At 72.5% G+C, this 55,308-nt stretch carries 53 protein-coding genes (2 of these 53 cut by a window edge); 28 read left to right on the top strand and 25 right to left on the bottom strand.

Translation table 11 applies throughout. The annotated features are described in order from the left end of the window. On the bottom strand, positions 1-274 hold the 5' portion of the coding sequence (locus AB4Y76_RS01055; protein WP_441921573.1) for an SWIM zinc finger family protein. It extends 440 nt beyond the left edge of the window; the window shows 274 of its 714 coding nt (coding positions 1-274); it begins with the start codon at positions 272-274; the stop codon falls past the left edge of the window. A gap of 19 nt (positions 275-293) precedes the next feature. Beyond that, positions 294-3,011: a DEAD/DEAH box helicase gene (locus AB4Y76_RS01050; RefSeq protein WP_441921571.1), complete on the bottom strand. Its 2,718-nt coding sequence runs from the start codon at positions 3,009-3,011 to the stop codon at positions 294-296. Between the two features lie 103 nt (positions 3,012-3,114). On the opposite strand from AB4Y76_RS01050, the gene AB4Y76_RS01045 reads away from it, so the two are divergent. Then, entirely contained in the window at positions 3,115-4,188 is a 1,074-nt protein-coding gene (locus AB4Y76_RS01045; RefSeq protein ID WP_441921569.1) for a GTP pyrophosphokinase, read from the top strand. A gap of 11 nt (positions 4,189-4,199) precedes the next feature. Here AB4Y76_RS01045 and AB4Y76_RS01040 read toward each other — a convergent pair whose 3' ends face one another. After that, positions 4,200-5,876, bottom strand: coding sequence for a sigma factor-like helix-turn-helix DNA-binding protein (locus AB4Y76_RS01040; RefSeq protein ID WP_441921567.1), 1,677 nt, complete (start codon positions 5,874-5,876; stop codon positions 4,200-4,202). Positions 5,877-6,027: 151 nt separating this feature from the next. Here AB4Y76_RS01040 and AB4Y76_RS01035 point away from each other — a divergent pair, with 151 nt between their 5' ends. From AB4Y76_RS01035 to AB4Y76_RS01025, 3 genes are all read left to right on the top strand, one after another. After that, positions 6,028-6,501, top strand: coding sequence for a DUF2231 domain-containing protein (locus tag AB4Y76_RS01035; RefSeq protein WP_441921565.1), 474 nt, complete (start codon positions 6,028-6,030; stop codon positions 6,499-6,501). 75 nt (positions 6,502-6,576) lie between these two features. Next, positions 6,577-7,332: a septum formation family protein gene (locus AB4Y76_RS01030; RefSeq protein ID WP_441921563.1), complete on the top strand. Its 756-nt coding sequence runs from the start codon at positions 6,577-6,579 to the stop codon at positions 7,330-7,332. A gap of 156 nt (positions 7,333-7,488) precedes the next feature. Then, positions 7,489-8,010 (top strand): hypothetical protein, encoded by a 522-nt coding sequence (locus AB4Y76_RS01025; RefSeq protein WP_441921561.1) that lies wholly within the window; start codon positions 7,489-7,491, stop codon positions 8,008-8,010. 336 nt (positions 8,011-8,346) lie between these two features. Here the strand turns inward: AB4Y76_RS01025 and AB4Y76_RS01020 are convergent, their stop codons facing one another. The 5 genes from AB4Y76_RS01020 to AB4Y76_RS01000 form a co-directional block, all read right to left on the bottom strand. Beyond that, on the bottom strand, positions 8,347-9,585 hold the full coding sequence (locus AB4Y76_RS01020) for a DUF222 domain-containing protein (protein ID WP_441921559.1): 1,239 nt from the start codon (positions 9,583-9,585) through the stop codon (positions 8,347-8,349). 268 nt (positions 9,586-9,853) lie between these two features. Next, complete coding sequence (locus AB4Y76_RS01015) at positions 9,854-10,639, bottom strand: FAD:protein FMN transferase (protein ID WP_441921557.1); 786 nt, start codon at positions 10,637-10,639, stop codon at positions 9,854-9,856. Then, a complete protein-coding gene (locus AB4Y76_RS01010; protein WP_441921556.1) occupies positions 10,636-11,136 on the bottom strand; it encodes an FMN-binding protein in 501 nt (166 codons plus the stop codon). Before AB4Y76_RS01010 ends, AB4Y76_RS01015 begins: the two co-directional genes overlap by 4 nt. 4 nt (positions 11,137-11,140) lie before the next feature. Beyond that, positions 11,141-12,547, bottom strand: a complete 1,407-nt coding sequence (locus tag AB4Y76_RS01005) for a ferredoxin reductase family protein (RefSeq protein WP_441921554.1) — start codon at positions 12,545-12,547, stop codon at positions 11,141-11,143. A 231-nt stretch (positions 12,548-12,778) separates the two neighbouring features. Next, on the bottom strand, positions 12,779-13,363 hold the full coding sequence (locus AB4Y76_RS01000; protein WP_441921552.1) for a TIGR00730 family Rossman fold protein: 585 nt from the start codon (positions 13,361-13,363) through the stop codon (positions 12,779-12,781). 45 nt (positions 13,364-13,408) lie between these two features. Between AB4Y76_RS01000 and AB4Y76_RS00995 the strand changes: the two genes are divergently transcribed. Beyond that, the gene (locus AB4Y76_RS00995) at positions 13,409-13,885 is read left to right on the top strand and encodes a nucleoside deaminase (RefSeq protein ID WP_441921550.1); all 477 of its coding nucleotides are present in this window, start codon (positions 13,409-13,411) and stop codon (positions 13,883-13,885) included. 39 nt (positions 13,886-13,924) lie between these two features. Beyond that, a complete protein-coding gene (gene sthA / locus AB4Y76_RS00990) occupies positions 13,925-15,361 on the top strand; it encodes a Si-specific NAD(P)(+) transhydrogenase (RefSeq protein WP_441921548.1) in 1,437 nt (478 codons plus the stop codon). A gap of 4 nt (positions 15,362-15,365) precedes the next feature. On the opposite strand, the gene AB4Y76_RS00985 is transcribed toward sthA, so the two are convergent. Further along, complete coding sequence (locus AB4Y76_RS00985) at positions 15,366-15,803, bottom strand: VOC family protein (RefSeq protein ID WP_441921546.1); 438 nt, start codon at positions 15,801-15,803, stop codon at positions 15,366-15,368. A gap of 226 nt (positions 15,804-16,029) precedes the next feature. Here AB4Y76_RS00985 and AB4Y76_RS00980 point away from each other — a divergent pair, with 226 nt between their 5' ends. Next, entirely contained in the window at positions 16,030-17,664 is a 1,635-nt protein-coding gene (locus tag AB4Y76_RS00980; protein ID WP_441921544.1) for a PEP-utilizing enzyme, read from the top strand. Continuing rightward, a complete protein-coding gene (locus AB4Y76_RS00975) occupies positions 17,661-18,905 on the top strand; it encodes a PEP/pyruvate-binding domain-containing protein (RefSeq protein ID WP_441921542.1) in 1,245 nt (414 codons plus the stop codon). The genes AB4Y76_RS00980 and AB4Y76_RS00975 overlap by 4 nt, the downstream gene beginning before the upstream one ends. A 3-nt stretch (positions 18,906-18,908) precedes the next feature. On the opposite strand, the gene AB4Y76_RS00970 is transcribed toward AB4Y76_RS00975, so the two are convergent. After that, positions 18,909-19,460, bottom strand: coding sequence for a GNAT family N-acetyltransferase (locus AB4Y76_RS00970; RefSeq protein WP_441921540.1), 552 nt, complete (start codon positions 19,458-19,460; stop codon positions 18,909-18,911). An 88-nt stretch (positions 19,461-19,548) separates the two neighbouring features. Here AB4Y76_RS00970 and AB4Y76_RS00965 point away from each other — a divergent pair, with 88 nt between their 5' ends. Both AB4Y76_RS00965 and AB4Y76_RS00960 read left to right on the top strand, forming a co-directional pair. After that, positions 19,549-20,334, top strand: a complete 786-nt coding sequence (locus AB4Y76_RS00965; protein WP_441921538.1) for an S-methyl-5'-thioadenosine phosphorylase — start codon at positions 19,549-19,551, stop codon at positions 20,332-20,334. Beyond that, the gene (locus AB4Y76_RS00960; protein WP_441921536.1) at positions 20,331-21,383 is read left to right on the top strand and encodes an NAD-dependent epimerase/dehydratase family protein; all 1,053 of its coding nucleotides are present in this window, start codon (positions 20,331-20,333) and stop codon (positions 21,381-21,383) included. Before AB4Y76_RS00965 ends, AB4Y76_RS00960 begins: the two co-directional genes overlap by 4 nt. Here the strand turns inward: AB4Y76_RS00960 and AB4Y76_RS00955 are convergent. After that, the gene (locus tag AB4Y76_RS00955) at positions 21,370-22,734 is read right to left on the bottom strand and encodes a hypothetical protein (protein ID WP_441921534.1); all 1,365 of its coding nucleotides are present in this window, start codon (positions 22,732-22,734) and stop codon (positions 21,370-21,372) included. The two genes, AB4Y76_RS00960 and AB4Y76_RS00955, sit on opposite strands and share 14 nt — an antisense overlap. A gap of 111 nt (positions 22,735-22,845) precedes the next feature. Between AB4Y76_RS00955 and AB4Y76_RS00950 the strand changes: the two genes are divergently transcribed. Genes AB4Y76_RS00950 through AB4Y76_RS00930 form a run of 5 tightly spaced genes read left to right on the top strand, consistent with a single transcriptional unit; the run spans position 22,846 to position 26,417 of the window. Continuing rightward, positions 22,846-23,514 carry a glycosyltransferase family 2 protein gene (locus AB4Y76_RS00950; RefSeq protein ID WP_441921532.1) on the top strand — a complete coding sequence of 223 codons (669 nt, stop codon included), beginning with the start codon at positions 22,846-22,848 and terminating at the stop codon, positions 23,512-23,514. Further along, entirely contained in the window at positions 23,511-24,176 is a 666-nt protein-coding gene (locus AB4Y76_RS00945; protein ID WP_441921530.1) for a TIGR04282 family arsenosugar biosynthesis glycosyltransferase, read from the top strand. Before AB4Y76_RS00950 ends, AB4Y76_RS00945 begins: the two co-directional genes overlap by 4 nt. Further along, positions 24,173-24,811, top strand: a complete 639-nt coding sequence (locus AB4Y76_RS00940) for a methyltransferase domain-containing protein (RefSeq protein WP_441921528.1) — start codon at positions 24,173-24,175, stop codon at positions 24,809-24,811. Before AB4Y76_RS00945 ends, AB4Y76_RS00940 begins: the two co-directional genes overlap by 4 nt. Next, entirely contained in the window at positions 24,808-26,001 is a 1,194-nt protein-coding gene (locus AB4Y76_RS00935; protein ID WP_441921526.1) for a molybdopterin-dependent oxidoreductase, read from the top strand. Before AB4Y76_RS00940 ends, AB4Y76_RS00935 begins: the two co-directional genes overlap by 4 nt. After that, positions 25,998-26,417 carry a hypothetical protein gene (locus AB4Y76_RS00930; protein WP_441921524.1) on the top strand — a complete coding sequence of 140 codons (420 nt, stop codon included), beginning with the start codon at positions 25,998-26,000 and terminating at the stop codon, positions 26,415-26,417. The genes AB4Y76_RS00935 and AB4Y76_RS00930 overlap by 4 nt, the downstream gene beginning before the upstream one ends. 22 nt (positions 26,418-26,439) lie before the next feature. On the opposite strand, the gene AB4Y76_RS00925 is transcribed toward AB4Y76_RS00930, so the two are convergent. Then, a complete protein-coding gene (locus tag AB4Y76_RS00925; RefSeq protein WP_441921523.1) occupies positions 26,440-27,051 on the bottom strand; it encodes a hypothetical protein in 612 nt (203 codons plus the stop codon). Next, on the bottom strand, positions 27,048-28,364 hold the full coding sequence (locus AB4Y76_RS00920) for an MFS transporter (protein ID WP_441921521.1): 1,317 nt from the start codon (positions 28,362-28,364) through the stop codon (positions 27,048-27,050). The genes AB4Y76_RS00925 and AB4Y76_RS00920 overlap by 4 nt, the downstream gene beginning before the upstream one ends. 112 nt (positions 28,365-28,476) lie before the next feature. Here AB4Y76_RS00920 and AB4Y76_RS00915 point away from each other — a divergent pair, with 112 nt between their 5' ends. Next, positions 28,477-28,782 carry a hypothetical protein gene (locus tag AB4Y76_RS00915; RefSeq protein WP_441921519.1) on the top strand — a complete coding sequence of 102 codons (306 nt, stop codon included), beginning with the start codon at positions 28,477-28,479 and terminating at the stop codon, positions 28,780-28,782. Positions 28,783-28,809: 27 nt separating this feature from the next. Here the strand turns inward: AB4Y76_RS00915 and AB4Y76_RS00910 are convergent, their stop codons facing one another. From AB4Y76_RS00910 to AB4Y76_RS00890, 5 genes are all read right to left on the bottom strand, one after another. Then, positions 28,810-30,108, bottom strand: a complete 1,299-nt coding sequence (locus AB4Y76_RS00910; protein WP_441921517.1) for a hypothetical protein — start codon at positions 30,106-30,108, stop codon at positions 28,810-28,812. Further along, positions 30,105-30,731, bottom strand: a complete 627-nt coding sequence (locus AB4Y76_RS00905; RefSeq protein WP_441921515.1) for a class I SAM-dependent methyltransferase — start codon at positions 30,729-30,731, stop codon at positions 30,105-30,107. The genes AB4Y76_RS00910 and AB4Y76_RS00905 overlap by 4 nt, the downstream gene beginning before the upstream one ends. Positions 30,732-30,793: 62 nt before the next feature. Continuing rightward, positions 30,794-31,708 (bottom strand): SPFH domain-containing protein, encoded by a 915-nt coding sequence (locus AB4Y76_RS00900; protein ID WP_441921513.1) that lies wholly within the window; start codon positions 31,706-31,708, stop codon positions 30,794-30,796. Between the two features lie 392 nt (positions 31,709-32,100). Next, positions 32,101-32,358 carry a hypothetical protein gene (locus tag AB4Y76_RS00895; RefSeq protein ID WP_441921511.1) on the bottom strand — a complete coding sequence of 86 codons (258 nt, stop codon included), beginning with the start codon at positions 32,356-32,358 and terminating at the stop codon, positions 32,101-32,103. Positions 32,359-32,363: 5 nt separating this feature from the next. Continuing rightward, positions 32,364-32,987 carry a dihydrofolate reductase family protein gene (locus tag AB4Y76_RS00890; protein WP_441921509.1) on the bottom strand — a complete coding sequence of 208 codons (624 nt, stop codon included), beginning with the start codon at positions 32,985-32,987 and terminating at the stop codon, positions 32,364-32,366. Positions 32,988-33,190: 203 nt separating this feature from the next. On the opposite strand from AB4Y76_RS00890, the gene AB4Y76_RS00885 reads away from it, so the two are divergent. Together AB4Y76_RS00885 and AB4Y76_RS00880 are read left to right on the top strand one after the other, a co-directional pair. Continuing rightward, positions 33,191-33,631: an SsgA family sporulation/cell division regulator gene (locus AB4Y76_RS00885; RefSeq protein WP_441921507.1), complete on the top strand. Its 441-nt coding sequence runs from the start codon at positions 33,191-33,193 to the stop codon at positions 33,629-33,631. 70 nt (positions 33,632-33,701) lie between these two features. Next, positions 33,702-34,649: an acyl-ACP desaturase gene (locus tag AB4Y76_RS00880; protein WP_441921771.1), complete on the top strand. Its 948-nt coding sequence runs from the start codon at positions 33,702-33,704 to the stop codon at positions 34,647-34,649. A 7-nt stretch (positions 34,650-34,656) separates the two neighbouring features. Here the strand turns inward: AB4Y76_RS00880 and AB4Y76_RS00875 are convergent, their stop codons facing one another. From AB4Y76_RS00875 to AB4Y76_RS00860, 4 genes are read right to left on the bottom strand one after another with little or no spacing between them, the layout of a single operon-like run. After that, the gene (locus AB4Y76_RS00875; RefSeq protein ID WP_441921505.1) at positions 34,657-35,841 is read right to left on the bottom strand and encodes a cation:proton antiporter; all 1,185 of its coding nucleotides are present in this window, start codon (positions 35,839-35,841) and stop codon (positions 34,657-34,659) included. A 48-nt stretch (positions 35,842-35,889) separates the two neighbouring features. After that, on the bottom strand, positions 35,890-36,303 hold the full coding sequence (locus AB4Y76_RS00870; protein ID WP_441921503.1) for a hypothetical protein: 414 nt from the start codon (positions 36,301-36,303) through the stop codon (positions 35,890-35,892). A gap of 52 nt (positions 36,304-36,355) precedes the next feature. Next, entirely contained in the window at positions 36,356-38,098 is a 1,743-nt protein-coding gene (locus AB4Y76_RS00865; RefSeq protein ID WP_441921501.1) for a thiamine pyrophosphate-dependent enzyme, read from the bottom strand. A gap of 46 nt (positions 38,099-38,144) precedes the next feature. Then, positions 38,145-39,854: an NAD-dependent malic enzyme gene (locus tag AB4Y76_RS00860; protein ID WP_441921499.1), complete on the bottom strand. Its 1,710-nt coding sequence runs from the start codon at positions 39,852-39,854 to the stop codon at positions 38,145-38,147. Positions 39,855-40,038: 184 nt separating this feature from the next. Here AB4Y76_RS00860 and AB4Y76_RS00855 point away from each other — a divergent pair, with 184 nt between their 5' ends. Genes AB4Y76_RS00855 through AB4Y76_RS00825 form a run of 7 tightly spaced genes read left to right on the top strand, consistent with a single transcriptional unit; the run spans position 40,039 to position 48,682 of the window. Further along, positions 40,039-40,401 (top strand): hypothetical protein, encoded by a 363-nt coding sequence (locus tag AB4Y76_RS00855; protein ID WP_441921497.1) that lies wholly within the window; start codon positions 40,039-40,041, stop codon positions 40,399-40,401. Then, positions 40,398-41,894 (top strand): APC family permease, encoded by a 1,497-nt coding sequence (locus tag AB4Y76_RS00850; protein WP_441921495.1) that lies wholly within the window; start codon positions 40,398-40,400, stop codon positions 41,892-41,894. The genes AB4Y76_RS00855 and AB4Y76_RS00850 overlap by 4 nt, the downstream gene beginning before the upstream one ends. A 39-nt stretch (positions 41,895-41,933) precedes the next feature. Continuing rightward, a complete protein-coding gene (locus AB4Y76_RS00845; RefSeq protein WP_441921493.1) occupies positions 41,934-43,175 on the top strand; it encodes a hypothetical protein in 1,242 nt (413 codons plus the stop codon). A gap of 15 nt (positions 43,176-43,190) precedes the next feature. Then, positions 43,191-44,825 carry an FMN-binding glutamate synthase family protein gene (locus AB4Y76_RS00840; RefSeq protein WP_441921491.1) on the top strand — a complete coding sequence of 545 codons (1,635 nt, stop codon included), beginning with the start codon at positions 43,191-43,193 and terminating at the stop codon, positions 44,823-44,825. A gap of 19 nt (positions 44,826-44,844) precedes the next feature. Beyond that, on the top strand, positions 44,845-46,212 hold the full coding sequence (locus AB4Y76_RS00835) for an NAD(P)/FAD-dependent oxidoreductase (protein WP_441921489.1): 1,368 nt from the start codon (positions 44,845-44,847) through the stop codon (positions 46,210-46,212). After that, positions 46,209-47,654 (top strand): cytochrome ubiquinol oxidase subunit I, encoded by a 1,446-nt coding sequence (locus tag AB4Y76_RS00830; protein WP_441921487.1) that lies wholly within the window; start codon positions 46,209-46,211, stop codon positions 47,652-47,654. The genes AB4Y76_RS00835 and AB4Y76_RS00830 overlap by 4 nt, the downstream gene beginning before the upstream one ends. Then, positions 47,654-48,682: a cytochrome d ubiquinol oxidase subunit II gene (locus tag AB4Y76_RS00825; protein WP_441921485.1), complete on the top strand. Its 1,029-nt coding sequence runs from the start codon at positions 47,654-47,656 to the stop codon at positions 48,680-48,682. Before AB4Y76_RS00830 ends, AB4Y76_RS00825 begins: the two co-directional genes overlap by 1 nt. A gap of 5 nt (positions 48,683-48,687) precedes the next feature. Here AB4Y76_RS00825 and AB4Y76_RS00820 read toward each other — a convergent pair whose 3' ends face one another. Next, complete coding sequence (locus tag AB4Y76_RS00820) at positions 48,688-49,353, bottom strand: hypothetical protein (protein ID WP_441921484.1); 666 nt, start codon at positions 49,351-49,353, stop codon at positions 48,688-48,690. Positions 49,354-49,506: 153 nt separating this feature from the next. Between AB4Y76_RS00820 and AB4Y76_RS00815 the strand changes: the two genes are divergently transcribed. Beyond that, entirely contained in the window at positions 49,507-50,205 is a 699-nt protein-coding gene (locus tag AB4Y76_RS00815) for a DUF4386 domain-containing protein (RefSeq protein ID WP_441921482.1), read from the top strand. A gap of 58 nt (positions 50,206-50,263) precedes the next feature. Further along, positions 50,264-51,184, top strand: coding sequence for a methylenetetrahydrofolate reductase (locus AB4Y76_RS00810; RefSeq protein WP_441921481.1), 921 nt, complete (start codon positions 50,264-50,266; stop codon positions 51,182-51,184). A gap of 33 nt (positions 51,185-51,217) precedes the next feature. On the opposite strand, the gene AB4Y76_RS00805 is transcribed toward AB4Y76_RS00810, so the two are convergent. Together AB4Y76_RS00805 and AB4Y76_RS00800 are read right to left on the bottom strand one after the other, a co-directional pair. Further along, positions 51,218-52,924, bottom strand: coding sequence for a helicase (locus AB4Y76_RS00805; protein WP_441921479.1), 1,707 nt, complete (start codon positions 52,922-52,924; stop codon positions 51,218-51,220). 19 nt (positions 52,925-52,943) lie between these two features. After that, a complete protein-coding gene (locus AB4Y76_RS00800; protein WP_441921477.1) occupies positions 52,944-55,133 on the bottom strand; it encodes an MMPL family transporter in 2,190 nt (729 codons plus the stop codon). 132 nt (positions 55,134-55,265) lie between these two features. Here AB4Y76_RS00800 and AB4Y76_RS00795 point away from each other — a divergent pair, with 132 nt between their 5' ends. Then, positions 55,266-55,308 carry the beginning of a sensor histidine kinase gene (locus AB4Y76_RS00795; RefSeq protein WP_441921475.1) on the top strand. Its footprint extends 1,136 nt past the window's final position, so only the first 43 of its 1,179 coding nucleotides appear in the window; its start codon is at positions 55,266-55,268; the stop codon falls past the right edge of the window.

Here is a 55,308-nt window from a genome sequence, read left to right as displayed (position 1 = left end):
CCTCGACGGCGAACCCGGCCCAGGCCTCCTCGTCGAGCCGCTCGACGCGGACCTGCGCCATCAGCGCCGTCGGGCTGCCCGGGTCGACCACGACCGACGCCGTCCCGGCGAGCACCATCACCGCGCCCAGACGGCCGGAGCGGGCGAGCGCCCGGGCGGTGACCAGGTCGCTCGGCTCGAGGACGGTCTCCTCGAAGCTGCGCACCCAGGCCCGGCCCCACCAGGTGGCGCCACGGGCCGCCGTGCCGCGGACCCGGCCCACCCGCGGGTACACGGTCGGGTCCTCGCCGTGCCTAACCACGGGACGGCCGCAGTCGGACCAGGTCGCGCAGCTCGGCGTTGCTCAGCTCGGTGAGCGCGGTCTCGCCGGAGCCGAGCACGGCGTCGGCCAGACCGCGCTTGCGGGCGAGCAGGTCGCCGACCTTCTGCTCGATGGTCCCCTCGGTGACGAACCGGTGCACCTGCACCGGGCGGGTCTGGCCGATCCGGTAGGCGCGGTCGGTGGCCTGGTCCTCGACGGCCGGGTTCCACCACCGGTCGACGTGGATGACGTGGTCGGCGCGGGTCAGGTTGAGTCCGGTGCCGCCGGCCTTCAGGGAGAGCAGGAACACCGGTGCCGCACCGGCCTGGAAGTCGGCGACCATCCGCTCGCGGGCCCGGACCGGCGTCTGGCCGTGCAGGAACAGGGTGGGCACCCCGGAGGCGGCGAGGTGGCGTTCGAGCAGGCGCGCCATCGCGACGTACTGGGTGAAGAGGAGCACGGCCCCGCCCTCGGCCAGGATCGTGCCGAGGAGCTCGTCGAGGAGGTCGACCTTCTCGGAGCGGCCCTTGATCCGGCCGTTGGCCTGGCGCAGGTAGTGCGCCGGGTGGTTGCAGATCTGCTTGAGCCCGGTGAGCAGCGCCAGCACCAGCCCGCGACGGCTGTCCTCGTCGGCCTGCTCGATCCGCTCCATCGAGGTGCGGACCAGGGTCTCGTAGAGGACGACCTGCTCCTGGGTCAGTCCGACGAGCTGGTCGGTCTCGGTCTTCGCGGGCAGCTCCGGGGCGATCCCCGGGTCCGACTTGCGGCGGCGGAGCAGGAACGGCTCGACGAGCTGGGCGAACTTGCGCGCCAGCGCCGGGTCGGCGCCGCTCTCGATCGGCGCGGCCCAGGCCTTCCGGAACGCGTTGCGCGACCCGAGCAGGCCGGGCGTGGCCCAGTCCAGGATCGCCCAGAGCTCGGTGAGGTTGTTCTCCACCGGCGTGCCGGTCAGCGCGACCCGGCAGGTCGACGGGACCAGGCGCAGGTTGCGTGCCGTCGAGGAGCCCGGGTTCTTGACGTGCTGGGCCTCGTCGGCGACGACCAGGTCCCAGGCGACGCCGGCCAGCGTCTCGTGGTCGGCGCGCATCGTCTGGTAGGTGGTGAGGACGAAGCCGTCGGTCACGTCGGAGAGCTCCCGCCGGGCCCCGTGGAAGCGGCGTACGGCGACGCCCGGCGCGAACCGCTCCACCTCGCGCTCCCAGTTGCCGAGCAGGGACGCCGGGCAGACCACCAGCGTCGGACCGGTGGAGAGGCCGCGGTCGCGGCGGTGCAGGTGCAGCGCGATCAGCGTGATCGTCTTGCCGAGGCCCATGTCGTCGGCCAGGCAGGCGCCCAGGCCGGCGCCGGTGAGCTCGGCGAGCCAGGTCAGCCCGTGCCGCTGGTAGTCGCGCAGGCTCGCCGCCAACCCGGGCGGGTCCGGCAGCGGCGGTGCCGTCGCCGCGTCGACGATCCGGGCGCGCACCTTCTCCAGGGTCGCGCCGGCGTGCACCTCCACGACCGCGCCACCGTCGTCGATCTCCCCGGTGAGCACGGCGCGCAGCGCCTCGACCGGCTTGAGCTGCTTGCCGCCGCGGCGCTCCCGCCCGACGGCGGCGCGGGCGCGGCGGGCGGTCGCCGGGTCGATCACCACCCAGTTGTCGCGCAGCTTGATCACCGGGCTGGTCGCCTCCGCCAGCGCGGTCATCTCCTGGTCGGTGAGCGGGTCGTTGCCGAGCGCCAGCTTCCAGTCGAACCGGAACAGCGCCTCCGGCCCGAACAGGCCGGTCATCAACGGCTCCTCGCGGGAGCCCCCCGACCCGGACGCGACCTCGACCCGCGCCCGCGGCGTGAGCTCCTGGCGCAGCCCGCGCGGCCAGTAGACGTCGACGCCGATCGAGGCCAGCGCGCCGAGGCCGTGCTCGAGGAGGTCGGACAGCTCGTCGCCGTCCAGGACCAGCCGGTCCGGCACCGGCAGGCGCAGCAGCCGGTCCAGCACCGGCCAGGCCACCGCGGCCTTGCGCAGCGCGACCCCGGCACCGGCCCGTGCCTGCCGGGAGAACCCGTGCCCGTCAGCGCCCGCGCCGGCGCCCTGCCAGAGGTCGGCGGCGTCGACGACGTGGGTCGCCAGGTCCAGCTCGTGCACCTGCGGGACCACGCTCACCGAGCCGCCGACCAGCTCCTCCTCGGGCGCCTCGACGCGCAGGCTGACGTAGACCTCGGTGACCAGGCCCGGGTCCTCGCCCACCCGGTCGGCGAGCCGGTCCGCCAGCGACCGGGAGGGAGCCTCCGCCCTCGTCCGGCTGCGCGCGAACGCGCCGCCGGACGGATCGGCCGGCTGCCGGGTCATCGTGTCGGCCACCGCGTCCAGCAGGCCGCGGAGCAGATCCTCGGCCTCGGACGTGGCCAGGTCGTCGTACGTGCGGGCCTCGGCGAGGGTCCGGACCCGGTCGTCGTCCTCGGCGTGCAGCGGCCCGACCTGCCAGGAGGTGCCGGTGGCGTCGCGGCACAGCCGCCCGGCGGCGACCAGCTTCATCGCCAGCATCGTCCCGGCGCCCAGCAGCGTCACCGACGCGTGCGCCTCCTCGGCGCGCATCGCCCGGGTCAGCACCGGGATCGCCCCGCGCATCGGCAGCCGCACGGTGCGGTCCTGGCCGGTGAACTCGACCTCGCTGTCCCGCGGCGGGTCGGCGAGGTGCAGCGTCGCCCGGCCCTGCAACGGAACGAAGCTCACGCGAACCTCCGCGACTCGGGGTGGACCAGTGAATGTAGCCCGCGGCTCCGACAGACCCGCGCTCCCGTGCCCGGGGGTCGATCGCGTGCACCATGATGGAGACGTGACCGACGCCAGGACCGACCCGAGCCGCGACGCCCGAACCGAGAGCGACCCGCCCGAGAACGAGGAGGGCCAGGGCGACCCCGTCCACGGGGCCGTCCAGGCGTACGCCGAGCTCCAGCCGCGGCTCGGCGAGGTCACCGACCACTACACCGACCTGATCACCACGCTGCTCGACGACGCCGGCATCAACTACCTGTCGGTGACCGGGCGCACGAAGAGCGTGGCGTCGTACGCGTACAAGGCGAACCGGCTCGCCCAGCGCGGCGTCGACGCCGACGAGGGGATCAACGACCAGGTCGGCGTCCGGGTCATCACCTACCTGCTCAGCGACGTCGCCGCGGTCGCCGAGCTGCTCACCGACCAGCTCGTCGTCCTCGACGACCGCGACCTCGGCCAGCAGACCGCCAGCGAGGGCCGGTTCGGCTACTCCAGCCGGCACCTGCTCGTCGACGTCGACCCGTCCCGGGGCGGTCCGCTGGTCCGGCCGGCGTCGGTCCAGGTGCGGACGGTGCTGCAGCACGCGTGGGCCGAGTTCGAGCACGACATCCGCTACAAGGGCACCGTGCCGGAGGAGTTCGTGCCCGACCTGGACCGCCGGTTCACCCTCGCCGCCGGCCTGCTGGAGCTCGCCGACCGGGAGTTCTCCGAGATCCGCGACCGGATGAAGGCCGCCGTCCCGCACACCACCGACGAGGATCCGCGCGACCCGCGGATCAGCGCGCAGGACCTGGCCTCGTTCCTCACCGTCGAGTACGCCGGAGCGGGCTGGTCGCGCACCGACCACTACACCTGGATCTCCGGGCTCCTCCTCGAGCTCGGCGTCACCTCCCTGACCGAGCTCGGCGGCCTGCTCACCTCGGTCGACAGCGCGGCCATCGCCTCCCGGATGGCCTACAAGTACCCGCCGGGTGCCGTCCGCCGGCTCGACGACGCCCTGCTGGCGATCTTCGGGCGGCGCTACGTCGACCTCTACGGCAACGCCCACCGGGTCGACCAGCTGGCCGCGCGCCTGGAGAGGATCCGCGGCGAGGACCCCGGCCGGCCGCCGGTCGACGCCGGCACCATCGCCTGATCCGAGCGTCCTCAGCGGGCCAGGTGGTGCTCGCCGCGGAGGTGGGCGACGTTCTGGCAGGAGCCGGTCGCGATGTCGCAGCGGACCAGGTAGCCGGCGGTGACGTCATCGGACCGCGCCGACCGGACGTCCATCACGACGGTGGTGCCGAGCTCGCGACGCAGGGTCGTACGGACCAGGTACGGCGGTAGCCGCAGGACCACCTCGCGCCTGCGCACACCCGGCCCGGGCCCGACGCCGGACCTCGACCCAGGCTGGGTGACGGACGCGGCCCACGGCAGGCTGCGTGCCCGCAGGGTCCCGTCCCAGCCGGTGTAGATGATCCAGCCGGGGACCGCGAAGTCGGGCTCGGGCCGGTCCGTGCTGAAGCTCGGCCGGAACCGGTCCCCGACCACCGAGCCGACGGTGACGCTGTAGGACCTCGACATCAGGTCGACGGCGACGACGTCGTCGCCCACCACCTGGCGGATGATCCGGCCGTCGAGTTCGCGGAGCAGGCGGACGGTGCCGTGGCGGAGGTCCCAGACCCAGCTCCTGCCGGCGGACGGCAGCGACGCGATCAGCTGGCCGGACCGGGTGATGCCGGTGACCCGGAACGAGTCGTGGCAGCAGGAGGCGCCGACCGGGAAGCTCCGCTGCAGCCGCCGGCCACCGGTCAGCGGGTGCACCACCACGACGGCCCCCGTCCCGGCTCCTGTCCTGGCTCCCGTCCCGTCCCCCATCCCTTCCTGGCGCCAGGCGACCCAGCGGCCGTCGGTGTCCACGACCGGCTCCCCGACCGAGGTGCGGGCGAGCACGGTGCGCTTCGTGGTCGCCGACTCGAAGAGCTCGATCCGCCCGCCGGGGTAGGTGATCACCAGGTTCGAGCCCGCCTTCGCCAGCGCCACCGGTTGCTGCGGCAGGCGGACCTCGGCCGGGCCGAAGTCGAGGACCCCGCCCGACACGTACGGCGCCCGCGGCGGCGTACCGACGGGGACCTGTCCCATCCGGGTCGGCAGCACCGGCCGGCCGGTCGCGCCGGCGGTCGCGGGCGGGGACGTCTCGGTGGCCGTCACGAGGGCCGAGGCGCCGACCAGGACGGCCAGCACGGCCCCGGCGACCGCCCACCCGCGCCGAGTACGCCGGGACCGGTCCGCGTGCCCCGCGACCAGGAGAGCGTCGACCGGCGGCAGGTCCGGGAGGACACCGGCGGCCTGGCCGCGCAGCTCGCCGCGGAGGTCGGCGTCGGTCGGCCCGGGATCGTTCTCCGGCGCAAGGTCGGTCGTGGGGTCCTGCTCGGTTTCGAGGAGCCGGCGCTCGGCGGAGGCGGCGTACGCCTCGGTCTCCTCGCGGGTCAGTCCGAGAGCCACCGCGATCTCGTCCGCGGGCAGCTCCTCGTAGCAGCGGAGCACGACCACCGCGCGTTCGAGCGGCGGGAGCGCCGCGACCCTGCCTCGCGCGCCGCCGGGAACCGCCGGGCTCGCACCCGCCTGCTCGACGCGCTCGACGAACCCGTCGAACAGGATCTGCTTCACGACCCGGTCGCGCGACGGCGCCTGCAGGACGTCGGGCCAGGTCCGGTACGCGCGCAGGAGCGCGTCGCGGGTGAGGCCGTCGGCCGCGTCCGGGCCGACGAGCAGAGCCGCGAGCCGGACGAGCAGGGGCCAGCGCAGCTCGACGTACTCCGCGAACGACGCGTCGTGGCCCATGACTCCACCTTCCTCCCCCGGTGGTGAAACGCGAGGGGCTCAGCGCCGGCGGACGAACCAGGACGTTTCAGGCTCCTGACAGGTTCTGTCCGGCAGCGTTCGGGGCACGTCCCCCTGAAGAGGCACTGAAGACGCCCCGAGAGAGGTTCCGATGTTCAACCTGGTCAACGGCCTGCCCGTCCACCCGCTCGTCGTCCACGCCGTCGTCGTCCTGCTGCCGCTCGCGATCCTCGGGACGATCGCGATCGCCGTACGGCCCCGGTGGCGCACCCGGTACGGGCACCTGGTCGTCGCTGCCTCCGCCGCCGCGACCGTGCTCATCCCGGTCGCCACGTCGAGCGGCGAGTCGCTCGAACAGCAGGTCGGCGACCCCGGCAAGCACGCCCAGCTCGGCGACCAGCTGATCTGGTTCGCGCTGCCGCTGCTGGCCCTCGACATCGCCCTGGTCTGGCTGGCGCGACGCCACGAGAAGTCGCCCGGCGACCGCACCGTCACCGCGCGGCGTACCGTCACGGTCGTCGCCGCCCTCAGCGTGCTCACCGCACTCGCCGCCGGCGTGCAGGTCTACCGCGTCGGCGACTCCGGCGCCCGGGCCGCGTGGGGCGATCAGGTCGCGTCCGGCTGAGGGCGTAATCCAAAGTCCTTCGCCTGGGTCTGACCTCCGGTAGGTTCTGCTGACCCGTCTCACCGGAGGTATCTCGTGTCCAGGCTTCGCACCGCGTCCGTCGTCACCGCCCTGCTCGCCGTCGTGGCGACCCTCCTGATCGTCTCGCCGTCGGACGCCGCCCCGTCACGCGGCACGGTCACCCGGCCCAAGGTCGGCCAGTGCCGGACGACGACGTTCGCGCAGAGCTTCGCCGCGTCCGACGCCCGCAAGCCGGTCTCCTGCGCGAAGCCGCACCGGATGAAGACCTTCGCGGTCGGCAGCCTGCCGCGGAAGTACAACCCCAAGCGGGCCAAGAGCGCGGTCTGGGGCCAGGCCGCGTCGGACCAGTGCACCCGTCGGTTCTGGAACGCAGTCGCCGCCGACCACGCCAAGCGCGAGCAGACGGCGTACACCTGGTCCTTCTTCATCCCGACGAAGGCCCAGCGCAGCGCCGGCGCACGCTGGATCCGCTGCGACCTCTCGCTCCTGGTGTCCCCGCCGGGCCAGAACAGCCAGTTCGCGCTGCTGCCGAACAACCCGTTCCCGATCCTCGGCGCCCGGCCGATCACCGACTCGGTGCGGCGCTGCCTCTCCGACAGCACTCACCACTACTGGACCACGTGCAACCGCGCGCACGCGGCCCGCGCCGACCAGACCTTCGTGCTCAACAGCACTGCGTACCCGTCGGACCAGGCCGTCGCCGACGCCGCCGCGACGCACTGCCCCGGCAAGCGGTTCACCGCCGCGGGCCACACCGACTGGCGGTTCGGCGACCACGTCGTCATCTGTTACTCGGTGACGACGTCCTGACCGGATCACTCGATCCCGTACGACGCCTGCCCGCCGGCCCGCCCCGCTGGCCGACCCGCGCTCAACTCGACAGGTCCGGTCTTCCAGCTCAGAAAGCGGTCGCGCGACTCGCTCCATGGCGACAATGGGCAGGTGGATGAGCGAGGTTCCTTCCGGGTGATCGCCGATCTGTCCGTTCTCACGCGGATCGCGATTGCGTACGCCATCTTCGCGGCTGCGATCGCAGGGGCAATCGCCGTCATCACTGCGATCGGGAACCAGGGCTTGGGATCCGGAGAATTGGCGGTCGCATCGGCCCTTTGCGTGGCGCTGTTCGTACTCCGTTCCTGCACCATGCCGTGGTGGTACCTGAAGGCCGGGCGCACACGCTACGAAGTTCGCGACGGGGCGCTCCGCATCTCGGTCGGCGAAAAGGCCGTCAGGATCATTCCGTGCGATGACATCAACCTCGTTCGCATCCAGGGACGTGTCGATTGGAAGAGCTGCCTCCTGAGCGGGTTCGGGGCATCCGATTTCCCGCGCGTAACGGTGAGGGCGGATCAGATTTACGTCGGGCCGCCGATCATGCTCTGGGGTGCGGTCGTGGAGAGCGCTTCGTCCGGCCTCGCAGGTGCTGTCCGGGCACAGAGACGGGGTCCGCGGCGCGCCATCGTGGAATCACCGGGCTCGCTCGAATAGCAGCACCCGATGGCCAGTGCGTCACACACGCGCCGATCTCGGCTGAGATCATGCACGCGTTGTGAGCGGAGCGGAGCATGACTCGCTACCGACCTCCGCTCTTGCGAACGTAGTTCTCAGCTCCACAGGCGGGGCACCAGATTCGGTACTCACCTCCGCTGCCGTCCTAGAAAGCGATCCAGTCCGCAGTCACGACAGCGTCAGCCTTCTCCGGACAGGCCACGGTGAGAGGCCGTGCTTGCGTTACCTGCAGTGCTGCCTCGACCCAGGCGTCCCGACTCGCGCTCACACCAGATCGTCAAGACGTCCGGGGTCGTCGGCATGAGCGGGCGATCGTCACGTCCTCCGGCTGAAGGTGACCTTGCCGTTAGGCCCGGCCTTCATCTGGAACCTCGCGTCGTGGGCGAGGGTGTGGTGGCGGGGGCAGAGGAGCCTGCCGTGCTCGATGTCGGTGGGTCCGCCGCGGCTCCACGGGATGCCGTGGTGGGCGCGGCACATCCCTGGCGGCCAGTCGCAGCCTTCGGCGGTGCAGCCGCCGTCCCGTCTGGCCAGGACGATGCGCTGGGCTTCGGTGTGGAAGCGGGTCTTGCGGCCCAGGTCGAGGACCTGGGACTTCGACCCGAGGACGGCCGGGATGATCCCGGCCTCGCAGGCCAGCCTCCGGGCCTCGCCGGCGGTGATCCGGTCCCCGGTGTCCAGGGTCGCAGCCGTGTCGGCACCGAGGAGGGCTTCCATCGTCATCGTGACCACGACGGTGGCGGCGATGCCGCCTGCTTTCGGGGCGTCGCGGCGGGTCTCGACGTACTCGATGAACGCCTGGCCCAGGCGGATCGGGCGGGCGACCTTCTCCCCGGCGGTGCCCTCCACTGCGGCCCGGTGCTTGGGCGCGGCCAAGCCTTCGAGGTGGCGGGCCAGCATCTGCCCGACCAGGACCGGGAGCTTGAACCGGCCCACCATGGAGCCGTGCCCGTCGGGGTTCATCGTCAGGGACGCCGTCTCCCGGGCGCGGCGCTCCTCGCCCTCCAGGAGCTTGCGTTCGTGGTCTTCGGCGACCTCGGGGGCCACGACCTCCAGGATCCGACGGCCCAGGAAGCGCAGCTCTTTGGGGTCGTGGTGCTCGGCCAGGGCGACCAGATGTGCCTCGGCCTCGGCCTTCGCGCTCGGGAGCGCGTCGACCGCATCGACGATCACGGCTGCTTGCTCGACCGACACCGCCCCGGCGCTCATCGCGTCCGCGGTCGCGGCGTGGCCGTCGTCGTCCAGACGACCGGCCAGCTTCACGGCCCGGTGCGCGGCGGGCTTCGTCGTTCGGGTCGAGTTGGCCCACCAGCCCGCGGTGTTCGCCGCACCCAACGGGTCACCGACCTGGTGCCGGTCGGCCTCGGCCAGCAGGCGTAGTTCCAGGGCGTCCAGGCGCCGCTTCGCGACCGCCAACGCGGGGAGGAGCGCCGTCAGGTCGGCGGGCGAGAGTGACCAGGTCGGCGCGGTGCCGTGCTCGTCGAGCAACTCCCCCAGGGCAGAGACCAGCTGCGCCACCGGATGCGGCGGCGCGGTAGTCAGAGAGCCCGAGGTCATGGATACAGATTAGGAACCGGCGCCGACAGTTTCGTGCCGGTTCTCGCGTTGTCCACAGCGGGTTTCGAGACAGGCGCTGCGCGCCTTCCTCAACCACCGGCGGTGGGGGCCGGGGGTGGGTTTCGAGACAGGCGCTGCGCGCCTTCCTCAACCAGCGGCGGTGGGGGCCGGGAGTGGGTTTCGAGACAGGCGCTGCGCGCCTTCCTCAACCAACGGGGGGGGTGGCGGGGGTGGGGGTGGGTTTCGAGACAGGCGCTGCGCGCCTTCCTCAACCGGCGGGGGCGAAGCCGACGGTCGTGCTCGTGCCGTCCGGCCTCACCAGCAGGGCGCTGCGGCCGCGGGAACGCAGCCAGGCGGGGGCGGCGTCTCCGAGGACGAAGGCGGCGGTGGCGTCGATGTCCGCGTCGGCGAGGGTGGGGGCGCGGACAGTGACCGAGGCCCAGGTCGTCGGGGTCGACCCGGTGCGCGGGTCGACGATGTGAGCGCCCCGGTGGACGAGGCCCGAGGTCGCGACCGCACCGTTGCGGACCGGGACCACCGCGACCACTTGGGTCGGGTCGGCCGGGTTCTCGACGCCGATCCGCCAGTCCGGGGCGTCCTCGCGCGTGGTCGAGCAGACCAGGTCGCCGCCCGCCGAGAGGCAGAAGTCGGTGTCGTCGAGGCGGCGCAGGACCTCGGCGGCCCGGTCCACCGCCCAGCCCTTGACGATGCCGCTCGGGTCGAAGGTGGTGGTGCCGTCCGGTCCGGGCAGCCGTACGCCGAACGCGCCGCCCGACTCCCGTCCCGCGACCTCCGCGCGGTCGAGCACCTCGGCCACCTCGGCCGGGCAGTCCGCGACCGTCACCTCGCCGCTACCGAGCCGGGAGACCCAGGAGTCCGCGCGGTAGGTGCTGAAGACCGCGTCGGCGTCGCGCAGCGAGGCGAGCGCGTCGGCCCAGGCGGCGTCACCCTCGGCGGTCCCCGCGTGCCGGCCGGCCAGGGCGAGGCTGATCGGCATCCCCATCACCTGCTCGACGCGGCGGACGAGCTCTCGCGGTGCCGCGGCGCGGGTCACAGGTTCGCCTGGTCGAGCGCGGACTGCAGCGACTTCAGGTAGCCGTCGCTGGTGACGGTGGCACCGGAGACCATGTCGATGTTCGCGCTCTGCGCGTCGAGGGTCTCCTGGATCAGCCGCGGGAGGGCGTAGTTGTTGATCTCGACGTCGCGCCCGTTCTCGTTCGGGTACTGCAGGACCGCGACGTCGGTGACCTTGCTGCCCGCGACGGTGAGCTCCACCTGCACCGGCCCCCAGCGGGTCTGCGCGACATCGCCGGTGACGGTGGTCGAGGACGACCCCGAGGAGTCCGGCGGGTTCGACCCCGAGCTGGTGTCGCCCGAGCCCGAGCCCGAGCCGGAACCCGAGCCCGAGGTGGATCCGGAGGCCGAGCTCGTGATCGGAGCCTGCGTCGCGGCGGCTCCCGTCGAGCCGGCTCCCGCCGTCGAGGTGTGGTAGCCGAAGAGGAGGACGAGGGCGGAGAGCGTGCTCAGGGCCCAGTACGTGATGCGCTTCATGAGATCACCAGCTGAAGGATTCGAGGTGCAGTTGGTCGTCGGGCAGGCCGGCCTCGCGCAGGGTGGCGCGGACGAGGTCGGTCCAGGGAGCCGGGCCGCAGACGTACACGTCCCGTTCGGCGATGTCGGGCACCCAGTAGCGCAGCGCCTCGGTGTCGGTGACGCCGCCGGCGTGCCGCGAGAGCCAGGAGCCGTCGTACCGGCGCCGCCCGGGCATCCGCAGGATGCGCAGGCCGCGTGCCGGCGCCAAGGCCTCGAGCTCACGGGCGAACAGCGGCTGGTCGGTGCAGCGCTCGAGGTAGACGGCGTCGCCCGGGGCGTAGTCGAGTCCTTCGGCCAGCGCCCGCAGCGGCGTGATGCCGACCCCGGCACCGATGAAGGCGACCTTGTCGCGGGTCCGCGGGCGGTCGCTCAGGCGGCCGTACGGTCCTTCGACGAGCACCCGGGTCCCGGGGGCCAGCCGGGCGGTGGCGTCGCTGCCGTCGCCGACGCCCTGGACCGTGATCCGCAGGCTGCGGCCGTCCGGGGCGGCGGAGAGCGAGTACGGGTTGCCCCGCGACCAGCCGGTCCCGGAGAGGAACCGCCAGGTGAAGAACTGACCGGCCTCGACGCGCATCCGGTCCAGGCGGCGGCCGGTGACGTGCACCGACCAGATCCCGTCGCCCTCGGGCACGACGGCGGCGACCCGGAGCCGGTGCCGCAGGTTCAGCACCAGCGGTCGGCCGACCCGGGTGACGAGGACGAGCGCCGCGGTCCCGGCCCACGCCGTCCACCAGAACACGGTCCGCCCGGTCGAGGAGGTGAAGTCCGTCCCGGTCCAGAGCTGGTGCGGCAGCGCGAGCCCGACGCCCAGGTAGGCGTACAGGTGCAGCAGGTGCCAGGACTCGTAGCGCAGCTTCCCGCGCGCCGCCCGGGTGCTGGTGACGACGACCATCACCAGGCACGCGGTGCCGGCCACGGCGAGCAGCATCCCGGGGTAGCTCACGGTCAGGTTCCAGAAGGTTCCCGGGGTCGCGGCCAGGCTCCCGGCGGCGTACCCCCAGGTGATCGTCGCGATGTGCAGCAGCATCAGGTTGAACGAGGTGAAGCCGACGAGCCGGTGCAGGTGCGCGATCCGGTCCTGGCCGTAGGCACGCTCGAGCGCCGGGAGCCGGGACATCAGCACCACCTGGGCCAGCAGCAGTACCGAGGCGATCAGGCCGCTGAGCCGGCCGACGGAGTCGAGGCCGTCGGTCCAGGTCGTGAGGTCCTGGACGCCGCCGCCGGCGACCCACCAGTACGTGACCAGCAGGAGCGAGAGCCAGAGCACCGCCACCGCTGCCAGCCGGACCCGGGCGTCGACCCGCGCCCGCCTGCCGCGGTCCCGGTACGACGTGAGCCGCACCGCCGCGCCCGGCGCGAGCGCGGTCATGACCCCCGTCCGTTCCTGATGTCGTCCATCGTGCCCTCCCCGGACTCCCTCTGTCTGGATCTCCAGCCTGCGGGCCAGACCCTGGGTCCAGGTGTGCCGTTGCTGTGCGGATCCTGTGAGCCCGGCCCGCCGTCCTGCGGCCGTACGACGAGACTGCGGGCGCGCCGCTGTCGCCAACCTGAACGACGAGGCGGCGACCGGCGGGGTTCAACCGCAGGGGGAAGGGCGGCCTTAGCCCGGCTGCTTCCCCGCGACCGGGACGCCGGCCCGCTCCGCCAGGCCGGTGAGAGCGTCGTCCAGGGTGCCGGCCACGACGACGTCGTCGAGCACCTCGCGGCGCATGAAGCCCGCGTCCGCCAGCCCGGCGAGGGCGTCGAGCAGCGGCGTCCAGAAGCCGGCGACGTCGAGGAAGCCCACCGGGTCGTCGTTGAAGCCGATGTGCCGCCAGCTCCACACCTCGACGATCTCCTCCAGCGTGCCGAGGCCGCCGGGCAGGCAGAGGAAGGCGTCCGCGAGCTCGGCCATCAGCGCCTTGCGCTCGTGCATCGTGCCGACGACGTGCAGCTCGGTCAGGTCCGAGCGGCCCCATTCGCGCTCGACCATCGAGCGCGGGATCACGCCGATCACCTCGCCGCCCGCGTCCAGCGCTCCCTGCGAGACCTCCCGCATCAGGCCGAACCCACCGCCGCCGTACACCAGGGCGATGCCGCGCTCGGCGAGCCCGCGGCCGACCTCGTAGGCGGTGCTCGCGAGGGCGGGATCGTTGCCCGGGCTCGACCCGCAGAAGACGGCGACACGTCGGAGGACTCGGCTCACCCGGGCAGTCTAGGTACGTTCGGGACCGGGACCCGAGGAGGACGCATGGATCACCTGGCTCACCTGGAGCGCTGCGTCGCGCTCGCCGAGACCGCGCTCGACGCCGGCCACGACCCGTTCGGATCGGTCCTCGTCGACGCCGAAGGCCGGGTCCTGGCCGAGGACCACAACCGCGAGGGGGACGGCGACCCGACCGCGCACCCCGAGATCGCGCTCGCCCGCTGGGCGGTCGAGCACCTGGACCCCGGGCAGCGCGCCGCCACCACGCTCTACACCTCCGGCGAGCACTGCCCGATGTGCTCGGCCGCGCACGCCTGGTGCGGCCTCGGCGCGATCGTGTACGCCGCCTCCGCCGCCCAGCTCACCGCCTGGCGCCAGGAGGAGGGCCTGCCCGGCTCCCCGGTGGCGGCGCTGGCGATCACCGAGGTCGCGCCGGGCATCCGGACGACCGGGCCGTTCCCCGAGCTGGCCGACCGGATCGCCGCGCTGCACCGGCGGCGGGCGGCGCAGCGGCGCGGCTGAGGTCTGTCGGTGGCGGTCGGCGCGCTCTAGTCTCGGCCCGTGGGGACTACCGTGCCCGAGCCGTTCGACCTCGTCGTGATCGGCTCCGGGCCAGCCGGTGAGAAGGCCGCCGCCAAGGCGGCGTACTTCGGCAAGCGCGTCGCGCTCGTCGAGCGCTCGGCCGCGTCGGTCGGCGGGGTGGCGGTGACCCAGCTCGGCATGGTGCCGACCAAGACGCTGCGGGAGGCGGCGCTCTACCTGACCGGCTTCCGCAAGCGCGAGATCTACGGCGTCTCCGTGGAGCTGGAGCCGGCCGCCGTCTACCGGCAGCTGCAGGCCCGCACCGACGAGGTCAGCGCCACGCTGAGCCGGGCCGTGCGCGAGAACCTCGACCGGCACCGCATCGAGCTGGTCATCGGCAGCGCCACCCTGTGCCGGGACCGGCGGGTGCTGGTGCGCCCAGAATTGAGCACAGAATCGGGCACCGATGCCGGGGCGCGGTTGCTGCAGGCCGAGGCGGTCCTGGTCGCCCCGGGCTCGCGGCCGTACCACCCGCCCGGCATCCCGTTCGACGACCCGGACGTCCTGGACGCGGAGCAGGTCTTCACGATCGACGCGACCCCGGCGAGCGTCGTGGTGGTCGGCGCCGGCGCCATCGGGACCGAGCACGCGTCGGTCTTCCAGGCGCTCGGCGCGGCCGTCACCCTGGTCGACGGCGCCGACCGCGTCCTCGGCTACGTCGACGCCGAGCTGTCCGCGGAGCTGCGCCGCATCCTCGAGGAGGACGGCATGGAGATCCGGCTCGGCGTGCGGATCACCGACGTACGCCGCGAGGCCGGCGGTCTCCTCATCACGCTCGACGACGGCAGCGAGCTGCGCCCGGACAAGCTCCTGTTCGCCTCCGGCCGCAGCGGCAACACCGAGGGCCTCGGGCTGGAGGAGGCCGGGGTCGAGGTCGACGACCGCGGCCGGATCGTCGTCGACGACCGCTACCGGACCACGGCGGCGGGCATCTACGCGGCCGGCGACGTGATCGGCCCGCCCGCGCTCGCGTCGTCCGCGATGGACCAGGGCCGGATCGCCGTCTGCGACGCCTTCGACCTGCCCGGGATCGCCAGCGTCGACGCGGTCGTCCCGACCGGCGTCTACTCGATCCCGGAGGTGGCCGGCGTGGGGCTGACCGAGCAGGAGGCGCGGCGCCGCGGCATCGACTACGTCGTCGGCCGCGGCCGCTACGCGACCAACCTGCGCGCCAACATCGCCGGGGCCACCGAGGGCCTGGTGAAGCTCGTCTTCCGCCGCGAGGACCGCGTCCTGCTCGGCGCCCACGTCCTCGGCGAGGCCGCGAGCGAGCTCATCCACCTCGGGCAGGCGGCCCTGCACCACGGCGACACCGTGACCTACTTCCTGGACACGACCTTCAACGTCCCGACGTACGCCGACGCCTACAAGTACGCCGCCTACGACGCCCTGGGCGGCCTCGAGGCGGACGGGTAGCGCCTCAGCCGATCCGCTCGGCCAGGGCGACGACGATGCCCTCCGGCCCGCGGACGTAGGCCATCCGCCACACGCCCTCGTACTCCCCGATCCCGCCGACGAGTCCGTACCCGTCCGCGGCCAGCGCGTCGACGGTGCCGACCAGGTCGTCGATCTCGAAGGCGACCGTCCGCAGGCCCAGCTCGTTCGCCATCGCGTCCGGCGACCCGGGCTCGTGGTCGGGCCGCCGGAAGCTCGACAGCTCGATCATCGTGTCGCCGTCCGGCACCGAGAGCATGACGATCTCCGTCGCCGAGTCCGGGATGCCGCACACGGTCTCGAGGAACTCGCCCTCGACGACCGTGCGACCCTCGACCTCGAGCCCGAGTCCGACGAAGAACGCCGTCACCCGGTCGAGGTCGCTGACGGTGACGCCGATGTGGTCGAACCGCTTGATCGCCATGGCTGCCATCCTCCACCCCCGAGCTGAAGCGCCGCTCCCGGGCGCACTGGTCTGCACCGCGGCCCGCACGTCACTAGACCTGTCGCGCGCCGCTTTGACCCACGACGTCCCGTTCCCCGGCGGCCGGTTGCCGAAACGCACCCGGAGGGCCGCGGGGACCGCCCTTGTCGGGGGGTGCCGCCGGTTCCAGACTGAAAATCCTCCCAGCCCGAGAAGGGGTACCTCGATGGACACTCTCACCGCGCAGCAACCGACTTTCGAGCCGCCGGGCCCCGGCTCCTGGGACCTCGACGCACTGCACTTCCCCCGTCCCGTCACCGCCTACTGGGCCGAGATGCACCCGGAGCCGTTCGCCCTCGGGTACGGCGACATGGCGGCGTTCTACGGGGTCCCGATCAAGACCCGGCTCACCACCTACGTCAGCGGCTTCTGCTACGGGACGATGGACCCGCTGCCGCCCGAGGCCTTCCCCGAGCGGGTGCAGCGCTCCGCCGAGGTGTTCGAGCGCAAGCTCTGGCGCGACCAGGCCCAGGAGTGGCAGGAGGTGCGCAAGCCGGCGTCGGTCGAGGCGCACCGCGCGATCCAGGCGATCGATCCGGACGCGCTCGGCGACGCCGAGCTGGTGGAGTACCTGCGCCGCTGCCACGACCACCACGCGACGATGATCCGGCAGCACATGGCCTTCACCGGCACGGCGGTCATCCCGGCCGGCGACTTCCTGGTGCACGCCCGGGAGTGGACCGGCCTCTCGACGGTGAAGCTGCTCGGGCTGATGCGGGGCGCGTCCCTGATCTCCGGCGGCGCCTCGCCCCAGCACGCCGCCCTGGTTGCGGCGTACCGGGCCGACCCGGCGGCACGCGCCGCGCTCGACGCGGACGAGGACGCCGGCTCGCTCCTCGAACGGCTGCGGCGCGAGCCCACGCCGACCGGCGAGGCGCTGAACGACTACCTCGAGTTCGCGGGCTACCGGCTGCTGGACGGGTTCGACATCTCGAACCACTTCGCGCTCGAGATGCCGGAGGTGCTGCTGCGGGCGATCCGGAGCGCGATCGACGAGCCCGGCGTGGAGTCGCCGGTCGACCGGGAGGTCGCGGAGGTGCGCGGCCAGGTGCCCGAGGAGCACCGGGACGCCTTCGACGCCCTGCTGGCCGAGGCCCGCACCGGCTACAGCGTTCGCGACGAGCGCGGTGTCTACTCCGACATCTGGGCGTCGGGGCTGATGCGCCGCGCCGCCCTCGGCGCCGGGCGGCGGCTGGCGGCGAGCGGTCGCCTCCACGACGCCGAGCACATCGTCTTCGCGGACGTCGACGAGATGTGCGCGCTGGTCGGCGGCGCGACGACGCCGTCGCCCGACGAGCTGGCCGCGCGGCACGGCTACCACCACACGTACACGGCGAAGGACGCCCCGGTGCACCTGGGCGACGCACCGGAGCCGCCGCCCGACCCGGCGCAGCTGCCGCCGCCGATGGCCCGGCTGATGGCGGCGCTGGGAACCGCGATGGGCGAGATGTTCGCGAGTTCCGAGGCCGAGCACGAGGGCGACGTCATCCGCGGGCTCGGCGCCAGTGCCGGCACCCGGGAAGGCGTCGCCCGGCGCGTCGCCGGCCCGGGCGACTTCGACCGCATCCAGCAGGGCGACGTGCTGCTCACCGAGGCGACGACCGAGGCCTTCAACATCCTGCTGCCGCTGCTCAGCGCGATCGTCACCGACAGCGGCGGCGCGCTCTCGCACGCCGCGATCGTCTCGCGGGAGTACGGCATCCCCGGTGTCGTCGGCACCCGCGACGCGACCGCCCGGATCGCCGACGGCGCCCGCGTCCGGGTCGACGGCGACGCGGGCACCGTGACGGTCCTGGAGTGAGCGGGATCGTCTCCCTCCTCGAGGCCGACACCGAGGAGGTGTACGGCGCGAAGGCGGTCGGCCTGGGGGAAGCGCTCCGGGCCGGCCTCCCGGTCCCGCCGGGCGTCGCGCTGCCCGGGCCGGAGGTCGACGCGATCGCCTCCGGCGAGGCGGCCGCGACGGCGGCGCTCCGCGAGGCGGTGCAGGCGCTGCCGGCCCCGCTGGCGGTGCGCTCCTCCGCGGTCGGCGAGGACAGCGCCGGGGCCAGCTTCGCCGGGCAGCACATCACCGTGCTGAACGTGCCGTCGGCGGCCGACGTCGAGGCGGCGGTGCGCGAGGTGTGGTGGTCGGCCAACTCGGACTCCGCGATCACCTACCGCAAGCGGCTCGGCGTCTTCGCCCGGCCGAGCGTCGGCGTGGTCGTCCAGTCGTTGCTGCAGCCGGACAGCGCCGGGGTGATGTTCACCCGGAACCCGATCACCGGTGCGGACGAGCGCATCATCGAAGCGGCCTGGGGCCTGGGCGAGGCGGTGGTCTCGGGCCGGGTGATCCCGGACTCCTACCGGGTCGCCCGCGACGGCGAGGTCCTGGAGCGCCGTCCCGGGCTCAAGCGGTTCGCGATCCGCTCGGCGCCCGACGGCGGCACCGTCGACGAGGACGTCGCGCCGGACCTGGTCGAGGCGCTCTGCCTGAGCGACGAGCAGCTCGCAGCCCTCTCCGCGCTGGCCGCCGACGCCGAGCGGGTCTACGGGCCGGAGCGGGACATCGAGTGGGCGTTCGCCGGCGGGCAGCTCTACCTGCTGCAGTGCCGCGCGGTGACGACGTCCGCCGGGACCGCGGCACCGGCACCCGAGATCTCCGCCGACGTGCTGGTCCGGGTGCCGCTGTTCGCCGACCTGCCCGAGCCCGACCGCGACGCCCTGGCCCGGCTCTTCACCGAGCGGACCTTCGAGCCGGGCGAGACCGTGACCAAGGAGGGCGCCGAAGCGGCCGCGTTCTACCTGATCGAGTCGGGCACCGCCACGGTCACCGTCGGCGGCGAGTTCCGGCGCACGCTCGGCGCCGGCGAGCACTTCGGCGAGATCGCCCTGATCGACGGGCGCGCCCGCTCGGCCACGGTCACCGCCGACGGCGAGCTGGTCTGCCAGGGCCTGACCCTCTGGGACTTCCAGCCGCTGGTGCAGCGGAACCCGACGATGGCGTGGACGCTGCTGCGGACCCTGGCCGGGATGCTGCGCGAGGCCGGCGTCCGGAGCAGCTAGTCGCTAGGAGGCGTTCCACTCCCGGCGGAGGAGACCGTAGACCCGCGAGTCCGACACGTCGCCGTCGACGACGCAGTCCTCGCGCAAGGTGCCCTCGCGGACGAAGCCGAGCTTCTCCAGAACCCGGGCGGACGCCGTGTTGCGGGTGTCGGTCTCGGCCTGGACGCGGTTGAGGTCGAGGGAGTCGAAACCCCACTGCAGCAAGGCTTTCGCCGCCTCCGTCGCGTAGCCGTGACCCCACCCGGCTTGGGTGAAGCAGTAGCCGAGGGCGGCGCTCCGGTACGCCGGGGTCCACCGGCTCAGGACGCACCAGCCGAGGAACGCACCGTCGTCGGCACGGTCGACGACGACCCGGACGCCGCTACCGTCCGCCGCCAGCTGCCGGCTCGCCGCGATGAACCGCTGGGCCCGCTGCGGTTCGGTCCACGGCGGGGAGTCCCAGTAGCGCAGCACGTGGGCGTCGCTGTGCAGCGCGAAGAGCGCGTCCGCGTCCGTGTCGGCGACCGGACGCAGGAGCAGGCGCTCGGTGCTGAGCGACGGCGTCGACAGGCTCATGGGGCCATCGTGCCCTGCCTCCTTACCGAACCATGACGGATCGGCCGCGAGCGGTGCGCGCGGGAGCGGAATTGGGCACGGTGCACGGGTGACCACTGCAGAGATCGCCGTCATCGGCGGGAGCGGCTTCTACACGTTCCTCGCCGACCCCGAGCGGGTCGACGGCCACACGCCGTACGGCGACGCGTCCGCGCCGGTGACAGTCGGGGAGGTCGCCGGGCGGCGGGTCGCCTTCCTGCCCCGGCACGGCGGCCGGCACGAGCTCGCGCCGCACACCATCAACTACCGGGCGAACCTGTGGCTGCTGCGTTCCCTCGGCGTCCGGCAGGTGCTGGCGCCGTGCGCGGTCGGCAGCCTGAACGAGGCGCTGGGGCCGGGTTCCGTCGTGGTGCCCGACCAGCTCGTCGACCGCACCTCGCGCCGCACCGGCTCGTTCGTGGAGTCGGGCGCCGTCCATCTGCCCTTCGCGGACCCGTACTGCGAACGACTCGGCGCCGCGCTCGGACGCGACCCGCGGGTCACCGCCGGAGGAACGATGGTGGTCATCGAAGGACCCCGTTTCTCCACGCGCGCCGAGTCCCGGTCCTACGCCGCCCAGGGCTTCGCCCTCATCAACATGACGGGCGCTCCGGAAGCGGCGCTCGCCCGGGAGATGCGGATGTGCTACTCCGCGCTCGCGCTCGTGACCGACACGGACGCCGGCGTCGCCACCGGTGAGGGTGTCGGCCAGGCCGAGGTGTTCGCGATGTTCGAGCGCAACATCGAGGTGCTCAAGGACATCCTCGTCAGCACGATCGGCGATCTCCCCGACCCCGCGGGCTGCACCTGCTCGACCTGGGCCGACGACCTCGAGCTGACCTACGAGGTGCCGTGAGGGTCCTGGTGACGGGCTCGGCCGGCTTCATCGGAACCGCGGTCCGGAGCGCCCTGGAGGCGGCGGGGCACGAGGTGATCGGCGTGGACCTGATGCTCGCGCAGGCCCACGGAGCGGCCGAGCCGCCGCCCGGCACCACCCGGCTCGACGTCCGCGACGCCGAGCGCTGGGACGGGGTGCTCGACGGCGTCGACGCCGTCTGCCACCAGGCCGCGCTGGTCGGAGCGGGGGTCCGGGTCGGCGACCTTCCCCTCTACGCCGGGCTCAACGACCTCGGCACCGCGGCCCTGCTCGCCGCCATGCACGCCGCGGGCGTACGCCGGCTGGTGCTGGCTTCGTCGATGGTCGTCTACGGCGAGGGCCGCTACGACTGTCCCGCGCACGGACCGCGCGAGCCGGCGGTCAGGTCGTTCGCCGACCTCGACGCCGGCCGGTTCGACCCCCCGTGCCCCGACTGCGGCGCGCCGCTGACCTGGGGGCTCGTCGAGGAGTCCGCGGCCCTTGCGCCGCGCAACGCGTACGCCGCGAGCAAGGTCGCCCAGGAGCACTACAGCGCCGCCTGGGCCCGCCAGGCCGGAGGCTCGGTGGTGGCGCTGCGCTACCACAACGTCTACGGGCCCGGGATGCCGCGCGACACCCCGTACGCGGGGGTGGCGGCGATGTTCCGCTCCAGCCTGGAGCGCGGTGAGCCGCCGCGCGTCTTCGAGGACGGCGGCCAGATGCGCGACTTCGTGCACGTCGACGACGTGGCACGGGCGAACCTGCGCGCACTCGAGGCGGTCGGTGACGTCGACGGCGCTGCGGCCTACAACGTGTGCTCGGGGCGGCCGATCGGGATCCGCGAGGTCGCCGAAGCGGTCTCCCGCGGCGCAGCGGCGCCTGCGGACCCGGTGGTCACCGGGGAGTACCGGCACGGTGACGTCCGGCACGTCGTCGCCTCCCCGGAGCGCGCGGCGCGCGAGCTCGGGTTCCGTGCCGCCGTCGGTCCGGAGCAGGGGCTCGCCGCGTTCGCCACCGCTCCGATGCGGGCCCCGGTCACCAGCCCGTAGCCAGCAGGTGCTGGACCGCGAGCGCCGCGACGAGCTGCAGCATCAGACCGTGGCGCCGCCAGCGCTCCGGCAGCAGGGCGCACCCGACGAGGAGCCACGGCACGAACGGCAGCCAGATCCGCTCGACCTCCGCGCGGCTCATCTGGGAGAGGTCGGCGGCGAGCACCATCACGATCCCGGCACCGGTGAGCCAGGTGACGACCCGGAGCTGACCTCCGGAGCGGACGCCGTCCCGGGCGCGGCTCACCGTCGCGGCGACGGCGGCCCCGACCATCGGCCCGGCACTGAAGCAGAGCGCCGCCAGGTTCGCCCAGGTCCAGTAGGCACCGGGCCGCACGTGGGCCACGCCGTCCCAGTAGCGCTCGCGCAGGACGGGGATCGCCTCCCACCAGGAGTACCCGAGGGCGGCGTACGCGAGGACGACGGCGCTCGCGGCCACCACGGCCGGCAGCAGCGGGCGCCAGGAACGCGCGACCACCAGCACCGCGACGGCCAGCACCCCGGCGAGGGGCAGTCCGTAGGAGAGCATCACGGCGTACCCGAGCAGGAGCCCGGCCACCCCGCCCCAGACGGTCGAGCGCACCGTCCCCGCGCTGGTCGCGGCGACCGCGAGAGCGGCGGCGCCCCAGGCCACGAACGCGGCGAACATGCCGTCGGCGGACACGCACTGCCAGATCGCGGCCGGGCCGAAGACCAGGAACGGCGCCGCCCGCCGGGCCGCCTCCTCGGCACCCAGGACCCGCAACGTGATCAGTACCGCGAGTGCGGTCGACGCCGCGAGGAGCGTCACCACCATCCCGGCCGCGAAGCCGCTCCCCAGCCCCAGACGCACCAGGCCCACGAAGAAGGTCAGCGCCCCCGGCGGATGACCGGCGATGTGCACCGGCCAGTTGCCGCCGGGAGCGTCGAACGGGATCCGGTCGACGTACTCGCGGAGCGTGGCCGGCAGGTCGTCCGTCGCCCGTGCGGTCCGCAGGTACTCGTAGTCGCTGCCGAGGATGGCGCTGATCCCGTGGCTGCCGTCGACCCAGGCGAGCGCCAGCATCCAGGCGACACCGCTGACGTAGCTCGCCAGCAGGAGGGTGCGCCATCGCAGGGTCCGGGCCAGGCCGCCCGCCTGCCAGGCCGCCAGCGCGGCGAGCAGGATCGCCGGCGCCGTACCGGCCCCGACCCTCGGGTCCCAGTCGGCGTGCAACGGCGGGAAGTGCCGCACGTGCACGTTCCAGTCGGCGAGCGCGGGGACCAGCATCGCGCCGGCCATCAGCACCAGCGCCGAGACGAGGCCGATCCACGGCGCCCTCGGCCCGACGGCCAACGGGTCGCCGGACGCTGTCGGGTCACCGTTCGCCATGGCCCCAACGTAGGGTCCGCCGTCCCGGTGCAGGGCGGGCCGTGCCGCTCGTCAGGCTTTCGTAAGGCCACGGGCCTGATCCCGGCCCCTGCTCTCCCTAGGTTTGACGACATGAACGAGCAGTGCACCGTGGTGTTGCCCTGCCGGGACGAGGCGGCCGCCCTTCCGGCCGTCCTCGGTGACCTGGCAACGCACGCCGGAGCCTTCGAGGTCCTCGTCGTCGACAACGGGTCGACGGACGGCACCGCCGCGGTCGCGGAGCGCCTCGGTGCCCGGGTCGTAGCGGAGGCCGTTCCCGGCTACGGCGCGGCCGTGCACACGGGGCTGCTCCACGCGACGACCGAGTACGTCGCCGTGATGGACGGCGACGGGTCCTTCCGCGCCGCCGACCTGCACGTCCTTCTCGACGACCTGGTCCACGGTCGCGCCACGATGGCGGTCGGCCGGCGACGCCCGGTGTCGCGCGGCGTCTGGCCCTGGCACGCCCGCGCCGGCAACCGGGTGGTCGTGGAGTGGTTGCGGCGACGAGCCTCGTACCCGCTGCACGACATCGCCCCGATGCGGGTCTGCCGGCGCGCGGACCTCCTCGCCCTCGGCGTCCGCGACCGTCGCTTCGGCTACCCGCTCGAGCTGATGGTGCGCGCCGGGCGCGCGGGCTGGCGGATCACCGAGCACGACGTCCCCTACTTCGCGCGCGCCGCCGGCACGCGCTCGAAGGTGTCCGGGTCGGTACGAGGCACCGTGCGCACCGCCCAGGACTTCTACACGGTGCTGCGATGAACGGGCACGCCCTGGTCGTCGCCAAGTCCCCCGTGCCCGGCCTCGTCAAGACCCGGCTCGGTCGCCGGATCGGGATGGCTGCGGCCGCGGACCTCGCGGCGGCGGCGCTCCTGGACACCGTCGACGCGTGCGCGGCCACCTTCCCGGGGCGCTGCCACCTGGCGCTCGCGGGGACGCTCGCGGAGTCGCCGCACGGCCGGGACCTCCGGCTCGCGCTCCGCGGGTGGGAGGTCTTCGCCCAGGACGGCGACGGCTTCGGCGACCGGCTGGCGCACGCGCACCGCAGCGCCGCCGTCCCCGAGGACGCCGCCGTCGTCCAGGTCGGCATGGACACGCCGCAGCTGACGCCGGCGCTGCTGGCCGGGGTGCACGCCCTGGCCTCCGGGCCCGACGACGCCGTCCTCGGCCCGGCCGCCGACGGCGGCTGGTGGGTGCTGGCGCTGCGGCGGGCCTCCGGGGCCGCCGCCCTGGCCGCGGTTCCGATGTCGACCAGCGAGACCGGCGCGGCGACCGCGCGCGCGCTGCACCGCGTCGGCCTGCGCGTCGTACCGGCTCCGCCGCTGGTCGACGTGGACACGGTCGCCGACGCCGAGTCGGTCGCGCGGCGAGCACCCGGTACCCGCTTCGCCGCCCGCTGGCGTGAGATCGGGCGGGCGTCGTGACGCCCGTCCGGGCCGCCACCACGGTCTACGAGTCCGCCCTGCGCGGACGTTCGTGCGTCGTCGTCGACCCCGACGGCGCGCTCCGCCGGCTCCCGGTCGAAGACTGGCGGCGGACCGCGACGAACGCCGACCGGCGGATCCTGGAGGCCTGCGCCGGGACCACGTTGGACATCGGCTGCGGCCCCGGCCGGATGGCCGAGGCGCTGACCGACATGGGCCGGCACGTCCTCGGCATCGACATCGTGGACGAGGCGGTCCGGCAGGCGCAGGCTCGCGGGGTCGCGGCGCTGCGCCGGGACGTGTTCGCGCCGATCCCGGCCGAGGGCAGCTGGGACTCGGTCCTCGTGGCCGACGGCAACATCGGCATCGGCGGCGACCCGCAGCGCCTCCTCGACCGGGTGACGGGCCTGGTCCGGCTCGGCGGCACCGTCGTCGTCGATCTCGACCCGCCGGGCGCCGGCGTACGGCACACCACGCTGCGGATCGCCACCGACGAAGCCCGCTCGCGGGAGTTCCGGTGGGCGATCGTCGGCGCGGACGCCTGGACCGGTCTCGCCCGACGGGCCGGCCTCGCGATGGCCTCGGTCCAGACCGACCACGACCGCTGGTACGGCGTCGCGCGGCGGTCGGCATGACCACGGTGGCGCGGCTCCGGGAGCGGCTGGTCGCACACGTCCCCCCGGCGCCGACCGAGGAGAGCTTCACCTCGACCTTGCGCGGACCCGCCGTCACCTCCCGGGTCGGGCTCTGGCTCGGCGTCTGCTTCGCGGTGGCCTTCGTGACCGGGCTGATCAGCCACGAGGCACACCTGGCGCACCCGGTCCTTCCCCTCCCGACCCGACCGGTCTGGGCCTACCGGTTCACCCAAGGGCTGCACGTCGCCAGCGGGACGGCGGCGATCCCGCTGCTCCTGGTCAAGCTGTGGTCGGTCTACCCCAAGCTGTTCGCCCGGCCGCCTCGGCCCCGGCGCGACCTCGTGCTCCACGGGCTGGAACGGGCCTCGATCGCGGTGCTGGTCGCGAGCGCGATCTTCCAGCTCTCGACCGGCCTCGCGAATGCCGCCCAGTGGTACCCGTGGGGCTTCCACTTCCGCGCGACCCACTACGCGATCGCCTGGGTGGCGGTCGGTGCGCTGCTCGTCCACGTGGCGGTGAAGCTGCCGCTGATCCACGACAGCCTGACCAGCCCGATCGACGCCGGGGCTCCCGCACCCGACCCGGTCGGAGGTCCGCCGCTCACCCGACGCCAGCTCGTCGGCACGGCGTACGGCGCCGCCGGTCTCGCCGTGCTCGCCACGATCGGCAGCACGGTCCCCGCGCTCCGGAAGGTCTCCGTGCTCGGCGTCCGCAGCGGCGCCGGGCCGGGCGGGATCCCGATCAACAAGTCCGCCCGGGCAGCCGACGTCGTGGCCGGTGCCCTGGACGCCGACTTCCGCCTGGTCCTCACCGGACCGACCGGCACGGCGTCGTTCAGCCGGGAGGACCTGCTGGCACTCCCCCAGCACACGGCGACGCTGCCGATCGCGTGCGTCGAGGGCTGGAGCGCGAGCGGGTCCTGGTCCGGTCCCCGGATCCGCGACCTGGTCGGCGCGGTCGGAGCACCCCCGACCAGCGACCTGCGCATCGTGTCCCTGCAGCAGGCGGGTCCCTACAAGGAGACGGTGCTGCCGGCGTCCTTCGCCACCGACCCGCTGACCCTGCTCGCGCTCACACTGGACGGTGAGCCCCTGGCGCTCGACCACGGCTACCCGTGCCGACTCATCGCCCCGAACCGTCCCGGCGTGCTCCAGACCAAGTGGGTCGCGCGGATCGAGGTGCTGACGTGAGAACCGTCCGGCTCGCCCTGCTGCTCCTCGGCACGGCCCTCGGCGGGTACGGCGTGCTGCTGCTCGCCGGGACCGGCTTCGCGAACGTGCGCGCCACGACGTTCTGGCTCGTCGGCGGCGTCCTCGTCCACGACCTGGTGCTGGCCCCGTTGACTCTGCTCGCCGCCGCGGCCGTGCTCGCCGTGCGGCGCCCGTCGGCGCCGCTGGTGGCCGGGTTCGTCCTGGTCGCCTCGATCACCGTCGTCGCCGTCCCGGTCCTCGGGCGCTTCGGCGCACGGGCGGACAACCCGACCTTGCTGGACCGGGACTACGTGACCGGATGGGTGGCGGTCGTGGCGGTGATCGCGATCGCGGTCGCGCTCACGTCGTGGTGGAGCCGACGACAGCGACGACGCCACCCCCCACCGAGCACGTAGCCCGCGCAGCAGGGGAGGCAGTTCAGCCCAGGTTGCGGAGCCGGTCGACCACCGACTCGGTCGCGGCCCGGGTGACCGCCGCCTGGATCTGCCGCTGCAGGTCGGCCTGGTCGTCGAGGTTCGTCAGCAGCGCGCGCAGGTCCAGGTCGTCGATCGTCCGGGTGAGCACGTCGTCGGTCTTCAGGGTCGCGTCGACCACGCTCGCCGGGATCGCGCGGAGGGCGGCCGCGACGAAGGGGTTCAGGTTCGCCTGGGCGACTGCGTCGTCGAGCAGCTCGGAGGCCGGGGGCAGGGTGCCGTCGTCGGCCATCCGGCGTACGGCCTCGTGCAGGCCGGCCCGCAGCGCGTCGACCTGCTCGTCGGTCGGCGCGGTCGCCTGCGCCACCTCCAGCGCGAAGGCCTCCCGCGTCGTACCGGCCTCGCAGGCGGCGCCGTCCAGGCCGAGCAGGACGAGGCGTTCGCTGAGCCCGTCGATGCCCTCTGCCTGCGAGGTGACCTCGCGGACGGCGCACGGGTCGGCCGGACGGAGCGGCTCGAAGGTCCCGCCGCCCTGGGAGAGCTGCAGTCCGAGCAGCCCGGCCACCACCACGACGGCCGCGGCCGGAAGCACGGCCCAGGGGTAGCGGGCGGTCACGGGATCGCCTGCTTCCGGAGCACCACCACGGTGAGCAGCGCGGCCAGCGCGAGCCCGGCGCCGATCAGGAAGGAGTCGCGGAACGCGTGCGTCGCGGCGCGCTCGACCTGGTGGTTCAGGTCCCGTTCCAGCACCGCACCGGCGGCCTGCTCCGACGGGTCCAGGTCCAGCCGTGCGAAGGCACCGTGCAGGTCCGGCACCTTGCCCTGCTGGGCGCTCAGGTCGTCGCCGAGCAGCTGGGCCACCGAGATCTTGGCCTGCGGGGAGAGCGGCGCGTCCAGGACGAGCGCGGTGATCGCCTCCTGGGCGGGCACCTGCGCGTCCTCCAGGTCGGCGGTGAACACCGGGGTCAGGATCAGCAGGCCGAGGACCACGCCGAGGTGGCGGGCGCCGATCGTCCAGCCGGCGTGCCGCGGCCGCGGCAGCCGCATCTCCAGAGCCTGCGAGGTGAGCCGGTCCACGGTGAGGCCGAGGCCGAGGCCGACCAGCGCCTGCGGGGCGATCGTCCAGGCCAGGTGCGCCGACGGCAGCAGCGCCAGGCAGGTCAGGCCGCCGGCGATGAGGAAGCAGCCGGTGGCGACCTCGATCCACGGCGGCGGCTGCAGCGCGCGGGCGATCGGCGCCGCGGCGAGGGCGGCGAGCGGGACGACGGAGACCGTCACCGCCGCGGTCGCCGGGGACCGCTGCCAGCCCTCGACGAGCAGCAGCACGAGCAGGAACAGCGCGGCCGTGAGCGCGGCGGAGAGCAGCAGCAGGGTCAGGTTCGGGCGGATCGCCGGCGGGTGCCGGTCGGGCTCGACCACCGGATCCGCCCGTACGGCGAGCGCGGCCGGGACCGCGAGCACGGCGAACGGGACCTGCACCACGAAGATGGCCTGCCAGGAGAACGCCTCGGTGAGGAGTCCGCCGACGAACGGCCCGGCCGCCGTACCGACGACCCCGGCGGTCACCCACGCCGAGACGCCGCGGCGCTCGCCGTACTCCTCCACCAGCAGCTCCAGGCAGCCGATCAGCGCGAACGCACCGCCGAGCGCCTGCAGGCAACGGGCCATGATCAGCACCTCGATCGACCCGGCCAGGGCGCACCAGGCCGAGGCCGCCGCGAACACCGCGATCCCCGCGGCGCTCAAGATCCGGGGTGGGGCCTTCGTGAAGCAGGCCGCGGCCGGGACCGCGGCGAAGCCGAGCACCAGGTTGAACGCGATCAGCACCCACGCGACCTGCGTGACGGTCGCGTCCAGGTGCCGCAAGATGTCGGGCAGCGCCAGCGTCACCACCGCGGAGTCCGCGAGCACCAGCGCGACGGTCGTCACGAGCAGGGGTCCTACGGCACGGCGCACCCGGTCATCGTCGCAGGCCCGGCGACTCTTCACGGCAGGTCGGCTCCCCCCTACGCTGAAGTGTCGCCGTCCCGAGGAGGACACCGTGTGGGCCCAGCTGATCCACGTGCGCCTGAAGCCCGGGTCCGACGTGCAGGCCCTGGCCGAGGTGCTGAAGTCCGCCGAGCAGCCGGATTCCGGTCTGGTCCGCGAGTTCTTCCTGCACGACCAGACCGACCCCGGCTCGGTCTACGTGCTGGCCGTGTTCGAGAGCGAGGAGAAGGCGCGGGAGCGCGAGGCCGACCCGCGGCGCGCCGCGGGCCAGCAGGCCATCCAGGAGTGGATGACGCAGGTGCTCGCCTCGCCGCCGGAGTTCACCAACCTGGTGGTCGCGGCCGAGTGGGTGCCGTAGCCGGGGCCCGACCGCGCCGGCTACGGCTCAGATCAGCGACGCCTTGCGCCGGGGAAGCGGCTCGTCGCCGGGGGACGTGGGCAGCATCTCGGGGCCGCGCGGGTAGGCCATCCCCACGGCGGCCGCGGGCTGCGCCAGCCAGGCGGCGTACGTCTTCTCGATCCGGTCCAGCACGACCCCCTTCTCCCAGTCCTCGGTCGCGTCCCAGGCGTCGAAGGCGTCGTCGGGCACCACGGGGACCGGCGACCCGGGCGCACCAGCCGACAGCGTGGTCTGCAGGCTGCCGAACGCGTACCAGAGCAGCACGACCGCCAGCGCTGCGGTCAGCAGCGCGACCAGTGTCCTGGGCAGCCAGCCGTCGACGAGGGTCAGTGCGCTGCCGCCGACCGTGCCCACCTGGAGCCCGGCCGCGAAGACGACCAACGACGTCGACAGGATCAGGCCGCGGACCGTCACCACCGCGGTCGAGTCGCCGACCAGCTTGGCGACCGTGTTCGCCACCGCGATCACGGCCGCGCTGACCAGACCGGCGACGGTCATGACCCCGATCGCGGCCTTCGGCTCGTCGCCGAGGAGGGCGGTGAGCGTGTCGGCGCTGGTGACCAGCGCGACCACCGCGGTGGTCGCCACGGTCAGGTTCGCGGCCCAGGAGTCCTGGAACGACCAGCCCGCCTCGAGCCCGAGCACCTCCGAGTCCGTCTCGAAGTCCGCCGGCGGCGGCAGCGCCGGCTCCCAGGGGAGCGTGACCCCCAGTCCGAGCGCGCCGACGCGGGCGTCGACCCGCGTCCGCACCCGGTCGTACGCCGCCGCGCGGTCGAGGGCTTCCTGCCCGGTGGCGACCTTCGCCTTGTTCTCGCGGTCGATGGTCGTGACCATCGTGTCGCCGACGAGCGCCACCAGGAGGGCGGCGGCCAGCCCGGCACCGGCGCTGATCCACAGCGGCAGCCAGTTGCTCTCCTCGGCGGGTTTCTTGATCGTGACCGCCGGCATCGACTCGTCGCCGTCGAGGTCGACCTTCAGCTCGTCCACGTCCTCGAAGCAGGACTTGCCGAGGGTCAGCGTGACGCTCCCAGTCGCCTGCCCGGCGACGCGCCCGCCCTCGATCTGCACGGCGCAGCCGTCGGGCCCCTCCACCGCGTCCGGGTCCAGGGTCACGCTGGCCCGCCCGGGGTTGAGCAGCGCGATCTTCGCGGTGTAGCCGTCGGCGGTCCCGGTCGCGTCGACCGAGGTCCCGTCCACGACGAGCTCGTCCGCCGACGCCGGGGCCGCGAGCCACCCGAGCGCGACGAGGACCAGGAACGCGACCGCGGCCAGGCGGCGGATCATGCGTCGATCCCGGCCGCCGCGACGCCGAGGGAGAACGCGGAGACGGGCTTGGGGGCGCCCGGGGCGTAGAACACGTCGAGCTCCTGGATCGTGAACCCCGCGCCGGACACGAGGTCGGCGATGCGCCGGGTGAGGTGGCAGCCGCCGGCGATCCGCTTGTTCACCGGCTCGAACCGGCGCTGCCACACCTGCACCGACTCCTCGGGCGCCAGCCCGTGCTCGACGAAGTGCAGCGTCCCGCCGGGCCGGAGCACCCGGCGCAGCTCGCGCAGCGCCTGCCCGGCGTCCGGGATCGTGCACATCGTCCAGGTCGAGACCGCGCTGTCGAAGGTGTCGTCCTCGAAGGGCAGCGCCTGCCCGTCGAGGCCGGAGCGCTCGATCGGCACCCGGCTGCCGGCGACGCGCTCGGCGGCCAGCTTCCAGCCCAGGTCGGCAGGCTCGACGGCGGTGACCCGCGTGACGGAGTCCGGGTAGGACGGCACGTTCAGGCCGGATCCGAAGCCGATCTCGACCACTTCACCGGTCAGGCCGGAGCAGACCCGGTCGCGGTACTGACGGAGGTCTTTGGTCCCGCAGGCCAGGTTCACGATCCGCGGGACGACGTGGTCGCCGTAGAAGCCCATACCCCGCATCCTGCTCCCGGGGCGGCCCGGTGCGCTACTGGAGGGCGCTACTGGAGACGGCGCTACTGCGGCGTGCCGCCGTACAGGTACGTCGGCTGGTACGGGTTGCAGCCCTTGGCGATGCACTGCGCCTTCAGGTACGCGTCGACCGACGGGTAGCCGTCGATGGCGGCGCGCTGCTTGGCGGCCTCGGCGCGGCTGACCGCGAGCTCGGCGTTCGCCTGGGCGGCGCGTGCCCGGGCCTCGGCCTCCTTCGACTGCGCGTCCGAGACGGCGGCCTGCTCGCGGGCGACCGCGTCCTTGAGCTCCTGGTTCTTCGGGTCGGGGGTGCCGACCAGGACGGAGATGCCGTCGAAGAACGAGCCCTTGGCCGTCTGGTCGAGCAGCGAGGTCGAGGACTGCAGCGACTCGTTCAGCTTCTTCTCGATCTCGACCTTGGTGGCCGGGTTCTTCCAGACGTCGCGCCAGTTGTACCCCTGCACGATGCGGTCGAGGGTCTGGTCGGTCGGGTCGCCGATCAGCTTGCGCAGCAGGGTGATCCACTCGGCGTTGTAGGAGCCGTCCTTGGCGAACTCCACGCCGTACCGGCGCGCGTAGCGGGTGTAGAAGTCCTTCAGGTCGTCGCAGTCGGTCTTGAGGGTGAACCGGACGGTGACCGGGATCAGCATCTCGACGTTGTCCAGGGTGATCGACTTCATCCGGCCGGTGTCGGAGCCGGTCTGGCCGGTCGCGTCCCACTCCCGCTCGGAGGTCGGGAAGTAGTGGTAGTCGTCGTTGGTCTGCCAGAACCACTGCCGGTCGTTGGACGGGATGCAGCCCTTGACCTTCTTCGCCTCGGCCGGTCCGGCGCCGACCCGGATCGCGACCATGTCCGACGGCGTGTTGTAGCCGGTGCCGAACTGGGCCGCGACGAGCAGGGCCAGGCCCAGGCTCCCGACCAGGGCAAGGGCCAGGATCTTGCCCTTGGAGAACGTCATGCGGTGACTCCTACGTCGATGCGACCGGCGGTGCCGCCGGGTGCCGCACCGAACGGTGGGCGGCGTCGGATCCTAACGGCTGCGGTACGGCGTGGGACGTCGAATTGTCGGTGCGCGGACCTACTTTGGAAGGACGGACGAGGTCGAGGGACGGCCTGGAGCGAGGCGGTGGGACCGATGATCGACTGGGACTCGGACGACTGGGGCAACGGCGTGACCTACGCCCGGGACGGGTCCTGGGTCACCGACCGTCACGGCTCGGACCAGACCGACCAGGACTGACGCCGCTCGAGACGGCGGGTTCCCGAGAATAACGGACACTGTTACTCTCCGAAACGCTCGAGCAGCATCCCCACCGCCCGTCCCCCGCAGCGGTGGGGGTGCCTCGGGCGTCAGCGCGGGCCGGGCAGGGAGCTCGCCTCGTCCGCGGACAGCGTCGTCGTCACGTACGTCGTGAAGATCCGGTCGATCTGGTCGGCGTCGACGAAGCGCGGGCCGTCCGGGGTGTCGACGTTGATCCCGTCGAACACGTCGACCGGGGCGTCGACCAGGACCGCCGCGACGGTGCCGAACTCGCGGCCGTCACTGGTCCGCATCGGCGTCCCGGGCTGCAGGGCGGTGTAGGCGATCGGGGTGGGTTCCGCGTCCATGCGGTTCACCGTACCGCCGGAGCGGACCGGCGGACGGCGTACCGGACGTGGGTCGCGTACGACGAGCTCCAGGTCCCGAGCACCTCCAGCTCCAGGTCGAGGTCGAACCCCTCGAAAAGCCGCTTGCCCCCGCTCAGGACGACCGGCGCGGTGGAGAGGGCCAGCTCGTCGACCACGCCGGCGGCGAGCCCCTGCCGGATCAGGTCGGCGCCGCCGCCGAGGCAGACGTCCTTCCCGTCGGCGAGCTCGCGCGCCCGCTCCAGCGCCGCGTCGAAGCCGTCGACGAACAGGAACCCGCTGCTCGGGTCGGGCTGGTCCTCGGTCCGGTGGGTCAGCACGACCAGCGTGCCGGGGAAGGGGTTCGTCCCGCCCCAGGCCCGGCCGGCCTCGTACATGTTCCGGCCGACGACCGCCCCGCCGAGGTCGGCGGTGAGCGTCTCGTAGTAGTCCCGGTCCGGGCCGTGCATCCCCTCGGTGTCGTGACCGTCGCCGGCGTACGTCCACGGTCCCCCCATCACCCAGTAGTGCAGCCGCTCCCCGCCGATCCCGAGGCCGTGCTCCGGCCCGTCGGCGGGGCCGACGACGTAGCCGTCGACCGAGGTCGTGATGGTGGCGATGACCTTGCCCATGGTGTTGATCGTGCCCCAGGCACCGGCGTCCGATCCACCCTCCGGGACTACTCAGCGCCGACCCGGACCACCCAACCGCCGCCGCGTGCGCCCCCTGCACCCGCGTACGCGTTCCTACGCAGACACCGGCGCCGCCCTCGTGCAGGGCCGCCCCGCGGTTGCCTGGATGCCACACACCCCACAGGGACCACGAGGAGACCGCCATGACGAACCGCAACGCGTTGTCCGGACAGATCCGCCGGCCGATCCCGATGATCCCGGTCCAGGACGACCAGGTGCTGACCGCGATCGACGTCGTCGCCGGCTACGACCCGGCGGACCCGTACGCCGTCTCGTTCGCGTTCGGCGAGCCGGTGTCCGCGGCCGTCTGGACCTTCTCCCGCGACCTGCTGATCGACGGCGTGACCGCCCCGACCGGCGAGGGCGACGTACAGGTGTGGCCGTGCCTGGACGTCGACGGCCGTGCGACCGTCGTCGTCGAGCTCCGGTCGCCGACCGGCGAGCTGGCCCTGCAGGTCCTGACCAAGGACGTCCACGACTTCGTACGCCGCACGCTCGACGCGGTCCCGCTCGGCACCGAGTCCGACCACCTGGACCTGGACGCCGCCGACGCCTGGCTCGCGTCTCTCGGCGACGCGGGCTGACCCGCCCGGCAGAACCTGACGTAGCCTGGATCGCGTACCGGTACGACCGAGGGAGACGACCGTGACGACGATGCCGACCAACCTGCTGGAGCAGCTCGAGCCCGTCGTCGCGGACAACCTCGACCGGCACCTGTCGATGTCGCAGGAGTGGCATCCGCACGACTACGTCCCGTGGAGCCAGGGCCGCGACTTCGCCTTCCTGGGCGGCGAGGACTGGGACCCCGGGCAGTCCCGGCTCTCCGAGACGGCCAAGGCCGCGATGTTCACCAACCTGCTCACCGAGGACAACCTGCCGTCGTACCACCGGGAGATCGCGACCCGCTTCGGCCGCGACGGCGCCTGGGGCACCTGGGTCGGCCGCTGGACGGCGGAGGAGAACCGGCACGGCATCGCGATCCGCGACTACCTCGTGGTGACCCGCGGCGTCGATCCGGTGGAGCTCGAGCGCGCCCGGATGGACTACATGACCTCCGGCTACGACTCCGGGGACAAGACCCCGCTCGAAGCCGTGGCCTACGTGTCCTTCCAGGAGCTTGCCACCCGGGTCTCGCACCGCAACACCGGCAGGGTCACCGGCGACCCGGTCGCCGACAAGCTGCTCGCCCGGATCGCCAAGGACGAGAACCTGCACATGGTCTTCTACCGCAACATCGTCGCCGCGGCGCTCGAGATCGCCCCGGACGCGACCATGCGCGCGATCGCCGACGAGGTGATCGGATTCGAGATGCCCGGCGCCACCATGGCCGGCTTCCGCCGCAACTCGATCATCATCGCGAAGGCCGGGATCTACGACCTCCGGCTGCACCACGACGACGTGATCATGCCGGTGCTCCGGCACTGGGACGTCTTCGACCGCACCGACCTCGGCCCCGAGGGCGAGCGGGCGCGCGAGGAGCTGAGCGCCTTCCTCGTCGCGCTCGACGAGCAGGCGACCAGGTTCGTCGACCGGCGCGAGGAGAACCGCGCCCGGGTCGCTGCCCGCGACGACGGCGCACCGCAGGACATCGTCGCGTCCTGAGGGCGGCTCAGCGCCGGTCCGCCGACACCGTCTCCCGTCGCTCGCGCCGCGACCGCACGGCCAGCGCCGTCGCCGGCAGGACGAGCAGGGTGACGGCCCCGGCGCCGACGAGCGCCGCGGCGTTGGCCGGGAGCATGGTGCCGTTGTCCAGCCCGATCTGGGTGATCGCGACCAGGAGCGGCAACGCGGTCGGGGCGAGCAGGCCGAGGTCGACGAGGTCGGGACGCGGGAGCACGCCGCGGAACGCGACGATCGTGGGGATCCCGCGCACCACGAGGAGCAGGACGAAGAAGACCACGAGACGCTGCGGTGCGTGGGCGATCGAGTCGATGTCGAGTCCCATGCCGGAGGAGATGAAGAAGATCGGGATGAAGAACCCGTAGCCGATCACGTCCAGCTTGTGCTCCAGCGCGGCCGCGCCCTCCTGGGGACCGAGCAGGCGCAGGACGAACCCGGCGAGGAACGCGCCGAGCACCACGTCGAGGCCGAAGTCGAACGCGACCGCGAGGAAGAGCACGAGGAGCAGCACGGTCGCCCGCACCGAGGCCTGGGCGGTGTCGTCCAGGTTGGCGCGGTAGGCCCGCTGGATCCAGGTGCCGTTGATCAGGCGCGGGAGGTAGCTCAGCAGCAGGGCGAGCACGCCGACGGCGGCGAGCGAGACGAGGGCGACCACCTCGCCGCGCGAACCCAGGAAGACCGCGATGGCCAGCACCGGGAGCATCTCGCCGACGGCCCCGGTGGCCAGCACCGAGCGCCCGAACGTCCCGCCGCTGAGGTCGTGCTCGCGCAGCAGCGGGAGCAGCACGCCGAGTGCGGTCGTGGTCATGGCGAGCGAGACGGCGACGTAGGAGTGCACGAACCCGGTGGCGGCGAGCCCGCCGACCAGGACCAGGGCCAGCGCGAGCGATCCGAACCACGCCACCAGCGCGCGCTTGGTCACGGCGTCGCGCAGGATGGCGGGCTCGACCTCGTAGCCGGCCACGAGGAAGAGGAACCCCAGTCCGAGCTCGGCGAGCACCTGGATGCTCTGCGGGTCACCGAGCTTCAGCACCTCCGGCCCGATGACGATGCCGCCCACCAGCAGCAGGACGACCTGGGGCAGCCGTCCGCGCAGGAGCACGTCGAGGAGAGGGGCGGCGACCGAGATCAGGGCGACCCAGACCAGCGTGTCCAGCGCGGTTCCCTCGTCCACCTCCTCACCCCGTCGCCGGCGACCAGGACCGAGGGGCGCGCCCCGGGCTCAGCAGGTCTCCTCGATGTCGGTGATCAGCTTTCCGATGTCGCTGCCGAACGCCGTCAGCTCGGACTTCACCTTGGACGGATCGGACGTCGTCGGATCGGTCTTCAGCGCCTGGACGCTCTCCAGCAGGGTCTGGTACCCGCCCTGGATGGTCTCGACCTCGGCCGAGAACTCGGACTTGGCGTCGGCCTTGACCGCCAGCAGGTCGGTCTTCACGTCCCCGAGGCCGCTCTGCAGCTCGTCGAGGGCTCCCGGGGCGGTCGGGTCGAGGTCCTTGACCTGGGCGACCGACGACTTGAGGCTCGCGACGGAGTCGCAGACCGGCGCCTGGTCCGATCCGCCGCAGCCGGCGAGCGACGCGGCGAGCGCCAGGCCGGCGACGCCGGCGCCGCTGAGCGTGATGGTCCGTCTCATGGGTTTCTCCTGGTTCGCCTCGGTCCCGGCACGACGCCGGCCAGCACGCCTGTCACAACGCCTGCCCGACGTCGCGGATGTTCGACTTCGCCTGCTGCCACGCTTCGGCGACCTCGCCGGAGAAGACCAGCTTGCCGACGGTGAGGGCGAAGCCCTTCACCTCCTCGACCGTGGTGTGCGGCGGTACGGCGAGTGCCCGCGGGTCGGTGACGAAGTCGATCAGCGCCGGGCCGGGATGGCTGAACGCCCGTTCGATGGCCGGCCGGATGTCGGCGGCGCGCTCGACCCGTTCGCCGTGGATCCCGGCGGCCGTCGCCAGCGCACCGAAGTCCGGGTTCTGCACGTCGGTGCCCCACGGTTGGTAGCCGACGACCATCATCTCGGCGCGGACCATGCCGAGCGTGGAGTTGTTGAAGATCATCAGCTTGACTCCGATGTCGAGCCCGGCGGCGGTGAGCAGCTCGCCCATCAGCATCGAGAACCCGCCGTCCCCGCAGAGCGCGACGACCTGCCGGTCCGGGGAGCCGACCTTGGCGCCGATCGCCTGCGGCATCGCGTTGGCCATCGAGCCGTGGCTGAACGAGGCCAGGATCCGGCGGCCGGGCTTCATCTGCAGGTACCGGGCCCCCCAGACGTTGCACATGCCGGTGTCGACGGTGAAGACGGCGTCGTCCTCGGCGAGGTCGCTGAGCGCCGTGGCCACCATCTCGGGACGCAGGCCCTGGCCGCTGCCCTCGTGGTTCACGTAGGTCTGGATGCCCTTGACCATGTGGTGGTGGTCCTTGAGGACCTTGTCGAGGAAGGTGGTGTCGCCGCGTGGCTCGAGCCGCGGGATCAGCGCGCGCAGGGTCTCCCCGACGTCGCCGGCGAGCCCGAGGTCGACGGCGGCCCGCCGGCCCAGGTGCAGCGGCTTGTCGTCGATCTGGATGATCGTCTTTCCGCCGGGGAGGAACGCGTGGTACGGGAAGTCGGTGCCGATCATGAAGAGCAGGTCGCACCCGGCGAGGGCCTCGGTGGCGCCGCCCCAGCCGAGCAGCCCGGTCATCCCGACCGCGGCCGGGTTGTCGGCCTCCAGCACGTCCTTGCCGCGGTAGGCGTAGGAGACCGGCGCCCGCAGCACCCGGGACAGCTCGAGCACCTCCGCGCGCGCCTCACGGGTGCCCTCGCCTCCGTGGATGGCGATCTTCTTCGCACCCGCGACGAGCTTGGCCGCCTTGTCGAGCGCTTCCTCGGTGGGGCGCATCACCGGCGGGTCGGTGAGGATCGGGTGCGGGAGCATCGGGTGCTCGACCTCCTGGGCGGCGATGTCCCCCGGGAGGATGATCATCCCGACGCCGCGCTCCAGGATGGCTGCCTGCAGCGCGAGCTCGGAGACCCGCGGCATCTGCTCGGCGGTCGAGACCAGGCAGCAGTAGTGGGTGCAGCCGGAGAAGATCGCCACCGGGTTGGTCTCCTGGAAGTACCCGCTGCCGATCTCGTTGCTGGGGATGTGGGTGGCGATCGCGAAGACCGGTGCGGCATTCCGCTGGCAGTCGTAGAGGCCGTTGAGCAGGTGCAGGCTGCCCGGGCCGGAGGAGCCGAGGACGGCGGTCGGCCGGCCGGAGACCTGCGCGTCCGCGCCGGCCGCGAAGGCGCCGGCCTCCTCGTTGCGGACGTGCACGAACTCGATGTCGCTCTGGTGCCGTCGCAAGGCGTCGACGATCGGGTTCGCCGAGTCCCCGACGATCCCGTAGACCTTCCGGATCCCGGCCTCGACCATCTGGTCGATGAGGATCTCCGCCACCGTCTGCGCCATGGTCTGCCCTTTCCGTGGTCGGCCGGGGATCAGTGCTCGATCGGAGTCAGTGCTTGATCGGGAGGTAGGCCGGCCACCACATCGCGTCGTGGACGGCTTGGATCGGGTCGTCCACCGGGACCCGGGCGATCCCGGCCGCGGTGGCCGTGTTGATGACGTCGACGGCGACGGTGGCCGAGACCTCGCGCAGGCGCGAGATGTCCGGCAGCAGGCCCTTCGCGGGATCGCTCGGGTCCGCCAGCTCGGCCAGCGCGCGGGCGGCGGCGATGAACAGAGACGGCGGCATCGTCGCCGCCCGGCAGACGATCACGCCGAGACCGAGCCCGGGGAACATCAGCGCGTTGTTCGCCTGCCCGATCCGGTACGTCGTGCCGTTGCGCTCGACCGGCCCGAACGGGCTGCCGGTCGCGACCAGGGCTTGACCGTCGGTCCACTCCAGGATGTGCGCGGGCGTCTGCTCGGCCAGCACGGTCGGGTTCGACATCGGCAGGATGATGGGCCGCTCGCAGTGCTGGTGCATCGTCCGGAGCACTTCTTCGGTGAACGCACCGGTGACACCGGAGGTCCCGACGAGCATGGTCGGGTGCAGGTTCTCGACCACCTGCAGCAGCCCGAGGGTGCCGTCGGCGGCACGCCAGCCCGCGACCTCGTCCGGGTCCTTCGCGTACGGCTGCTGATAGTCGTACAGGTCGGTCATGTCGCTGGTGAGCAGGCCGGGGCGGTCGAGGAGGTAGATCCGGCCCGCCGCCTCCTCGGCGGTGAGCCCGTCCTCGGTCATCGCCAGCGCGATCAGGTCCGCGATGCCGACGCCGGCCGAACCGGCCCCGAAGACGACGATCTTCTGGTCGACCAGCCGCCCGCCCGCGACCCGTACGCCGGACAGCACGCTGGCCAGGCCGACCGCGGCGGTGCCCTGGATGTCGTCGTCGAAGGTGCAGAGCTTCTCGCCGTACCGGGCCAGGATCCCGCGGGCCGGCGGCCCGGAGAAGTCCTCCCAGTGCAGGATCGCGTTCGGGAAGCGTGAGGACGCGCTCGCGACGTAGGCGTCGATGAACCGGTCGTACTCCTCGCCGCGCACCCGGGAGTGCCGCAGGCCGAGGTAGCGCGGGTCGTTGAGCAGCTGCTCGCGGTTCGTCCCGACGTCCAGGCCGACCGCGAGCACGCGGGCCGGGTCGATGCCGGCCGCGACGGTGTAGACCGCCAGCTTGCCGATCGAGATGTCTATACCACCGACGCCCCAGTCGCCGATGCCGAGGATGGCCTCGGCGTCGGAGGCGACGATCAGGTCGATGTCGTCCGCCCCGAGTCCGGTGCTCGCCAGCGCCCGGTCGACGCCGTCGATGTCGTCGATGCTCAGGAACAGGCCGCGCGGGCGGCGGAACAGGTGGCTGAACTCCTCGATGGCCGCACCCACGGTCGGCGTGTAGACGATCGGGAGCATCTCGTGGACGTGCTCGCCGACCAGCTTGTAGAAGAGCACCTCGTTGCTGTCGTGCAGGTTGGTGAGGAACACCCAGCGCTCGATGTCGGAGCCCTTGGCCTTGAACTGCTCGTAGGAGCGGGCCACCTGTTCCTCGAGCGTCTCGAGTCCGCGCGGCAGCCGCCCGTGCAGTCCGAGGTGGTCCCGGTCGGCCATCGTGAACGCCGTGCCCCGGTTGATCTCCGGGTCGTCGAGGACATCGAGCCCACGGGCGTGGATCTGGACGTGACGCGACCCGTCGGCGGCGTCTCCGACGGTGTACTTCCTCGACGCCATGGGTGCTCCCTCCCCGTCGTGTCGGCCCAGAGCTGTCGAAGACCGACACACCACGAGACCACATCGCACCCGGGCTGGGCAATGCTCATCCGGCCGCCCAGATCGGGAGGTGCCCTTTTCCAGAATTCGGTCCTATGGTGCTGGGGTGCCCTCAGTGCGGGGAAAGGTGCGCGCCGGAGTCGCAGTGCTTGCGGCCCTGGTCTTTCTCGTCGCCTGCTCCACCTCGCACTCCGCCTCGGAGAAGGCGAAGGCGCAGCAGCTCGTGGCCGCGACCGAGTCGGCCGACGTGGCCCCGGGACTCACCGTCCAGGCCGCCGAGGCGCTCTACGGGTCCTCGGCACCGCAGCTCTGCGACGCCCTCGACGACGGCATCAGCACCGCCGAGCAGCTGCTGCTGACCGGCAACCCGTCCGGCCGCCGCGGGAAGCTCGTCACCGACGACGCCATCACCTACGGACGGCTCGTCGTGCAGACCTACTGCCCGAAGAAGATCTCGGAGTACGACGACCTCGTCGACGACATCGACGGGACCGAGGTGACCCGATGAGCGAGCAGACCCCGGTGGCGACCTCGAGCCAGGAAAGCCCAGAGGGCAAAGAGGGCCCAGAGGGCAAGGAGGGCGCGGCGAGCACGGCCGCCCTGATCGCGTGGCCCGCGCTGGCGATGATGATGGTGGCGAGCGTCGGCAGCATCGCGCAGCTGTCGGACTCGGCGACGTTCGGCATCGGCGCGGTGACCGTCTACCTGATCCCGGCGCTGCTGTTCCTGCTGCCCGTCGGCCTGGTCTCCGCGGAGCTCGCCACCAGCCACGAGGGGGGCATCTTCGTCTGGGTCCGCGAGGCCTTCGGCGACCGAACCGGCTTCCAGGCGACCTGGTTCGTGTTCATGAACAGCGTGACGCTCTACCCGGCGCTGCTCTCGTTCGGCGCCGCGGCGCTGGCGACCGCGTTCGGGCGCCCCGACCTCGCCGGCAACGGCCTCTACGTCGGCGCGGTGGTCCTGATCGGCTTCTGGACCGCCACCTTCGTGGTCTCGCACGGGATGAAGGCGACGGCGGGACTGAGCAACCTCGGGGTCGGCCTCGGCACGATCGTGCCCGCGCTCGCCCTGATCTTCTTCATGTTCGCCTGGCTCATCGACGACCGGCCGTCCGCCGCACCGCTGGAGGTCGCGGACCTCACCCCGCCCTTCACCGGGTTGTCGAGCATCGCCCTGGTGGTCGGCACCTTCGTGGCGTTCGCCGGGCTGGAGGTCAACGCGGTGCACATCAAGCACCTCAAGGGCCGGCCGAAGTCCTACTTCAAGGCCGTCATGATGGCCGCGGCGACGGTGTTCGTGATGTACCTGCTCGGCTCGCTGGCCATCTCGGTCGCCGTCCCGGACAGCAGCCTGGAGCTGACCTCGGGAGCCTCGCAGGCCTTCAGCGTCTACGCCGACGGCTTCGGGATCCCCGGGTTGTCGAACGTGCTGTCCGGGTTGCTGGTCCTCGGTGCGGTGGCCGCGTCGATCGCCTGGATCGCCGGACCGAGCCGCAGCATGTGGCTGGTCGGCCGGGCCGGCTACCTGCCGCAGCGGTTCCAGCGGACCAACAAGAACGACGTGCAGATGCCGATCCTGATGTTCCAGGGCGTGATCGTCACCATCCTGGCGCTGGTCTTCGTGGTCGCCCCGAACACCTCCGAAGCCTTCGCCATGCTCCAGGCCATCTCGATCATCCTCTACATGGGCATGTACGTGTGCATGTTCGCCGCCGCGATCAAGCTGCGCCGCAGCCAACCCGACGTCGAGCGGCCGATCAGGATCAACGGCCTGCCGCTGATCGCGGCGGTCGGCATCCTCGCCGCGCTGTCGGCGATCGTGCTCGGGCTCACCCCGCCGGCGGGCTACTCGGTCATGCCCTGGCAGGTCTACGCCGTCGTCATCGCGGCGGGCGTCGTCGTGCTCGCGGTGCCGGCCCAGCTGCTGTACAAGTTCCGCCGCCCGGAGTGGGCGAGCATCGACATCGACGAGGCCGAGGCCCTGGCGGCCGAGGACCAGTAGCGCAACACCACCAGGCGTCACGAGAGGGAGGGAGTCACCATGCTCGATCTGGCCAGCTACACCCCGAAGGGGGACAAGAAGAACTCCGACTACTTCGAGGAGTACCTGCCCAAGGTCTACGACCGCCGGAAGTCGGCGGGTCTCGACCAGATCGTCGGGGACACCGCCGCACTGGTCGTCCAGGTGGAGCACGGGGACGGCGTCGACTACCTGGCCGAGCTCGCCGCGATGGGGCCGTACCGGCTGGTGGCCGCGCGGCTCGGCGAGACGCACAAGATCTACGTGCTGCAGTCGCGCCCGGAGTTCCCGCGGATGATCGTGCTGGAGCCGCTGACGGCGTCGTACGAGGACGCGACCACGCGCTGGAACCTGCTCTACCCGCTGGCCCGGAAGAAGCCGAACGCGCGCTACATCGGCGAGGTCTACAAGGCCGAGTCCACCAAGGCCGTCCGGGAGGCGCTGGAGCCGCACAACGTCCGCTTCGCCTACCCCGGCGACACCGTCAGCCCGTTCTACGCGCTGCCGCACCTGACGTTCACGTTCATGTCGGACTTCACCTACAACCGCGTCGGGTACGTCGACGTGGACCTGGACGACCTCGACGAGCTCGGGCTCGGCGAGCCGATCAGCCTGACGGCCGACGAGCAGGGCAAGCTCGACCGCGCCGACGCGCTCCAGGCCGAGCACGGGATCAAGGACCTGGTCCTCGGGGTCGACCACGCCGCCACCCGGATCCTCGCCGGCGACCGGGAGAACGCGCTGCTGGAGTACCTCACGATGGTGCCGTACTACTTCTGGGGCGCCTACAACATCAACGAGATGAACTCCTCGACCAACGTCACCCGGCACCCGGACATCGACGACGACAAGAAGTCACCAGCGCGGGTGTTCACCGCGAACAACACGCCCTCGATCGTGAACTCGTTCGAGAACCTGCCGATGCCGACCGAGGACTTCGTCCGCAACTTCGGCCGCCGGATGCACCACATCGCGATGGCGGTGATCGACGGTCACGTGGCCGAGGAGAAGAACGTCGACTACGTCGTGCGCCAGCTCTCCGAGATGGGCACCCCGTTCCTGGCCCACGTGGTCGGGGAGTGCAAGGACGACCCGAACCTGAAGCAGATCTTCTCGAAGAGCTCGCCGTACTCGCTGCTGATCACCGAGTACGTCGAGCGCTGCCACGGCTACGAGGGCTTCTTCACCCGCGACAACGTGGCCGCGCTGACCGCGGCCGCCGGTGCCGACGAGCGGTACGAGCACGGACATGTCTTCGACTGAACGGAGTGGAGCTTCATGATCGAACGCATCCGGACCAAGGCGCTGTGGGCGGTGATCGTCCTGGCGATCCTGGTGGTCCCCCTGGTGATCTGGGTCAGTCCCTGGTGGCTCCTGGCCGAGATCGTGCTCGTGCCGCTGGTGCTGCTCGGCATCTACGACTACTTCCAGCTCCGGCACAGCATCCTGCGGAACTACCCGCTGGCCGGCCGGATGCGGTTCCTGCTCGAGGGCATGGGCCCGGAGCTCCACCAGTACCTGGTCGAGAACGACACCGACGGCCGGCCCTTCGACCGCGACACCCGCTCGGTGATCTACGAGCGGGCCAAGAACGTCGGCGACAAGAAGCCGTTCGGTACCGAGCAGGACGTCTACAACGCCGGCTACAGCTGGCTGAGCCACTCGATCTCCCCCCGGCCGATGATCGACGACCCGGAGGCGAACCTGCGGGTGACCATCGGCGGCGAGCAGTGCACGCAGCCGTACTCGGCCTCGGTGCTCAACATCTCCGCGATGAGCTTCGGAGCCCTCGGCCAGGCCGCGGTGCGGGCGATGAACCAGGGCGCGAAGGCCGGCGGGTTCGCCCACGACACCGGCGAGGGCGGGCTGTCGCGCTACCACAAGGAGGCCGGCGGCGACCTGATCTGGCAGATCGGCACCGGCTACTTCGGGTGCCGGGACGCCGACGGCGACTTCGACCCGGAGGCCTTCCGCGCCAACGCCACCCTCCCGCAGGTCAAGATGATCGAGATCAAGGTGTCCCAGGGCGCCAAGCCCGGTCACGGCGGCATCCTGCCGGCGGCGAAGGTGACCGCGGAGATCGCCGAGGCGCGGCTGGTCCCGGTGGGCAAGGACGTCTTCTCCCCGACCTACCACAAGGCGTTCTCGACGCCGCTGGAGATGTGTGCGTTCATCGCCCGGCTCCGGGAGCTCAGCGGCGGCAAGCCGGTCGGCTTCAAGCTCTGCGTGGGCGATCCACGGGAGTTCGCGGCCATCGTGAAGGCGATGATCCAGACCGGCACGTACGCCGACTTCATCGTCGTCGACGGCGGCGAGGGCGGCACGGGTGCGGCGCCGTTGGAGTTCTCCGACTCGCTCGGGGCGCCGCTCAACGAGGGTCTCCTGGTGGTCCAGAACACGCTCGTCGGCGCCGGGATCCGGGACCGCTTCAAGATCGGCGCCAGCGGCAAGATGGTCACCGCCTCGGCGATGGCCCGCTCGATGGCGCTGGGGGCCGACTGGTGCAACTCCGCGCGCGCCTTCATGTTCGCGGTCGGCTGCATCCAGTCCCAGCGCTGCCACACCAACCAGTGCCCGGTCGGGGTGACCACCCAGGACCCGAAGCTCCAGCGCGCGCTCGACGTACCGGACAAGTCCCAGCGGGTGCACAACTACCACCGCAACACCGTGCACGCGCTGGCCGAGATGATCGCCGCGATGGGCCTGGACCACACCAGCGAGATCACGCCGGACCACGCCGTACGACGGGTCACCCAGTTCCAGGCCCTGGCGTTCAGCGAGATCTACGACCACCTCGAGCCCGGTGCCCTCCTCGCCGGGACGGCGCCCGCGCGGTTCCAGGGGTTCTGGGACCAGGCGTCCGCCGAGTCGTTCCGGCCGTGGTCGGCCTCGGAGCGGGCCGTCCGCGGCTGAGCGGGCGCCCGAGGACTGCATGGCAGCGCGTTCCGACCACCGGGTCGTCATCGTCGGCGCAGGCTTCGGAGGCCTGTTCGCGGCGAAGTTCCTGCGGCGGGCGCCGGTCTCGGTGACGGTGGTCGACCGCCGCAACTACCACCTGTTCCAGCCTCTGCTCTACCAGCTGGCGACCGGCATCCTGTCGCAGGGAGAGGTCGCGCCCCCGATCCGCGACGTGCTCCGCAAGCACGCCAACGTGACCGTGGAGATGGCCACGGTCACCGGGTTCGACCTGGCCGGGAGGAGGGTGACCGCCATCCGGCCCGACGGCACCGAGCGCAGCTACGGGTACGACAGCCTGATCGTCGGTGGCGGGGCCGACCAGTCCTACTTCGGCCACGACGAGTTCGCCCGGTTCGCACCCGGGATGAAGACCATCGACGACGCCCTCGAGCTGCGCGGCCGGATCTTCGGCGCCTTCGAGATGGCCGAGAGCGAGGACGACCCGGAGGCGCGTCGCTCGTGGCTCACCTTCGTCGTCGTCGGCGGCGGCGCCACCGGGGTGGAGCTCGCCGGGCAGATCGCCGAGCTCTCCCGCTCCGGGCTCGCCGGCAACTTCCGGCGGATCGACCCGAAGGACGCGCGGGTGGTGCTCGTCGACGGCGGGCCGGAGATCCTCGCCGCGTTCGGCGACCGGCTCTCGCAGAAGGCCGCCCGCGAGCTGGAACGGCTCGGCGTCACCGTCCGCACCGGCATGGTGGTCAGCGGGGTCGACGCCTTCGGGGTGGACGTGACGGCGCACGACGGCACCCGGGACCGGATCGCGTGCCGGACGAAGATCTGGGCCGCGGGGGTCGCCGCCTCGCCGCTGGCCGGGATGCTCGCCGAGGCCAGCGGGGCCAGCTGCGACCGGTCCGGCCGAATCAAGGTCCTGCCCGACTGCACCCTGCCCGGTCACCCCGAGGTGTTCGCCATCGGCGACATGATGGCGCTCGACGACCTCCCCGGGGTCGCCGAGGTCGCGATGCAGTCGGGGATCCACGCGGCGAACACCGTCAAGCGGCGGCTCCACGGCAAGGACCCGGCCGACTTCACGTACCGCGACCTCGGCAGTATGGCCACCGTCTCGCGGTTCCACGCGGTCGTGAGCTTCAAGGGCATCCGCGCGTCCGGGTTCCTGGGTTGGCTGATGTGGCTGGTCGTGCACCTCACCTTCCTGACCGGGTTCAAGAACAGGATCTCGGCGCTGCTGCACTGGGCGTGGACCTTCCTCGCCGGCAGCCGGGCGGAGCGGACGATCACGGTCCGCCAGGCCGTCGGCCGCGTCGCCCTCGCCGACGCCGGGGCGGACGACCTGAGCCGGAGCGTGCCCGCCGCGGATCCGGGAGAGGAGGACGGCCGGTGATCCCGCTCGACGCACTCGGTACGACGGTCCTGGCCGTCGACCCGGTCCCCTGGGCCCGCTCGCAGATGGCGTTCACCCTCGCCTTCCACATCATCCTGGTGCCGCTCGGGGTCTCCTGGTCGGTGATGACGCTGACCGCGAACTACCGCGGCATCAAGCACGGCGACGCGGACGCGCTCCGGCTGGCCCAGCGCTGGTCGAAGTACATGGCCGTGACGTTCGCCGTCGGCGCCGTCACCGGCACCGTGCTCTCCTTCGAGTTCGGGCTGCTCTGGCCCAAGTTCATGGGCCAGTGGGGGGCGGCCTTCGGCGTCCCGTTCGCGTTCGAGGGCCTGTTCTTCTTCACCGAGGCGATCTTCATCTCGATCTACATCTTCGGCTGGCGGCGGCTCCGACCGTGGGCGCACTTCTGGACCGGGGTCCCGATCGCCGTCGCGGGCGTCTTCGGGGCGATCTCGGTCGTCGCCGCCAACGCCTGGATGAACTCGCCGCAGGGCGTCACCCTCGACTCCGCCGGCAAGGTGGTCGACGTCGACCCGATGGGCGTGATCTTCAACGACGCGATGCCGCTGATGTCGGCGCACATGGTGATCGCGGCGTACCTGGTCGGCGGCTTCATGGTCGCCTCCGTCTACGCCGTCGGGATGCTGCGCGGGCGGCGCGACCGGTACCACCGGATCGCGTTCCTGATCGCGTTCACCGTCGCGTCGATCGCCACGCCGGTCCAGATGGGGGTCGGTGACGCGCTCGCGCGGTGGGTCTTCGACAACCAGCCGACCAAGTTCGCGGCCATCGAGATGGTCACCGAGACCAGCAGCGACGTGCCCGAGGTCCTGCTCGGCCACCTCGACTCCGACGGCGAGGTCGTCGGCGGGCTGCCGATCCCCGGCCTCGCCTCGTGGCTCTCCGACCCGTCCACCGGGAAGAACACCGTCGTCCAGGGGCTCGACGAGACGCCGGCGGCGGACCGGCCGACGATCCACGAGGTCAACGTCGTCCACCTCGCCTGGGACGTCATGGTGGGCCTCGGCACCCTGCTGTTCCTCTTCACGCTCTGGTACTGGGCGTCCTGGATCTTCCGCCGGGACATGCCGCGGAGCCGCTGGTTCCTCCGCGGCGCCGCCGCCTCGGGCTTCCTCGCGGTGGTGACCCTGGAAGCCGGCTGGACCGTGAGCGAGGTCGGCCGGCAGCCGTGGATCGTCTACGAGAAGATGAAGGTCGTCGACGCGGCCACCGCCAACACCGGCATCTGGATCACCTTCGTCGGCGTGGTCGTCCTGTACGCCGGCCTCGGCGTCACCACGATCCTGGTCCTGCGGATGATGTCCCGGCGCTACCGCGAGAACGGCCGTCTCGAGGAGACCGGCGTTCCCTACGGGCCCAGTGAGCCACCCAGTGAGCCACCCGGCGAACCGACCGACGAGCGGAAGGTGCCGGTCTGATGGCCGACGCGGCAGCGGTCGTCCTCTTCGTCGCGATCACCATGTACGCGATCTTTGGCGGCGCCGACTTCGGCGCCGGCTTCTGGGACCTCGTGGCCGGCGGGACCCGTCGCGGCGGGCGGCCGCGCGAGGTGATCGACCACTCGATCGCCCCGGTGTGGGAGGCGAACCACGTCTGGCTGATCTTCGTCTTCGTCGTGCTCTGGACCTGCTTCCCCGATGCCTACTCCTCGATCATGCTCACGATGTTCGTGCCGCTGACGCTGGCGGCCCTCGGCATCGTGCTCCGCGGCGCGAGCTTCGCCTTCCGCAAAGCGGTGTTCCGCACCCGCGACCAGCGCAATTTCGGCGCCGCCTTCGCCCTCGGCTCCGTGCTGGTCCCCTACTGCCTCGGCGCCGTCGTCGGCGGGGTCGCCTCGGGCCGGGTGCCGTCGGGCGGCAAGGCCGGCGACCCGTGGGACAGCTGGGTCAACCCGACCTCGGTGCTCGGCGGGGTGCTGGCGATCTGCGTCGCGGCGTACCTGGCGGCGTTCTTCCTGGTCCGCGACGCCGAGCGGCTCTCGGACGAGGAGATGGTCGGCTACTTCCGGGTCCGGGCGCTCGGCGCCGGCATCGCCGCCGGGGTGGTCGCGCTGGTCGGGATCTTCGTCCTGCACGAGGACGCGCCCTACCTGTACGACGGCCTCACCTCACGCGCGCTGCCCCTGGTGATCGTGTCCGGGCTCGCCGGTGTCGGTGCGCTCGTCCTGGTCCTGCGCCGGACCCGGGGCGTTCCCCGGTGGACGGCCGTCGTGGCGGTCGGCAGCCTGATCGTCGCCTGGGGGGTCGCGCAGTGGGACTACCTGCTGCCGGAGTCGCTGACCGTCTCCGAGGCAGCGGCCCCGGACGGCACGATCGCGGCGGTGCTCGTCGCGACCGCGGTCGCCGTCGTCCTGATCCTGCCCGGCTTCGTGCTGCTCTACGTGCTCGACCAGAAGAGCCTGCTGCCCGAGGAAGGCGTCGCGGAGCCGTCCCCGGGACCGGGCTGACCCGGTCACTTGAGGATGTTGATCGCCCGCGCGAGCACCACCGCGATCACCGCGAGGGAGACGAGCGACTCCCACACCATCAGCATCTTCGCGGTCCGGCTCAGCGGCATCGTGTCCGTGGGCGAGAACGCGACCAGGTTGGTGATCGACAGGTAGAGGTAGTCGAGGAAGCGCGGCCGCCAGTTGTCGAACTGGTCGGAGTACTCGCGGATCGCGTCCTGGGTGAACCAGAACGACATCTGCTCCACGTCCGGCTGGACCCGGCCGTTCGGGCCGCCCCGGTCGAGCTGCCAGAAGAGCAGCCCGAAGCCGACCGCCATCACGACGAGGACCTGCGCGCCGTCGCCCAGGAGCTGCTGCACGGTGACCGGGCGGGCGGCGAGGACGTCGTCGATGACCAGCACCGCCGAGGTCGTCGCCGAGACGACCAGGACGAGCGCGAGCAGGTAGCGCGCACGTCCCAGCAGGTGTCGGTGGGACCGCAGAGCACCCTCGCCGAGCAGCAGCGCGACGCCGAGCGCGATCTCGATGGCCGGGGCGAGGACCGGCGGCCCCAGCACGATCCGGTCGCGCATCGCGAGCTGGGCCGCGACGGCGATGGTGACGCCCGCCAGGGGTGCCAGGCGCTCGCCGAGCGGTGCGTACCCGGCAGCCTCGTTCGCGTCCGTCACGATGCTCCCTCCTGAGGGTGATCATCGCGTTCCCGGCCGGTCCGCACCAGGGGACGGTCCGCACCGTCGGTCGGGCTGCCGTGTGCGGACCTTCCGGTCTCGCGGCGGCGCGCGTAGGGTCGGGATTCTCCTGTCCCCACGGAAGGGGCAGCCATGACGGGCCTTCGGAAGCCTGGACGCATCGCGGGGCTCTGGTTCATCGGCACGTTCCTCTTCTCCATCCCCGCCGTGCTCCTGTACGACCCGGTGCTGAACGACACCCGCTACATCCTGGGCTCGGGGCTCGACGCCCGGATCGCCCTGGGCGCGCTGCTGGAGATCGGCGCCGCGATCTGCAACATCGCGACCGCGGTCGTCTTCTTCCCGGTCCTGAAGAAGGTCAACGAATCGGTGGCGCTGGCCTACGTCGCCTCGCGCACCGTCGAGTCCACGCTGATCGTCGCCGGCCTGATCAGCCTGATGAGCGTCGTGACCCTGCGCGACGACCTCGGCGGGACCGCGGGCGCGACCTCCCTCACCGTCGCCGGGCACACGCTCGTCGCGTTCCACGACTGGACGTTCCTCCTCGGCCCGCAGTTCTGCTCGGGCCTCGGCAACGGGATCCTCCTCGGCTACCTGATGTACAAGTCCGAGCTCGTGCCGCGCCGGATGGCGATGCTCGGCCTGATCGGTGGACCGCTGGCGTTCCTCGGTGGGGTCCTGGTGCTCTTCGGGACCCTCGAGAACCCGAGCGGTGCCCTCTTCGCCCTGACGGCCGTGGAGATCGTGTGGGAGGCCTCGCTCGCCATCTACCTCACCGCCAAGGGGTACCGGCCGTCACCGCTCCTCGCCGAGCCGGGTCCCGTGAGCTAGTCGTCCTCCGCCGCCCGGCCGTGGGCGACCGGGTCCGGTGACCCGTTACCGTCGCGTCGTGGACATCGCCGCTCGTATCAGCTCCGGCCAGGGGGACTTCCTCCTCTTCGCGGTCACCCCGCCCCGGAAGTCGACGCCGGCCGAACGGCTGCCGGAGATCGCGCGCGCCACCGTCGAACGCCTCGATCACCTCGATCTCGACGGCCTGGTCCTCTACGACATCGACGACGAGAGCTCCCGCAACCCCGAGGAACGGCCGTTCCCGTTCAGCCCCACGGTCGATCCCGCCGAGTACCGCGCGGACCACCTGCGGCAGTGGCGCACTCCGGTGATCGTCTACCGCGCCGTCGGCAAGTACCAGGGCGAGCACCTGCGCTCCTGGATCGCCGACCAGGACCCCGGCCGGACCCTGTCGGTGCTCGTCGGTGCCGCGTCGAGCGAGGCGTCTCCGGCGGTCTCGCTCGCCGAGGCGCAGGCGATGAGCGCCGAGCTCAACCCGGACCTGCTCCTCGGCGGGGTCGCGATCCCGGAACGTCACAGCCGCCGCGAGAACGAGCACCTGCGGCTGATCGCGAAGCAGGAGGCCGGCTGCCGGTTCTTCGTGACCCAGGTCGTGTACGACCTCAACGCGGCCAAGAACCTCGTCTCGGACTACCGGTACGAGTGCGCGTCGCGCGGGTTGGCTCCGGTGCCGATCGTGTTCACGTTCTCCGTCTGCGGCTCCCTGAAGACCCTGGAGTTCCTGCGCTGGCTCGGCGTCGACGTACCGAGGTGGATCGAGAACGACCTCCGGCACGCGACCAACCCCCTGGCGGCCTCGCTGGAGCAGGCCGCCGCGACAGCGGTCGAGCTCATCGACTTCTGCCGGCGACTCGACGTGCCGTTCGGCCTCAACGTCGAGAGCGTCTCGATCCGGCGCGAGGAGATCGAGGCGTCGGTGGAGCTGGCGAGCCAGCTGGCCGGGCACCTGCGCAGGTAACCGGGCCGTGCCGGGCTGTGCCGGGCCGACCGGTCAGGTGCCGTCCTCGGTCAGGGACGTGGTCGGCAGCCAGTCGGCCCCGAGGAGCCGGGCGAGGTCGGCGAGGCCGGTGGTGTCGCTGCCCACCGTGTCGGAGGCTGCGGCGATCCGCTCCACCATCACCTTGCCGACCTGCTCCTCGACGGTTCCTTCGGCGTACGCGATGTGCCACGGCGAGACCTGGTGGTCGCGGTGGGTGCGGCCGGTCACCTGCCGTCCGGCGATGCCCGAGAAGCGGGCCTGGTGGAAGACGCCGACCCGCGGCTCGGTGCTGGCCCGGCGGCCGTCGGCGAGGGTCTCGCCGGCGTGCAGGCTGATCGAGGCGACCGTGGTGAAGACGCAGACCTTCGCCTGCCCGGTCTGGAACCGGAGCCGCTCGTCCTCGACGTCGAACCGGTCGCGGCCGTAGATCGTGGCCACCTCGATCCCGGAGTCACGCAGCCGGTCGGCGATCGGGTCGGCTGCCGTCGCGACGAACTCGACCGAGCACGCCACCTGCCGTTCCGCCTGGACCTGCTGGGCGATCCAGGCGACCGTCGAGTCGACCCGGATCAGCCCGGCCTTCTGCCGGAAGCGCAGCAGCGCGGCCCGGCCCTTCGCGACATTGCGGCCGCGGCGGGCGAGGTCCATCTCGCGGCAGAACTCGCCCCACTCGGCCTCGTACGCCGTCCGCTCCTCCGGGGTGAGCGCCACCGGCATGCCGGAGATCGGCACCGGACCCCACGGCGCGGCGCGGTGCAGCATCGCCGGCGGCCGCTCTTCGTCCAGCCAGCCGCGCACCAGCTTGAGGTCCGCGGCGCGCCGTGCCGGATCGGTGGTCCAGGTCGCGCCGTAGCGGCCCTGCTCCACCCCGACTCCGTGGCGTTCGAGCGCGGCGGCGAACGCGGCCCCGGGCTGCGTCGCCGAGGTCCACTCCTTCATCGGCTCGCCGAGCACCTCGGCGTAGGCCGGCGCCAGGTACGACAGCTCGAGCGGCGTGTGCCCGGGCGTCGCGGTCGTCGCGATCACGAACGGCGCCTTGTCGTGCGGCTTCCCGTGCCCGGAGATCCGCGCCCAGAGCTTCCACCGCTTCGTCGTCGTACGCCGCAGCGCGTGCGCCTCGTCCGCGATGATCACGTCCCAGGTGTGGTCGGTGACCTTCTCCAGCCGGTCCCACGTGATCACGACCCAGTCCAGACCTCCGTCGCCCAGCGCGGTGATCGTGCGGCACCAGTGGCCGATCGTGATCGCGGCGGGCCGGTCGGCCACGACGAGGACCCGGCGCGCGCCGCGGAGGTCGCCCACCGCCGTCGCCCCGAGGACCGCGGAGATCGTCTTGCCCACGCCGGGCTCGTCGGCGAGCAGGAACAGCCGCCCGCCCGCCGCCGCGCGCGCCGCGATCGCATCGGCCGCCTCGAACTGGATCCTCCGCGGCTCCAGCGCGTCGGTCGGCTCGGGGCTGGGTGCCGGATCGCCGGGGTTGAGGGTGTTCTCGACGAACCGGCCGAGCGTGTACGGCCCCGGCGCGTACGGCGCGAGGTGTGCGGGCAGGGCGCGGCCGACGTACAGGTGGGTCTTGACCGCCGGGTGCCAGCTGGCGCCGTCGACCTGGGTCCCGTACGGGACGTCGAGCACCCACAGCCGCTCCCCCGGCCCGGCGACCGGCAACGGCCGCGGTGTCGCGCTGCGTCGACGAGCACGGGAGCGGCGCGGACTGGGCATCCCCGGACGCTACCCGGCCCTAGGAGACCAGCGGCGGTGCACCCACCGGGACCTCCACCGGCTTCTCACCCGGCTGCTCACCCGGCTGCTCACCCGGCTGCTCAACCGGCGCGTGGTCCAGGTCCGGCAGCAGCCGGTCCAGCCACCCGGGCAGCCACCAGTTCGCGTCGCCCAGGAGCTTCATGGTGGCCGGCACGAGCACCAGCCGTACGACGGTCGCGTCGAGGAAGATCGCCGTGGCCAGTCCCACTCCCATCATCTTCACCACCGGGTCGCTGCCCAGGACGAAGCCCGAGAAGACCGCCACCATGATCAGCGCGGCCGCGGTGATGGTGCGCCCGGTGCCGGCGATCCCCGCGATGACCGCGCGGGTGTTGTCGCCGTGGCGGCGGTACTCCTCGCGCACCCGCGACAGCAGGAACACCTCGTAGTCCATCGAGAGACCGAACAGGATCGCGAACATGAACAGCGGGATGAACGACACGATCGGCACCGTCGACTCCACGCCGATCAGGCCGGCCGCCCAGCCCCACTGGAAGACCATCACGAGCACGCCGTACGCCGCGCCGACGCTCAGCAGGTTCATCAGGACCGCCTTCAGCGGCACCAGCACCGACCGGAACAGCACCGTGAGCAGGAGGAACGACAGCAGCAGCACGGCCGCCACGAAACGTGGCATCCGCTCCTGCACCCGGTCCCCGAGGTCGGCGAAGGTGGCGGTCTGCCCGCCGACGTGGGCGGTCGCCGCGGTGCCGTCGAGCACTGCCGGGAAGACCTCGCCGCGGAGCCTCGCGACGGTCTCCTGGGTGGCGACGTCCTGGGGCGACGTCGTCGGCTGCGCCACCAGCGTCGCCACGCCTGCGGTTCGATCGACGGCAGGTTCGCCGACCGAGGCGATGCCCGGGTCGGCCGCCACGGCTGCGGCCAGCGTCGTCACGACGCTCGGCTGGTCCGAGGTTCCGGCGTCCTGCGCGACGTCGACCGCGATCACCAGCGGCCCGTTGGCTCCCGGGCCGAACCCGTCGGCGATCAGGTCGTAGGCCCGGCGTTCGGTCCGCGCCTCGGGCTTGGTCCCGTCGTCCGGGAAGCCCAGGTCGAGCGCGAGGACGGGCGCGGCCAGGGCGATCATCAGGACCGCTCCCCCGACCAGGTACGCCGTCGCGTTGCGGGTCACGTGGGCGCCCCACCGGGACCAGCCGCTACCGGGTCCGTTTACGGGCCGCTGCGGCGCGCGCCGGCGTCCGTTGATCCGGTGCCCGGCCAGCCCGAGCAGGGCCGGCAGCAAGGTGACCGACGCGAGCACCATCACCAGCACCATCACGGAGATGGCGATCCCGCCCCCGGTCACGAACGGGATCCCCGCGACGAGCAACCCGAGGATCGCCACCACGACCGTGCCGCCGGCGAAGATCACCGCCTGGCCCGCGGTGGCCAGCGCCTGGCCGACCGCTTCGGGGACCGGCATCCCCTGGGCCAGGTGCTCGCGGTGCCGGGTCACCAGGAAGAGCGCGTAGTCGATCCCGACGCCGACCCCGACCATGGCCGCGAGCTCGGGCGCCCATGCCGGGATGTCGACCAGGTACGTCACCAGCTTCATCGAGGTGATGCCGACGACCAGCCCGAACAGCGCCATCCCGATCGGCAGCCCCATCGCGACGAGCGAGCCGAAGGCGATCAGCAGGACGACCATCGCGACGACGATCCCCCCGACCTCGCCGAGCCCGGCGGGCGCTTCCTCGAACGCGAAGAACAGATCGCCTCCGGCCTCCACCGTCATCGACGGGGACCCGTCCCGCAGCTCGGCGACAGCGCGCTTGAGGTTGTCCAGGTCGGAGGCGTCGAGCTGCCCGACCGCCGGGTACTGCACCCGCACGAGTGCGATGTCCCCGCGGGGGGAGACGCTGCTCGTCGTGCCGAGCACGTGCGGGAGTGCCTCCAGAGCGGCCTCGACCGGCACCAGCCGCGCCGCGGCGTCCGGGGCCTCGAGGACGACGTGGGCGGTGACCCCGCCCTCGTCGGCATCGGTCTCGGAGAGCAGCTGCGCAGCCTGGTAGGAGTCGAGGCCGGGCGCCTCGAAGCTCTCCTGGAGGTGGCGCCCGAAAGCGACGGAGGAGGCGACGACGACGAGCGAGAGGACGACCCAGGCGCCGATGGCGACCCAGGGCCGGGTGGCGGCAGACCGGCCCAGCCGGTAGAGGAGATTCGACATGGCTCCACCGTGGCCCGGCGGCGAGCGGCGTACATCGGGCCCAGGAGTGGGGTCCTCCTCGGCCGAAAGGACGAGGAGCGACTCGTGCTTGTGCCCCGTACGACGGGCCTCACCGCTCTCTAGGCTGGCAACGTGTTCGCCGCCTTCGTCCGCTCGATCCTTGCCGAGCCCCGTG

Source organism: Marmoricola sp. RAF53 (genome assembly GCF_052114005.1).
Taxonomy (GTDB): Bacteria; Actinomycetota; Actinomycetes; order Propionibacteriales; family Nocardioidaceae; genus Marmoricola.
Note: the sequence above shows the minus strand (reverse complement) of the source record. Positions and strands in the feature narration are given on the sequence as shown.

What these genes read in the sequence shown, in the direction of transcription:
- AB4Y76_RS00970 (WP_441921540.1), bottom strand. Translation starts at nt 19,460, where the DNA reads ATGAGCCTGTCGACGCCGTCGCTCAGCACCGAGCGCCTGCTCCTGCGT.
- AB4Y76_RS00835 (WP_441921489.1), top strand. Translation starts at nt 44,845, where the DNA reads ATGGCAGCGCGTTCCGACCACCGGGTCGTCATCGTCGGCGCAGGCTTC.
- AB4Y76_RS00905 (WP_441921515.1), bottom strand. Translation starts at nt 30,731, where the DNA reads ATGGGCTTCTACGGCGACCACGTCGTCCCGCGGATCGTGAACCTGGCC.
- AB4Y76_RS00850 (WP_441921495.1), top strand. Translation starts at nt 40,398, where the DNA reads ATGAGCGAGCAGACCCCGGTGGCGACCTCGAGCCAGGAAAGCCCAGAG.
- AB4Y76_RS00845 (WP_441921493.1), top strand. Translation starts at nt 41,934, where the DNA reads ATGCTCGATCTGGCCAGCTACACCCCGAAGGGGGACAAGAAGAACTCC.
- AB4Y76_RS00800 (WP_441921477.1), bottom strand. Translation starts at nt 55,133, where the DNA reads ATGTCGAATCTCCTCTACCGGCTGGGCCGGTCTGCCGCCACCCGGCCC.
- AB4Y76_RS00935 (WP_441921526.1), top strand. Translation starts at nt 24,808, where the DNA reads ATGACCACGGTGGCGCGGCTCCGGGAGCGGCTGGTCGCACACGTCCCC.
- AB4Y76_RS01035 (WP_441921565.1), top strand. Translation starts at nt 6,028, where the DNA reads ATGTTCAACCTGGTCAACGGCCTGCCCGTCCACCCGCTCGTCGTCCAC.
- AB4Y76_RS00840 (WP_441921491.1), top strand. Translation starts at nt 43,191, where the DNA reads ATGATCGAACGCATCCGGACCAAGGCGCTGTGGGCGGTGATCGTCCTG.
- AB4Y76_RS00910 (WP_441921517.1), bottom strand. Translation starts at nt 30,108, where the DNA reads ATGATCCGCCGCCTGGCCGCGGTCGCGTTCCTGGTCCTCGTCGCGCTC.
- AB4Y76_RS00815 (WP_441921482.1), top strand. Translation starts at nt 49,507, where the DNA reads ATGACGGGCCTTCGGAAGCCTGGACGCATCGCGGGGCTCTGGTTCATC.
- AB4Y76_RS00880 (WP_441921771.1), top strand. Translation starts at nt 33,702, where the DNA reads ATGCCGACCAACCTGCTGGAGCAGCTCGAGCCCGTCGTCGCGGACAAC.
- AB4Y76_RS00980 (WP_441921544.1), top strand. Translation starts at nt 16,030, where the DNA reads ATGGACACTCTCACCGCGCAGCAACCGACTTTCGAGCCGCCGGGCCCC.
- AB4Y76_RS00805 (WP_441921479.1), bottom strand. Translation starts at nt 52,924, where the DNA reads ATGCCCAGTCCGCGCCGCTCCCGTGCTCGTCGACGCAGCGCGACACCG.
- AB4Y76_RS00985 (WP_441921546.1), bottom strand. Translation starts at nt 15,803, where the DNA reads ATGGCGATCAAGCGGTTCGACCACATCGGCGTCACCGTCAGCGACCTC.
- AB4Y76_RS00890 (WP_441921509.1), bottom strand. Translation starts at nt 32,987, where the DNA reads ATGGGCAAGGTCATCGCCACCATCACGACCTCGGTCGACGGCTACGTC.
- AB4Y76_RS00895 (WP_441921511.1), bottom strand. Translation starts at nt 32,358, where the DNA reads ATGGACGCGGAACCCACCCCGATCGCCTACACCGCCCTGCAGCCCGGG.
- AB4Y76_RS01010 (WP_441921556.1), bottom strand. Translation starts at nt 11,136, where the DNA reads ATGAAGCGCATCACGTACTGGGCCCTGAGCACGCTCTCCGCCCTCGTC.
- AB4Y76_RS00900 (WP_441921513.1), bottom strand. Translation starts at nt 31,708, where the DNA reads ATGACGTTCTCCAAGGGCAAGATCCTGGCCCTTGCCCTGGTCGGGAGC.
- AB4Y76_RS00945 (WP_441921530.1), top strand. Translation starts at nt 23,511, where the DNA reads ATGAACGGGCACGCCCTGGTCGTCGCCAAGTCCCCCGTGCCCGGCCTC.
- AB4Y76_RS00870 (WP_441921503.1), bottom strand. Translation starts at nt 36,303, where the DNA reads ATGAGACGGACCATCACGCTCAGCGGCGCCGGCGTCGCCGGCCTGGCG.
- AB4Y76_RS00865 (WP_441921501.1), bottom strand. Translation starts at nt 38,098, where the DNA reads ATGGCGCAGACGGTGGCGGAGATCCTCATCGACCAGATGGTCGAGGCC.
- AB4Y76_RS00950 (WP_441921532.1), top strand. Translation starts at nt 22,846, where the DNA reads ATGAACGAGCAGTGCACCGTGGTGTTGCCCTGCCGGGACGAGGCGGCC.
- AB4Y76_RS00825 (WP_441921485.1), top strand. Translation starts at nt 47,654, where the DNA reads ATGGCCGACGCGGCAGCGGTCGTCCTCTTCGTCGCGATCACCATGTAC.
- AB4Y76_RS00885 (WP_441921507.1), top strand. Translation starts at nt 33,191, where the DNA reads ATGACGAACCGCAACGCGTTGTCCGGACAGATCCGCCGGCCGATCCCG.
- AB4Y76_RS01020 (WP_441921559.1), bottom strand. Translation starts at nt 9,585, where the DNA reads ATGACCTCGGGCTCTCTGACTACCGCGCCGCCGCATCCGGTGGCGCAG.
- AB4Y76_RS01005 (WP_441921554.1), bottom strand. Translation starts at nt 12,547, where the DNA reads ATGACCGCGCTCGCGCCGGGCGCGGCGGTGCGGCTCACGTCGTACCGG.
- AB4Y76_RS01040 (WP_441921567.1), bottom strand. Translation starts at nt 5,876, where the DNA reads ATGGGCCACGACGCGTCGTTCGCGGAGTACGTCGAGCTGCGCTGGCCC.
- AB4Y76_RS00955 (WP_441921534.1), bottom strand. Translation starts at nt 22,734, where the DNA reads ATGGCGAACGGTGACCCGACAGCGTCCGGCGACCCGTTGGCCGTCGGG.
- AB4Y76_RS00995 (WP_441921550.1), top strand. Translation starts at nt 13,409, where the DNA reads ATGGATCACCTGGCTCACCTGGAGCGCTGCGTCGCGCTCGCCGAGACC.
- AB4Y76_RS00860 (WP_441921499.1), bottom strand. Translation starts at nt 39,854, where the DNA reads ATGGCGTCGAGGAAGTACACCGTCGGAGACGCCGCCGACGGGTCGCGT.